The organism is Acrocarpospora sp. B8E8 (assembly GCF_039871605.1).
GTDB lineage: Bacteria > Actinomycetota > Actinomycetes > Streptosporangiales > Streptosporangiaceae > Acrocarpospora > Acrocarpospora macrocephala.
This window is the reverse complement of record NZ_JBDPLV010000069.1, coordinates 1-56,984: the sequence shown is the minus strand read 5'-3', so window position 1 is coordinate 56,984 and position 56,984 is coordinate 1. Positions and strand designations below refer to the sequence as shown.

Below are 56,984 nucleotides of genomic sequence, written 5' to 3'. Positions count from 1 at the left end.
GTGCCCGGCGTCGTCGACGAACTCGCGTTGCGCGGCGAACGCCCGTTCCAGCCGGTCCAGCATGTGGTTGAAGGTCGCGGCGAGCGCGGCCACGTCGTCGTTTCCGGACACGCGGAGCCGCCGGGTCAGGTCGGATGAATCGGTGATCTGGGCGGCTGCCTGCCGTACCAGGCGGACGGGGGCCAGGACGCGGCCCGCCACGAACCAGCCGGCCCCGCCCGCCAGGGCGAGCGCCGCGAGCGCGGTGAAGGCGAGCACGCGCACGGAATCGACCACTTCCTCGCGATGCCGGTCGTAGAAGACGGCCACCACGAAATGGCCGCTGCGGTCGTCGCCGGTCATCCGTACCGGAATAGTGGCGTAACGCACCTCACCGGCGGTGCTCGGCCACCGCCCAGGAGTGGGCACCGTGGCTTCGCCAAGGATCTCCACCAGGTCTTCGTCCTCGTCCAGCCGTACCGGGGCAGGGACGCCGCTGACCGAGTCGGGGCGGGCGTCGACCAGGGTGAAGAAGGTCTCCCAGCGGTCCGGCACGTTGACCGCGAGGTAGGAGTCGAGGAGCTCGGAGACCGTCCAGCCCGTGGAGTCCACGTTCCCCGCGTAGGAGCGGAGCTTCCTGGTCTCGTTGTGGAGTTCCTCGTTCACCCGGTCGTCGAGGCGGCCCAGCAGGATCGTCCAGGTCGCGAAGAGGGAGACGGACAGGGCGAGCGCGACCAGCAGCAACATCCAGCCCACGATGCGGGCGCGGGCGCTCACCCGCCGAGCCGATCAGTCGTCATCGCCCTCATCGTCGTCGTCATCGTCGTCCCCACCCCGCTGCGGCGGTGGAGGTTTGACCGGATCCGCGCGCTTTGTCGATACAGGGTCCAGTGTCCCTGGTGTCGGCTTCGAGGGAGCCGAATTTCCGGCGGTCGCCGCCGGAACGACGACGGGACCGCCCAGGTCAGGGGCGCCGGTCCCGGCCGCCCAGACGATTCCGACGAAGGCGAGCGCGACGGCGACCGCCCCGGCCAGGAGCACCACAACCGATATCCGGCGACTCATGCCGCCATCCTCGCCGCGCTCCAGGAGCCCAACCTGAGGCCGGGATGAGAAGACTCTCATCTTGGGCTGTACCGTGGCCGATCGGCTGTAGGAAGATCGGGGACAAGCACCTGGCTTGGCTGGAACGGCGCGGGAAGACACAGGCTCGGAGTGGCCAGCCCGCCGTGCCGGAGGCCCGGCCATAAGCACAGTCGGAGGCATCATGTCGGTTTTGCGGGATCTGGTGGCGGGCATTCGTGGCGGTTCGATCGAGGTGATCGACCTGACCGCGCCACTGGCGAGTTCGACCCCGATCCTCATGCTGCCCGAGCCGTTCGGCAACACGATCCCGTTCACGCTCCAGGAGATCAGCCGGTACGACGACCGCGGCCCCGGCTGGTACTGGAACAACATCGCCACCGGCGAGCACACCGGCACCCACTTCGACGCCCCCATCCACTGGGTCACCGCCCGCGACGGCGAGGACGTCTCCCAGGTCCCGCCGTCCCGCTTCCTGGCCCCGGCGGTCGTGCTCGACTTCGCCGCGGAATCGGCCGCCGACCCCGACTTCCTGCTGGAAGTCGACCACGTCGCCGCCTGGGAGAAGGAGCACGGCGCGCTGCCCGACGGCGGCTGGCTGCTCTACCGCACCGGCTGGGACGCGTACGCCCATGACCAGGGCGAATTCCTGAACGCGAACGAGAGCGGCCCGCACACGCCGGGCATCTCCGTGGAATGCGCTCGCTACCTCGCCGAGCAGACCTCCATCGCCGGGGTCGGCGTGGAGACCGTCGGCACCGACGCGGGCGCGGCCCACTCCTTCGACCCCGCGTTCCCGTGCCACACCTTCCTGCTCGGCGCGGGCAAGTACGGCCTGACCCAGCTGCGCAACCTCGACCGGCTGCCGGCCACCGGCGCCGTGGTCGTGGCCCCGCCGCTGCCCATCGTCGGCGGCTCCGGCAGCCCGCTGCGGGTGCTGGCCCTCGTCGAGAGATGACCGTGAACGTCGCCGGGGCGATCGGGGCCACGCTGGTCCGCCTCGGAGTGCGGACCGCTTTCGGGGTGGTGGGCAGTGGCAACTTCCATGTGACGAACGCCCTGGTGGACGGGGGTGCGCGGTTCGTGGCGGCCCGTCATGAGGGCGGCGCGGTCACGATGGCCGACGCGTACGCGCGGATGAGCGGCGAGGTCGGCGTGGTCACCGTCCATCAGGGGCCGGGGCTGACCAACGCGCTGACCGGGCTCACCGAAGCGGCCAAGAGCCGCACACCACTGCTTTTGCTGGCTGGGGAGGTGACGTCGCCACGCTCGAACTTCTACGTGGATCAAGCGGCCCTCGCCACCGCCGTGGGAGCCCTGACGATCAGGATCTCCGCCGGAACCGCGGTTGAGGACACTGTCAGGGCCTATCGGATCGCACGTTCCGGCAGAGCGGTCCTCCTCAACCTGCCGCTCGACGTCCAGGCGACCCCGATCATTGAGGAAACCATCCTCCCCGAGATCGAATCGCTCGCGACGCCGACCGGTTGGCGGAATCCCCCGGACGCCGGAGCCCTCGCCCCTGAGGAAGGCTCCATCAGCGTTGCCGACATCGGCGTTCCGGTCGTCGGCGTTCCGGTCGTCGGCGTTCCGGCCGTTGGTGGTTCGGCCGTTGGTGGTTTTGAGGACGCCGGTTCTGAAGCCGGTGATTATGGGGTCGCCGGTTCCGAGGCTGTCGGTCCCAAGGTGCGTGATTCTGGGGTCATCAGGCCCGAGCTTGGCGGTGTGGACGAGCTCGTCGACGTGTTCCTCGCCGCACGGCGGCCGGTTTTCGTCGCCGGGCGGGGGGCGCGCGGGGCGCGGATGGAGCTGGTGGCGCTGGCCGATCGGGTGGGCGCGCTGCTCGCCACGTCGGCTGTCGCCAAGGGCCTGTTCCGGGGGAGCACCTGGGACCTGGATGTGAGCGGCGGGTTCGCCACGCCGCTGGCCGTTGAGCTGATCAAGGACGCGGACCTCATCGTCGGCTGGGGCTGCGCGCTCAACATGTGGACGATGCGACACGGCAGCCTGATCGGCCCGGACACCACCGTCGTCCAGGTCGACCACGACGCCGACGCGATCGGCGCCCACCGGCCGGTCACCCTGGGCGTCGTCGGAGACGTGGCCGAAACGGCGAAACACACGCTGGATCGGCTCGACCCCCGCCAGGTGACCACCTTCCGCATGGGCTACCGCTCCCCGGGCCTGGCCGAGCGCCTCGCCCGCGAAGGCCGCTGGCGCGACGTCCCCTACGACGACTGGGGAACCCCCGGGGAAGGCGATTCGGACGAAACCGACGGGCGTGCCGGCTCGAACCCGGCATCGGTGCCCGCCGGGCATGATGACTCGCCATCGAAGGGCCGGATCGGCACAGGGATCGCCGGACACGAGGACTCACCATCCGAGGGTCGGATCGACACAGCGATCGCCGGACACGATGATTCGGCACGGAAGGGCCGGATCGACCCGCGGACCCTCTCGATCGGGTTGGACGATCTGCTGCCCGATGAGCGCATCATCGCCACCGATTCCGGAAATTTCATGGGATATCCGGCCATGTTCATGGACGTCCCAGACGAGTGTGGTTTCGTCTTCACCCAGGCCTTCCAGGCCATCGGGCTCGGCCTGGCGACCGCCATCGGCGCCGCGCTGGCGCGTCCCGACCGCCTCCCGGTGGCCGCGCTCGGCGACGGCGGAGCGCTGATGGGCGTGGCCGAACTGGAGACCGTCGTCCGCCTCGGCCTGCCCATGGTGATCGTCGTGTACGACGACGAGGCCTACGGCGCGGAGGTCCACCATTTCGGCCCGGATGGATTCCCGCTCGGCACGGTCACGTTCCCGCCTACCGACCTCGCCGCCATCGCCCGCGGCTTCGGCTGCGACGCGCTGACCGTACGGGCGAAAGAAGATCTTCACGGGGTCGCCGAGTGGCTCAAGGGCCCGCGCGAGCGGCCGTTGCTGGTCGACGCGAAGGTGGCCGCGGACCGGGGGTCGTGGTGGCTGGAGGAGGCGTTCCGTGGTCACTGATCCGGGGGTCACCGAACTGTTACGGTGCTCGCATGGCTGAGATTGTGTACCCCCCGGTTATCGGGGCCCTCCGGACCATGTTCCGGGTGCTCGACATGAAGATCGACATCGTCGGCGCCGAGCACGTCCCGACGACTGGCGGCGCCGTGATCGTCAGCAATCACATCAGCTATCTGGACTTCATCTTCGCCGGTCTGGCCGCCCGGCCGTCGGGGCGGCTGGTGCGGTTCATGGCGAAGAAGGAGGTCTTCGACAACAAGATCTCCGGTCCGCTGATGCGGGGTATGCACCACATTCCGGTTGATCGCGCCGAGGGCGCGGGGGCGTATGTGGCGGCGCTGCGCGCGCTGAAGGCGGGCGAGGTGGTCGGCGTCTTCGCCGAGGCCACGATCAGCCGCTCGTTCACCATCAAGGAGATCAAGAACGGCGCGGTCCGGATGGCGGCGGCCACGAACTCGCCGATGATCCCCGTCGCGTTGTGGGGCACCCAGCGGCTGTGGACCAAGGGCCGCAAACGCGCGATCGCCCAGCGGCACATCCCGATCACCATCATGGTGGGCGAGCCGATGTACCCCAAGCGCGGCGAGGACATGGACGCCCACACCGTCGAGCTGCGCCGGCGCATGTCCGAGATGGTGGACAAGGCACAGCGCGGATACGCCGAGATCCCCGAGGGCGTTTGGTGGCAGCCCGCTCATCTCGGCGGCTCCGCCCCCACCCCCGAGGAGGCCGAGGCGCTGGACGCCGCCGAACGCGAGGCCCGCGAGGCCAAGCGCGACTGACGTTCTGGATCATGAAGAAAGCGCTCCCTCAACCAGGGTGACGCGAGGTTTCGGCCGTGTCAACCGGCCGTTCTTTAGCATTCATCGCACGTCAAGATTTCTCAGGACACTTGGCGACGGGTGGTGCGGCGGCGTGGATATTTCGTCATAAGTCCATGTCAAAGCGTAAATTTCCCTGCGCGGCCGCAGCCTGGAGAGCGCTCTCCCCAGGAGTTTTGGGCCGCTGCAAAGAGTTCGTCGTATTACATCAGAGTTAAGTTAACTCTTGACATAAGTGTGCGGCAGAGGGGACATTTTGCGTGCAGGGAGCGCTCCCCGACATTCGCCCTCCCGAGGAATCGGCCTCGGGCTCAGCACGCGGCGGCGACCCGTGTGTCCCCCTGGTTGTTCCGCCCATGCCTGGAGCTCGCATGACCATGTCCTTCCGCGCCCGTGTCCCGGGCAGGACCCGCCTACGCCTGGCCACCCTGATCGCCGCAATCACCGCCATGCTCGCCACCAGCCTGTTCGTCACGGCGGAACAGGCCGCCGCCGCGGTGCTCTCGCAGGGCCGCCCCACGCTCGCCTCCTCCGTCGAGAACGGCGGAACCCCGGCGGGCGCCGCCGTCGACGGCAACCCCGGCACCCGCTGGTCGAGCGCCTTCTCCGTCCCGCAGTGGATCCGGGTCGACCTCGGCTCCGCCCAGGCCATCAACCAGATCGTGCTCAACTGGGAAGCCGCATACGCCACCGCCTTCACCATCCAGACCTCACCCGACGGCAACACGTGGACCACCATCCACACCGTCACCAACAGCACCGGCGGAAACCAGACGTACAACGTCAACGGCAACGGCCGTTACGTACGCCTGCACGCCACCGCCAAGGCCACCCCGTACGGCGTCTCGCTGTGGGAGTTCCAGGTGAACGGCCCCGGCGGCGGGGGAGGCGGCGGCCCGATCGTCCGGGTGGCCGAATTCCTGGCCGACTGCCCGTTCAGCCACCGGCTGCCCGACGACCCGATCGTCGCCCCCAACCTGCCCGGCGGCTCGCACATGCACAGCTTCTTCGGCAGCACGGTCACCAACGCCTTCACCACCCTGACCGACCTGCAGAACGCGCCCAGCAACTGCAACCCGTCGATCGACCTGTCCTCGTACTGGGTGCCCACCCTGTACGTCAACGACGTGCCCGTCGAGCCGACCGGCACCACCTTCTACTACCTCGGCGAAGGCGTACGGGACGACGTGATCGCCAGGACCCAGCCGATCCCGCTGGGCCTGCGGATCGTGGCCGGCAACGCCAAGGCGACCGCGCCCGACGCGAGCTCCACCGCCCGCTGGTCCTGCCTGCACGCCGGGCAGGTCCCGCCGAGCAAGGACTTCGTGACCTGCCCCGCGGGCACCATGCTGGAGTCGTATCTGGACTTCCCGCAGTGCTGGAACGGCACGACGCTGGACTCACCCGACCACAAGAGCCACATGGCCTACCCGGTCAACGGCGACTGCCCCGCCACCCACCCGGTCCCGGTCCCCAAACTCCGCCAGGTCCTCCGCTACCCCGTCAACGGCAACCCAGCGGGCTTCCGCCTCGCCTCCGGCCCCGGCTACACCATGCACGGCGACTTCTTCAACGCCTGGCCGGTCGCCGAAATGGAACGCCGCGTCCGCGACTGCATCCGCCCCATCATCAAGTGCGGCGCCAACGGCACCCCATAACAACCCCGACCAACGGCACCCGCTCGATCGCCCGAAGGAATCCGCCTAACGGCAATCGCTCGCGGCGATTACCCGAAAGCACCCTCTGAACGACGGTACGAGGAAGGACATTCGATGCGAAACCTGCTGATCCTGTCCTTCCTCGTGGCCGCCTGCGCCCCGTCACCGGCGGCGGGCACCCCCCAGATCTCCGCCCCGCCGCCGGTGGCGACCACCACCCTCAACCCGGCCGCCCTCAACCCCGACCCCCTGAGCACCGGCACCCTCAACGCCACCGACATCGCCTGGGCCCAGCTCATGATCCCCATGCACGAGGGCCTCCTCCAGCTGCTCGACCAGGCCCCCGGCCGCGTCACCGACCCCGACCTGGCCCGCCTGGCCGCCCAGGTCGGCACCGCCCACCGCGCCGAACTCCCCGCCCTCCGCGACATCCTCACCCGCGCCGGCATCACCAGCGCAAACCCCCACGAGGGCCACGACATGCCCGGCATGGTCACCAAAACCGACCTGACCATGATCACTTCCATCACCGGCCCGGCCTTCACCCGCCTCTTCATCGCCCACCTACGCGGCCACCTCGAACAGGTAACCCTGATCTCCAAAGCCGAAGGCAAATCCGGCACCGACCCCGCGGCCCACACCCTCGCCGCCGCCATGGTCAAATCCAGAACCGCCCAACTCGCCACCCTCAACCACCTGACCAGCCTGAACTGAGTGCTGGACTGGTTCATCCAGGCCTTGCGCGTCCGGATCCCGGGATAGCGGGCCACGGCGGGTTAAACGACCTGGATCACGTGCTTTCCGCGGACGCCGCCGGCCTCCAAGGCGCGGTGGGCGGCGGCAATGCGAGCCAGAGGGTGGACGGTGTCCACGACGGGACGGATGTCTCCGTTCTGCGCGTACCGGGTCAGTTCGGCGAACAGCTCGTGCCGGGGATTGCCGCTGAAGAAACGCACCCGCCGGGAACCGTGGACGGTCGAGCCGAGGATGTAGGAAACGCTGGTAAGGAGGTTCTCGACATCGAATGCGATGGCCACCATGCGTCCGCCCGGAGCCAGCAGCCGGCGGTAGGCGGGGTGCTGGGTGCCGACGGTGTCCATGATGACGTCGAAGGCGCCCAGCGCGGACGGGTCGGTCCTGTTGTAGTCCAGGACTTCGTCTGCGCCCAGATCGCGAACGAAGTCGAGGTTCTTCGGGCCCGCCAGAGCGGTGACGTGCGCACCGAAGGCCTTGCCGAGCTGGACTGCGACGCTGCCGACACCGCCACTGGCGCCGCGGACCAGGAGACGTTCGCCGGACTGGAGGCGGGTCTTGTCGCGCAGGGCGGTGATCGAGGTCGTTCCGCCCGCCAGCAGGGAGACGGCTTCCACCAGGGTGAGGTTGCCGGGGGCAAGGGCTATCTGCCGGGGCCGGACGGTCACGTACTCTGCCGCGCTGCCGAACCTCCGCCCCAGGAATCCCCACACCCGTTCCCCCTCCCGCAGTCCGGTCACCGAGGGGCCGACCTCGGCGATCTCGCCGGCGAAGTCGATCCCCACGCGCTTGGGGAAGCGGCGCCCCGTCACCAGCCGCAGTTTCCCGGCCCGGCCGGCCAGCTCGCCGCCGTTGACACTGGCCGCGTGGACACGGACCAGCACCTGGCCGGGCTTGACCTCTGGCACGGGCACCTTGCCCTCATACAGCACATCCGGAGGCCCGTATCGGTCGAAGAGGGCTGCGCGCATCTCGTTCACGGTCTGGTCCCGTTTCTGTCTGGGGGAGCGGCGAGTGGAAAGGATGTTGCCGCTCGCTCAACCAAGCTAATCCCGTAAACGGACGACACCGTCCACTTGCGGTAAAGTGAGAGATATGCCTGTTCAGCCCTCTCAGAAACCGGGCTGGCCACCCGCCGACGAGCACCCTCCGGCCGCCGCAGCCACACGGCTGCGTGCCGACGCCCGGCACAATCGCGACCGCATCCTTGCAGCCGCCCGCGAGGCGTTTACGACCCAGGGAATCGACGTCCCCCTCACCACGATCGCCCGCCGCGCCGGAGTCGGCGCCGCCACCCTCTATCGGCACTTCCCCACCCGCGCCGCTCTCGTCACCGAAGCCTTCGCCGAACAACTCGCCCGCTGCGTCGCGGTCCTCGACGAGGCGCTGGAGGACCCCGACCCCTGGCACGGATTCTGCTCCGCCATCGACAAGCTGTGCACCATGCAGGCCACCGACCGAGGCTTCACCGGCGCGTTCCTCTCCCAGTTCCCGGACGCCATCGACTACGACCGTGAACGCACCCACGCCGAAAAAGAGCTCGCCCAGCTGGTACAGCGTGCCAAAGACGCCGGGCGGCTACGCGACGACTTTGACCACACCGACATCATCCTTCTGTTCCTGGCCAACAGCGGGATCGTCGGAGAGCCGCAGCAGGTTTCCCTGGCCGCCTCCCGACGCCTGGTCACCTACCTCCTCCAGTCCTTCCAGGCCGGCCACACCGAACCTCTGCCTCCGCCCGCACCTCTGGGACTGCACCAGATCCACCAGCCCCCACGCCGCCACCGGAACGGGTCCGCGTGATCGTTCAAAGGGCCGTCAGCCCAGGATGAGCAAGCCGAGCGCCGCCGTGAGGAATGTGACGCCCAGCCCTATGAGGATGCCGCCGACCAGGGTGCCTCGGCCGCGTAGGTCGTCGATTCGTACCTGGCGCGGGTCGGCCGGGTCGTACAGGATGGCCACCACGTCTCCCGGCTGGGCGGGGGCCGGGTTGGCACCGACGGGTGACTCCGCCTCGACCCGTACGCCATCCGCCGTCACGAACCGCAGCACCGGATGGTAGACGTGGCTGTACCGGGGCTTCTGGGGCACGCCCTCCCGGCTCATACGTAACCGGACGACCTCTCCCTGACCGGTCACCGAGCGGCCCAGGAATCCGCGCGCGACGGCGACGACCTCCCGCCCTCGGCCGACGAGATGCAGCCCGAGGAACTCGATCATGACCGCGAACAGGACCTGCCACACCATCCGCCGACTTTACGGCCTTCGGCCTCTATCGGGGCACCAGCCAGGCCTGACCAGCGGTGTTCTATGAGAAGTACAGTTATGATAACTGTACTTCTCAAAACTGGAGCGGGGATGCGCAAGCCGCCGGACATGTTCGACCGGGACCGCGAATGGGCGGCCCTGGTGCGTTTCGCGAGCGATGAGCAGCCCGGGGCGACGCTGGGCGTGGTCTCCGGCCGTCGGCGGCAGGGCAAGAGCTTCCTCCTCGAATCGTTGTGCCAGGAGGCGGGCGGGTTCTACTTCTCGGCGCAGGAGGCGACGGACGCCGAATCCCTGGCGTCGCTGGGTGCGGCGCTGACGAGGTATCTGGATCCGGTGGTTCCGTTCGTGTTGCCGAACTGGGCGACGGCCATCGACGCGCTGCTGCGGATTGGCAGGGATCGGGCGATCCCCGTGGTGATCGACGAGTTCCCGTATCTGGCCCGGGCTCATCCCGCGCTGCCGTCGATCATTCAAGGGGCCTACGCGCCCCGGCGGGCCGAGCGCGTGGAATCGCGGACCCGGCTGCTGCTGTGCGGCTCGGCCATGTCGTTCATGGGCCGCTTGCTGTCGGGCAACGCGCCGCTTCGCGGGCGGGCGTCGCTGGATCTGCCGGTGGACACCCTCGACTACCGGCTCGCACGCCGATTCTGGGAGATCGAGGACGTCCGCCTGGCGGCGCTCGTGCACGCGGTCGTCGGCGGCACGCCCGCCTACCGTACCGAGATGATCCGCTACGACCGCCCCCGCGATCTCGGCGATTTCGACGACTGGGTGGTCCGGGCCGTACTGTCGCCCGGCAGTCCCATGTTCCTGGAGGCCCGGTATCTGCTTGCCGAGGAGCCCGACCTGAGGGATAGCGCCATGTATCACTCCGTGCTCGCCGCCATCGCCGAGGGCAACAACGGGCGAGGCGGCATCGCCGGCTATGTCGGCCGCAAGAGCAACGACCTCTCGCATCCGCTGACGGTTCTGGAGGACGCGGGCCTCATCGTCCGCGAAACCGACGCCTTCCGCGGCAACCGCACCAACTTCCGGATCAAGGAACCGCTGCTCACCTTCTACCACACGATCATGCGACCGTTCTGGCCCCAGCTCATGCGCGCCACCGCCACCGACCGTATCTGGCAGCGCGCCACGCAGCGTTTCACCAGCAACGTCCTCGGCCCTCATTTCGAGCGCCTCTGCCGCGACTGGACCCTGCACTTCGCCGAGGACCGCTTCGGCGGCTGGCCGGTCGAGGTCACCGCTGGAACCGTCAACGACCCCGCGAACCGCACCACCCACGAACTCGACGTGGTCGCGATCGGCCACGCCGACGGCGGAAAACCCCCACTCCTGGCCATCGGCGAAGCGAAATGGGGCGACACCATGGGCATCGGCCACCTCGACCGCCTCCGCCACATCCGCGACCTGCTCAGTCACAACGACCGCTACGACACCTCCCAAACCCGCCTGATCTGCTTCTCCGCCACAGGCTTCACCGACGACCTCCTCCACTCCCGCGACCAGGGCAAAGTCGACCTGATCACCCTCTCCGACCTGTACGACTAGAACGAGGCCCATTTCCTCCAGGGCTTGGTGCCTGTGCGGCGGCGGAGGACGAGCCAGGCCGGGCTGAGGGCTGGGGCCGAGGCGGCCAGGAGGAGGATGGAGAGGGCGTTGAGGGCGGAGGCGTTTCTGCCGGCGGTGTAGAGCTTGATGGGGACGGTGGCTGTGGAGCCGTCGAGGGAGACGCCCGCGCCTCGCGGCTCTGCCCTTCACAACGGCGATTGACGAGCACCGCCTCGTCCTGGGAGAGGAGCTTGCCGGACTGGTCGGTGGTGAGGGCTTGTCCGGCCTCGAACGGGCTGGTGCCGAGCAATGCCAGCCCGCACAGGGCGACCGCGATGAAGACCGCGTCCACCGAGAGCCGCCCGTCCTCTGTCAGGAGACGTCCTGCAAGCGTGGGATCAGGGCGAACTCATCCAGGACAATGCGGTGCCAGCACCCCCTTACTTGCCCGATTGTAGAACGCCAGTATCTGTCACCGCAGGTCAGCAGCTATCCACATCCCTTGAACCATCGGCTTCGGGCTGACTGATACTCATCTGGCGCAAGATCCGAAACAACATTTCAGTCGTACCGTGATTGTTGCTCCAGGATTGCGTAGAGTGACATGACGGATATTGTAGGATAAACGTGCAAGAAGTGGCTGTTGTCATGACTGGGTTTTTCGTTTACGGTTCAAATTGATGTGAAGATCGCTCTCTGGTCGGGCGGCAGTCTTTGCCGGGCGTTCGGAGCGCGTCAACACTGATCCAGCCTGCCAACCCTGAGCTGTCTGTTTCCCTCGCCTGCGCCGCATTTAGTCCAGGCGACGCTCACACGTGCTCCCACCTGTGTCGATAGACCCGTTAGTAGAAATTTTTTCCTCCCACCACTCTTGAGCTCATCTGGAGCTCCAGGTACTTTCTGACTGTTTGCTGAAGGTTTGCTCCAGGGTGCTTGCGGGGGCTGGCGCGGAGCCGCACAGGGATTCGTCGGATTCGAGACGGCTTAAACGGGGTGCCACCATGCGCCGTTCTGGTTCTGTTGTGCGCAAAATTCTGGGGAAGACCACGCTGGTCCTGGGAATCGCGATGTTTCCGGGGATCATCGGGCCGGTCGTGAATCCTGCGATGGCCGAGGTTCGGCCGCAAGTGCTGGGGCTTCCGCCGCAGGCGGTTTCGCCTGAGCAGTTGGAAGACCTTGAGGCTCCGGTTCAGTTGCCAGGCGATGCCGAGGGGTTGCCGCATCAGGTGGAGGCCGCTGCCACTCAGTCGGAATTACCGGCAGGTCCGAGTTCGCAGCAGGACGGCGGGCGTCCTGAGGGGGCGTTGCCGCCCGAGACCCGGCATCGGCAGCCGAAGGCTCCCGCGAGCGGGGGTCTGAAGTCTCCGCCGCGGCGACCGGGTGAGCCGGCTGCGACCGATCCATCCCCTGCCGATCCGGTGCGGGAGGCGGCGCTGGCCGAAGCGCGGCAGAGCGGTACTCGGCAGCTGATCGCCAATGCGACCACTGAGACATCGGTGACATATGCAAATCCGGACGAAACCCTCACTACCGAGATAAGCGGTCAGGTCGCCCGGATCCGCCGTGACGGCGTGTGGACGCCGGTAGATCTGGACTTGGCCGAGGTGGGCGGGGTGTTACGGCCGGAGGCGGCCAAGGCGGATGTGTCGTTCTCCTCCGGTGGTACGGGGCCTGCCGTGCGGTTGTCCAAGGACGGGGACGAATGGATCGCGCTGACCTGGCCGACGGCGCTGCCGGAGCCGGTGGTGGCGGGCAACACAGCCCGATATGCGGACGCGGCGGGTCCGGGCGCGGACCTGGTGTTGACCATGTTGCCGGACGGGTTTTCGCAGGATGTGGTGTTACGGGAACGTCCGGACGGGCCGGTGGAGATCAGGATGGGAGTGGAGGGGGAAGGTCTGTCATTGTCGGAGACCTCCTCTGGGGGGCTGCAGGTGGAGTCGGAATCGGGTGCGGTGGTCGCGTCCGCGCCTGAGCCGGTGATGTACGACTCGGCGGTCTCGGCCGCCCTGGCCGATGCGGCCACTCCCGTTCCGTCGGCCGGCCCTGATCCTGCGGCTGCCGCGGCCAAGGTCGCTGAGGCGGTCTCCCGGGTGGCGGAGATCGACACGCGGGTGGAGGCCGAGGGCGGGCGGCAGACGCTGGTGCTGGAGCCGGATGCCGATTTCCTGGCCGATCCGGACACCCAGTATCCGGTGACCGTCGATCCCACCATCACGCTCAACCCCGGCACCGACTTGTATGTGGACAGTTCAGAGCCGACCTCATCGTTTGCCGGTGATTCCGTGCTGGCGGCCGGCGGGGGCTTCGGCGATCAGATTTATCGGGCCTTCCTGGGCTTCAGCGTCCCCTCGCTGGCGGGAGCCACCGTCTCATCGGCCTGGCTGCAGCTGCAAGACGACATCGACTCCGGCAGTTTTTTGTGCGGATCGGTGCAGGTGAGCCGGGTCACCTCCTCGTGGGGTGCCGGCACGACATGGAACACCAGGCCGTCGATGAGCTCGACAGGCTCGGCGTCGGCGACGGTATCGGGGTCGGGGTCATTCACGGTGAATGTGACCTCGATCGCGCAGGCGTGGGCGTCCGGGCAGCCCAATTACGGCTTCGCCGTCGACGGGTCGTGGCTGTGCCTGCTGTATTCCTCGGAGTCTTCGCATGACCCGGTGTTGTCGATCACCTACACGTCGGCTCCGCAGGCGGCGACGCCGACGATCTCGCCGAACATGACCGGCGAGGACGGGGTCAAGATCTCCACCCTGACCCCGCAGTTGTCCACGGTCGTGACCGGGTCCGGTTCGCTGCGGGGTGAGTTCCAGGTCCAGGTCGGCGGGGTGGAGGTGTGGTCCGGCCTGTCGAATGCGGTGTCGTCCGGTTCGACCGCGACCGTCACCGTCCCCTCCGGTGAACTGTCGGATGGGCAGGTGATCCAGTACCGCGTCCGTGCCACCGCTGGGTCGGCCTCCTCGGCGTGGTCGACGTGGCAGGACGCCCGGGTGTCCTCCTCCCCGCTGACATCGGTGGTCTTCAAGGTGTATGAACCGATCGACAACACCCAGGTCGGCACGCTCACCCCGTCCCTGTCCACGTATGCCGAAGTGCCGGGGGAGGCGGCCACCGACTACTGGTACCAGGTGTGTTCCGGCACGCCCGGCGACTGGGCGTGGTGTGAGTCTTCGGCCTGGGTGAAGGGCGCCTGGACGGTCCCGGCCGACAAGCTGGAGTGGGGCAAGACCTACTACTGGTACGCCCAGGCCGCCACCAGCGCGGCGACCTCGACCTCGCCGTGGCGGGCGTTCATGCCCACCCCCGAGCAGGCGTCGATCAACGCGCTGCTCGCCGACGGTACTGACGGCCGCGAGTTCGACCATGTGACGGGCAATTACACCACCTCGGCCACCGACATCTCGGTGGCGACGGTCGGGCCGCCGTTGTCGGTGGTGCGGACGTACAACAGTTTGGATCCGCGGACCGACGGCGCGTTCGGGGCGGGCTGGACGTCGCGGTGGGACACCCACCTGGTCAACGAGCCGGCCACCAAAACCGTCCTGATCACCTATCCGGACGGCAGGCAGTGGCGGTTCGCCAAGCGGGCCGACGGCGGGTTCGCCGCCCCGGAGGGGACCTATGCCACCCTGGCCGTCCAGCCGGGTGGGGGCTGGCGGTTGATGGACAAGGAGTCCACCTCCTACTGGTTCGACGCGGGCGGCCGGTTGACGCAGGTGAGCGACCGGCGGGGACGCAGCCAGATGCTGACCTACGACGGCGGCGGCAAGCTGGCGACCGCGATCGCCACGGGCGGGCGCACCTTGTCCTTCACCTGGACGGGCGCGCATGTGACCGGCGTGTCCACCGACCCGGTCGGCGGGTCGCCGCTGACGTGGACCTACCAGTACTCCGGGGATCTGCTCACCGCGGCCTGCGGCCCGGCCTCGGGCGGGGCGTGTACCGAGTACGACTACGGCAACGACTCCCGCTACCGCAGCGCCGTGCTGGACAGTAACCCGGCCGGGTACTGGCGGCTGAACGAGGGCTCGGCCGCGCTGAACACCACTGTCGGTAACCAGACCGGCGCGATCACCCGCGTGCCGGGTGGCAGGATCAAGGGCGGGACGGCGGACGCGACCGCGGGGGTGACGGCTGGGTTTGAGGAGTCTGCCGACGCGGCGATGCGGTTCGGCGGAACGCTCAACTCGGCCTATGTGTCGCTGCCGTCCGGGGTGGTGAACGGCAAGGGCGATGAGCTGGCGGTGGAGGCGTGGTTCAAGACCACCGGCTCGGGCACGATCATCGGTTACCAGAACTCGGCCACCAACACGCCCACCGTCTACACCCCGGCCATCTACGTGGGCGCGGACGGCAAGCTGCGCGGCCAGTTCTGGACCGGCGCGGTCGCCCCGATCACCACCACGGGAACGGTCAACGACGGCGCCTGGCACCACGTCGTACTGTCGGGCGCCACCAACACGCAGACCATGTATCTGGACGGGCAGCAGGTCGGCACCCTGGCGGGCCAGATCACGCATCTGGGCCAGTGGGACACCCGCATCGGCTACGGTTTCGGTTCGCCGAGCTGGCCATCCACGGTCACGCCAAGCCAGGCGTTCCCGTTCGCCGGTGACATCGACGAGGTCGCCGTCTACAGGAAACCGCTGAGCATCGACCAGGTGCGCACCCACCACGGCACCCAGACCAGGCGCCGCCAGATCACCGAGATCACGCTGCCGTCCGGCCGGGTGTGGGCGCACAACACCTACTCGGCCGAAGGCGGCCGCCTGCTCACCCACACCGACCGCAACGGCGGCACCTGGGAGCTGTCGGCCCCCGCCCACACCGAGGTCTCCGACACCGAGACCACCGCGACCGTCACCGTGACCGACCCGTATGAGGAAACCCTCACCTACGTGAGCGACGCCTGGCGGGGCTCCCGGCTGATCTCCAAGACCGACCAGCTGAACAAGGTCACCGCCTACGAGTACGACACGGGCGGCTTCCCGGCCAAGGTGACCGACCCCAACGGCAACATCACCCGGTACGCCTACAGCGCCCGCGGCAACATGATCGGCCGCAACCGGTGCCGCACCAGCACCGTCTGCTTCTGGGAATGGTTCGAGTACGAGGAACACGAGGACCCCTTCGACCCCCGCAACGACCAGCTCAAAGCCCACCGCGACGCCCGCTCGGCCAGCGCTGCCGACAACACCTACATCCGCCGCTGGGGCTACAACGAGCACGGCGAAGTGACCAGCGAGCAGTGGCCTGCTCCTGGCAGCAGCCCAGCCCCCACCCCCTCCCCTTCGCCCTCTCCATCGCCTTCTCCGTCGCCCAGCCCGTCGGCTCCGGCCGGGTTGGTGGCCGCCTACGGGATGAACGAAGGCTCCGGCACCACGGTCGCCGACCTGTCCGGCAGCGGCAACAACGGCACCGTCAGCGACGCCACCTGGGTCACCGGCAAATACGGACAGGGCCTGTCCTTCGACGGCGACGGCGACGGCACCGACAGCTGGGTCACCGTCCCGGACTCGGCTTCGCTGGACCTGACCACCGGCATGACCATGGAAGCCTGGGTCAACTCCACCGACAACCTCGGCTACCGCACGGTGTTGCAGAAGGAGAACGGCAGCGATCTGGTCTATGGCATGTTCTCCAGCACCTTCAGCGACCCGCCCAGCGCCTGGGTCGTCAACGGCGGCAACACCACCGGCTCGGCCGCCACGGCCAACCTGCCCACCGGCCAGTGGCGCCACCTGGCCGCCACCTTCGACGGCGACAGCCTCGACTTCTACGTCGGCGGCACCCTCGTCCACTCTGAACCCGCTTCCAGCTCCACGATCGGCACCAGCAACGGCCCGCTCCGGATCGGCGGCAGCGGCATCTGGGGCGAGTTCTTCATCGGCACCCTGGACGAGGTCCGCGTCTACAACCGCGCCCTGACCGCCACCGAGATCCAGTCCGACATGAACACCCCGGTCGGTTCCACCAGTCCGCCCCCCTCCCCCTCGCCAAGCCCGTCGCCCTCCCCGCCTCCGCCCGGCGAGGATCCCGAACTGGTGGGCCTGACCTGGACCTATACCGATGGCACCGAGCCTGCGGTGGGCGGAGGGACCGTCCCGGCCGGGCTCGTGGAGACCAAGACCGACCCCCGAGAGAACGTATGGGGCTATGAGTACACCGCCTCCGGTGACCGGGCCAAGCAGACCGGCCCGACCGGGCTGATCACCACCTACGTCCATGACGCCATCGGCCGCCAGACCTCGCGCACCCAGACCACCCCGGCCCATCCGGGCGGACTGACCACCACTTTCGCGTACGACACGCGCGGTTTCCTGGCCTCCAGGACGGAACCGGCGGTGGAGAACGAGGTCACCGAGGCCACCCATACCCGCAGGACCGGCTTCACCTACGACACTGACGGCCGGACCCTGACCGAGACCGTTACGGACCTGACCGGTGGGGACCCGCAACGTCAGACCACCTACACCTACAACTCGCACGGCCAGGTGGAAACGGTCAACGATCCCGAGGGCGGCGAACGAGAGTTCACCTGGAACCTGCGCGGGGACAAGGCCAGCGTCACCGACGAGGTGGGCACGCGGGTCGACTACGCCTACACCGACCGTGGCCAACTGGCCACCGAAACCCTGCAGGACTGGATTGGCAGTCCCACCGATCCGCAGTCGCCCGCCGACGTCGTACTGACCTCGCGCGCCTACGACCCCGCCGGACGCCTAGCCTCAAGCACCGATGCGATGGGCCGCACCACGCGTTTCACCTACGGCAACGACGACACCCTCGTCCAGAAGATCGCCGATGACGCCCGCCTCAACGGCTCCACCACCCCCCGCGACGTCGTCCTGGAGGACTACCTCTACGACCCTGCGGGCAACCTCGAACGCCTGATCACCGGCGGCGGCAAGACCAGAATCGACCACGTCTACGACCCCGCCGGCCGACTGCTGTCCACCACCGTCGACCCGACCGGACTGTCCCGCAGGACCTCCTACACCCACGATGCGGGCGACAACATCCTGACCACCACCGCCACCGGCGCGGGCGGCCCGACCGCCGAGCTCACCTCCTTTGAGTACGACCCGCTCAGCCGGATGACCAGGAAGACCGTCGAGAACGGCGCCACCGACCTGGTCACCACCTTGACCTACGGCGACCGCGACCAGCCCACCGAGATCACCTCCCCGCGCGGCAACGCCGCTGGGGCCACTCGCCTGGACTACACCACCCTGTTCCGCTACGACCCGACCGGACGACTGGTGGAACTCAAGCAGCCGCCAGTGCAGGTCGAACGGGCGGGCGGCAGCGCCACCATCCAGCGTCCCCTCACCCTCTCCGGCTACAACACCGCCGGCGAGAACACCCACACGATCGACCCCGAAGGCCGGACCACCGTCGACTCCTACGACAAGACCGGCCGCGTGATCTCCACATCCGCGCCTTCCTACACCCGGCCCGGCGGCACCGCCGCCACCCCGACCACCACAATCGCCTACGACGACGCGGGCCGGCCCACCACGGTCACCGATCCACGCGGTAACACCAAGTCGATGGTGTACGACGCCTTAGGCCGTACCGTGCGGATCACTGATCCGCCCGCCACGACTGGGGCCACGGCTGGACAGTGGAACTCCACCTACACGATTGCTGGCGAACTGCTGTCGGTGACGGACTCGACGGGCGCGCGCCGTGAAGCGACCTATGACGACCTGAGGCGGGAGATCACTTCCACCGTGATCGAACGCAAGCCGACGCTGACCGCACTCACCACCCACACCAGCTACGACGACGCCGGGAACCCGATCGCTACGCAACGCCCGGCGGGCGACACCGCCGACGTGCTGGTCAACGCGTTCGGTGAGATCACCGAACTGACCGACGCGTTGGGCAATAAGACCACGTTCGCCTACGACCTGGCCGGACGGCAAACCAAGACCACCAACCAGTTGGGCAACAGCACTGTCACGGCCTACGACCTGGCCGGACGCGCGATCACGATTCTCGACCTCGACGAGAGCGACACCACCCTCCGTACCCGATCCATCGGCTATGACCTGGACGGTAATCGAACTACAGCGGTCGACGGTGAGGGGCGTACCCGGACGCTGACCGTCGACGCGCTCGGCCGCGTCACCCAAGCGGTCGAACCCGTATCGACATCCGCCTCGATCACCACCTCCTTCGGCTACGACGCGCTCGGCGCGCGGACCCGCTACACCGACGGCCGCGGCAACACCACCATCACCACCTACAACACCCTCGGCCTGGTCGAATCAGTGATCGAACCGTCGACCGCCCAGCATCCGAACGTGGCAGACCGGACCTGGACCACCGGCTACGACGCCGCCAGCAATCCCATCGCCGACACCGAACCCGGCGGGGTCACCGTCAGCCGCGTCTTCGACAACCTCGGCCGCCTCACCGAACAAAGCGGCACCGGCGGCGGCTCCGCCACCACCACGACCAAGACCTTCGGCTACGACCTGGCCGGACGTGTCACCTCAGCCGGCGACCTCACCTTCACCCTCAACGACCGCGGCAACCTGCTCAAAACCACCAAGGCCGGCATCGACCAGGCCACCTTCGCCTACGACGCCAACGGACGCCTCGCCCAGCGCGGCGACGCCGCCGGCACCACCACCTTCACCTGGGATGACAACGACCGCCTCACCACCGTCGCCGACCCCTTGACCGGCGTGACGGTCGACTACACCTACGACGACATCGATCGCCTCATCACGGCCACCTACGGCAGCGGCGGTCCCGAGCGCACCTACGGTTACGACGACCTCAACCGCGTCACCACCGACACGCTCGAGACCGCAGGCGGAGTGGGTCTGGCTTCCATCGGCTACGGCTACGACCACGAGGACCGACTGACCTCCAAGACCACCACTGGAACCACAGGCGCGGGCGCCAACACCTACACCTACGACCACGCCGGCCGCCTCACCTCCTGGACCAACCCCGCCTCCACCACCACCAACTACATCTGGGACGCATCCGGCAACCGCACCCAGGTCGGCGCCAACACCTACACCTACGACCAGCGCAACCGCCTGACCTCCGGCGCCGGAACCGACTACACCTACACCGCTCGCGGCACCCTGGCCACCGCCACCACCTCAGGCGTCACCACCAACTTCACCTTCGACGCATTCAACCGCATGATCACCGAAGGCGGCGCCACCTACGCCTACGACGCGATGGACCGCCTCACCAGTCGCACGACCTCTGCGGCTACCACGAGGTACGTATACGCCGATAGCAGCAACGACCTCACCGCCGTCACCGACGCGGCCAGCGTAATCCAGGAGGTTTACAACCGCGCTCCCGACGGGGAGATCCTCTCGACCGAGATCGGCACCGCAACCGCACAGTTCCAGATGGCCGACCGCCACCGTGATCTCGTCGCCGGGTTCGCACCTGCGGCTACATCGCTATCCGGCTCCGTTGCCTACGACCCCTTCGGAAACATCATCACGACCGGCGGAACCCGCCCCCAACTCGGCTTCCAGAGCGCCTGGACAGACCCGGCAAGCAGCAAGTCCAACATGGCCGCCCGCTGGTACGCCCCTGCCACCGGGACGTTCACCAGCCGTGACTCATGGACGCTCGACCCGTTCCCGTCCGTCCGCGCCAACAGGCACGCCTACGGGAACGCAGCTCCGCTGGGCTTCCTAGATCCCACCGGTCACGCATCGGTCGAGGTCTGCCTGGACGGCCATCACTGCGGCGGATACCTCTGCAGCGCGGACACTTGTGTCGAGACCGACGCGCACGCGCGCTGGTGGACCTCATATATGGCGACAGCGCCGCGACAGCAGCTGACGAAGCAAGCGGCGAAGGCGATCGGCTACACTCCGAATGGCAGACCCGCGCCGAAGGGCTTCTGGTCGGGCGACGAGGAACAGCAGCAGGCCCTAATGAAGCTCTATGAGATCGAGCCCGTGATGTCGCAGCAGCAGCTGGACGACCTGTGGTCTCGGCTCGCGGGTCTGGACATGGAGGAGGGCGACGCCGAGGCGCTGGCCATGGCCGCGACGCTGCAGCGCGCCTCCCCGAAGAAGAACTCCAAGAAGGCGGATCCGTATGCCTACATAGACAGCTACCGGGAGTTGCTGAAGTATAGGGCCGATATCGCTGCAGCGGCTAAGAAGTACGGCGTGAACAGGGCGGCCCTGACCGCCGTGCTGATCTATGAGATGTCCTTCGCGGAATACAAAGGCGGCCGGTTCATAGCTAATCTGGCATTCACGGCAGACGGCCCCGGCGCCTCAATCGGAATGACTCAGCTGGAAATCTATAAGGCGAGATTCCTCCTGAAACTGGAGGGGAGACTTTTCTCCAAGGGTCTCCCCGGTGATCGGGCCATCTTCGAGATCCTAATGGACCCCAAGCAGGCCATACCGTTGGCTGCGGCATGGATGAGATACCTGATGGACAACATCTTCATCACGAGGCCCGGCGGTGGTGCTCAGCGTATCAGTAGCTGGCAGGCGACGATCGCCTACTGTGGGTGCGCGGGTGTCCGATTGAACACGAAAACCGGAGAGGTGAAGGCGGACGCCTTGGTCAGATGGCTGGAAGGCAAGGGCAAGGAGCCCAACAGGGCCAGAGATCGGATTCTCGCCATGGCGGGCTGGGTCAATAGGGCAGCCCACGAGTACTGGCTCTGTGTCGAGAGGAACTGTTGATGGGGATGCTAGGACCAAGCCGCCTCCCTGGCTGGCGCGGAGCGGCCCGGATCATCAGACTGAGTCTCGCCCTCGACCTGGCCCTTCTTTTCTCGGGATGTCATTCCGAGTTGTGGCCGGGCACCGAACAGGTGAGCCCTGGTGTGATTGATGACATCCGCAGCCTGGGGACGATCGTGGCGGAAGAGAGTTCCGAAATCACCTGGGACGGGCTCACTACGATCACCAACGTCTTCGTCGTCGATGTCAATGGTTCGGCTGCCACGCCGTCGCTCAACCGGGCTATGGACCTTCTGGAAGAATATGGCTGGGAGAGCACGCATGACCGGCGGCCCACCTCGGTCGCGATGCTCTCGTCCCGCTTGGACGCCTCAATCTATATGGAGGGTTTCGACGACGATGCCGTATCCTCGCCCATCGGCTTGGCGGCGAAAACCGCCGATCTAGCGAAAAAGGCGCAGGCGAAAAACTCCGCAGAGCGTTTTCTGGTCATTGAGGCGAGCCCGTACGATGTCGAGTGATTCATGTCGCGGTGGGGCGAACTCAGGATGACGGCGAAAAGTGGCAACGCGAGCACAGCGAGGATGAGGGTCAGGGCCGAACCCGGCAACCGCAGGGCGCCTCAAGGGGAATCTCTATAACTGCAGGTAGCCGCACGGCCTCGGCGTTGGGGTGGTCTGTCCGGGTTTATGATCGGTGATCAGATGTTGTAGACGGCGAAAGCGGCATCGCGGTCGAGAAGATCACGGTGGGCGTGGGCGATGTTGGCGCGGTCGGCCAGGCGGATGGTGCTGATCGCCAGGTTGCGGAAGCCGACGAGCGCCCAGGGCGCGGTACCGGTCCTGAGCTGGGAGTTATCCTCTCGGAATGTGACATCACTGATCCGGGGGTCAGCCTGGGCACCTTTGACGGTCTCTCGCGTTTGTGCAGCTCAGAAGCTGATAGACGTGACGTTATCGTCTGCGGTATGTGTTGCGCAACGCTGCCCCCGGCGTGTCATTGGCGGTGTTGCGTTCGGTTGGGCCATGAGCTCGCGGTTGGCGGCCCGGGCCGCGGCCAGGTCCTCGTCGCGTTCGTCGAGCTGAATGCGTAGATCGGCAACTTGCTGTTCCAGGTGAGCGATCTGGTGGTGGAGGGTGTCGACCTCGGGGACTGCGCCAAGTCCTGATTCTCGCCAGGCCTGCTCACCGAGCATCTCCGATAGCCGCCGTTCGAGCTGCTGGATGCGGGCGGTGAGCCGGATGGCACGTTCGTGAGCGGCGAGGAGGTCGGCTTGGAGACAAGCCCGGGTGACGGCGGGACCGGTGCCCTGGCCGGTGTCGGGTGGGGCGGCTTCCAAGGCGTGAAGCTACTGGAGGAGATCACGGTGGTGGTAAAGGAAACCACGGTCCACGGCGGCGGCTCGCGCGATGGCCGACACACTGATCTCCGAGCCGTGGGTGCGGGCTTGGTCGAGGGCCGCGATGACACGCTGTCGGCGGCGGGCGGAATCAGCTTGGCGGCCCTTCGATGAGTCAAGGGGTTGCACTTATTGCAGATATCAAGCTGGGAGATGGTCATGTCACGAACCGGTGTTCTTGCCAATGCGACGCGCGTCGAAGCGGAAGGCGGCGAGCAGGAGTTCCTTGCTCATGTTGAGATCGCTGCCGAGAATGCCGCCCAGCTTATTTTGCGCGGAGCGGATGGCCAGGACATCGTTCTGCCCGACTCGCTGCTCACGCTCGTGCTGTCGGTGGTTCATGACCTCGCACAGGGCAACGCCGTCCTGGCGCTTACTGTGGAGACTCGCCTGACCCCCAACGAGGTCGCCCAGATGCTCGGTCTTTCGCGTCCTTTCGTCACCCGGTTGCTCGACGTAGGCGAGATCCCCGCGCAGCATCTCCCCGATAGCCGTCACCGCCTCGTCCGGCTGGCCGATGTCCTGGCCTTCCAGGCCCGCCGCGAGCGTCGCGCTGAAGGCCGGCGAAGAATCATCGAAGCCGCCGAGGACGCGGACCTGCCCTACTGAGCCCTCGTGCGGGGGTTCCCGTATTCGCCCAGCGGGCTTCCCGCGGCCCAGGATGAGCACACGTCCAGGAACGAGCCAATCTAGGAGAAGTACAGTCCAACTGTACTTCTCCCAGATATGCGCACGTCATAGCTCTGGTTGGACCCAGCCTGACTGGGGGATGTCGCCGCGGTAGGGGCCTTGGACGATCGGGGGGTTGAGGGTTTCCTTGATGGTGCGGGCGTTGACCCAGCGGATGAGGTTGAAGATGGAGCCGGCTTTGTCGTTGGTGCCGGAGGAGCGGGCGCCGCCGAAGGGCTGTTGGCCTACTACCGCGCCGGTGGGTTTGTCGTTGATGTAGAAATTGCCGGCGGCGAAGCGGAGGCGGGCGGAGGCGGAGGTGATGACGCGGCGGTCTTGGGCGATCAAGGAGCCGGTGAGGGCGTAGGGGGAGGCGGATTCCATCTGGTCCAGGACGGGGTCGAAGTCGGCGTCGTCGTAGACGTGGACGGAGAGGATGGGGCCGAAGTATTCGGTGGTGAAGATCTCGTCGGTGGGGTCGGCGGACACCAGGACGGTCGGTTTCACGAAATATCCGATTGAGTCGTCGTAGGAGCCGGTCAGGACGTCGATCGAGGACGTTGCCCGAGCGCGGTCGATGGCGGCCTTGTGCTTGGCGAAGGCGCGGGCGTCGATGACGGCGCCGAGGAAGGTGGACAGGTCGGCGGAGACGTCGCCGATCGTCAGCGATTCGGCGGTGCCGACGAGTTCGTCCCGGAGCGATCCCCAGATCGAGCGCGGAATGTACGCCCGCGACGCCGCTGAACACTTCTGGCCCTGATACTCGAACGCCCCCCGGACCAGCGCGGTCAGCAGCGCGCCCCGATCAGCGGACGGGTGCGCGAGCACGAAGTCCTTGCCCCCGGTCTCCCCGACCAGCCGCGGATACCCGTGATAGGAGCCGATGTTCGCCCCCACACTCGCCCACAGATGCTGAAATGTCGCCGTTGACCCGGTGAAATGGATCCCCGCCAGCTGCGGATGCGGAAGCGCGACCTCGGAGACCGCCTGCCCGTTCCCGGTCACCATGTTGATCACCCCGGGCGGCAGCCCCGCCGCCTCCAGCAGCCGCATCGTGAAATGCGCCGCGAACTGCTGCGTCGGCGACGGCTTCCACACCACCACGTTCCCCATCAGCGCCACCGAAGCCGGCAGATTCCCCGCGATGGCCGTGAAGTTGAACGGCGTGATCGCCAGAACGAAGCCCTCCAGCGGCCGGTACTCCATCCGGTTCCACACCCCGGGCGAGGAGACCGGCTGCTCGGTGTACAGCTGCCGCGCGTACGCCACGTTGAAGCGCAGGAAGTCGATCAGCTCGCAGGCCGCGTCGATCTCGGCCTGCTGCGCCGACTTGGACTGGCCGAGGATGGTCGCGCCGTTCAGCGTGTTGCGCCACGGACCCGACAGCAGGTCGGCCGCGCGCAGGAAGACCGCCGCCCGCTCGTCGAACGGGAGCGCCCGCCACTCCGGCGCCGCCGCCAGCGCCGCCGAGATGGCCGCCGACACGTCGGCGTTGGTGGCGTCAGCCGTACGGCCGAGCACGGCCTGGTGGTTGTGGGGTTGCACGACGGGGATCGGGGAGCCGCCGCCCATCCGGCGTTCGCCGCCGACGGTCATGGTCAGGTCGAGGTCGGCTCCGGCGAGTTCCTTGATCCGGCTCTCCAGCGCGGCCCGCTCGGCGCTGCCTGGCGGGTAGCCCTGGACTGGCTCGTTTGCCGGCACGGGGACATTTGATACGGAATCCATCATTTACCCCCAAGGGAACGCAGGAAGAAGGTGACGTTGGCCGGGCGTTCGGCGAGGCGGCGCATGAAGTAGCCGTACCAGTCGTCGCCGTAGGGCACGTAGACGCGGACGTTCGCGCCGGAGCGGGCGAGCGCGAGTTGTTTGTCGGTGCGGATGCCGTACAACATCTGGAATTCGTAGCCGGGGCGGCCGTCGGCGAGGGTCTCGGCGATGGTGATCAGCCGGTCGTCGTGGGTGGCGATCATCGGGTAGCCGGTGCCGGACATGAGGACCTTCAGGCAGCGCACGTATGCCCGGTCCACCTCGCTCTTGCGCTGGTACGCCACCGACGCGGGCTCGTCGTAGGCGCCCTTCACCAGGCGGACCCGGGAGTCGCGCAGGTCACGGCAGTCGGCCTCGCTGCGGAACAGGTAGGACTGGATCGCCACTCCCGTGTCGGGAAAATCCGTCCGGAGCGCTCGCAGGATCGCCAGCGTGGAGTCGACCGTGGTGTGGTCCTCCATGTCGAGCGTCACCGTGGAGCCGTTCTCCCTGGCCGCCTCGCAGATCTGCTGGGCGTGATCGAGCGCCATCCCGTCGTCCAGTGCCTGCCCCACGGCCGACAGCTTGACCGAAACCTCGGCCCGGTCGCCGAACCCGAGCGGGCGCAGCGCCTCGAGCAGCCGCACGTACGCCTTGGTGGTCTCGACGGCGGCTCCCGTATCGCGGACCTCTTCCCCCAGATGGTCGATCGTGGACATCAACCCCAGATCGGCCAGCCGCCGGGTCGCGGTGACCGCGTCGATGGTCTGCTCGCCCGCCACGAACCGGTCCACCACCCGGCGGGTCAGCGGAAACCGGGACACCGCACGGCGCGCCCGCTTGTTCCGGGACGCCGCAAGAAGCACCTCACCAAGCATGCAACCAGCCTAAATCTCCACGTCAGCTGCCTTCCACGGACATCCGGCCAAGCGTGTTCAGACAAATGCTCAATAATGGTCCACGTGCAGGAACTCGTCGACGAGATCGCCCGCCTGCTGGACGCGTCGGTGACCTTGGAGGACCGATCGTTCCAGCTCGTCGCGTACGGCGCGCAGAGCGGGGACATCGACGCGGTCCGCGAGGAGGTGATCCTGCGCAGGCGCGCCACCGACGCCACCCGCGCCCACTTCGAGGCGTACGGGATCGCCACCGCCGAAGGCCCTGTCCGGATCCCGGCCATCGCGGGCGTGCTGGGCCGGGTCTGCGTGCCGCTCCGCCACAAGGGCGTGACCTACGGCTACCTGTGGCTGCTCGACTCCGGCGACCTCACCGACGACCGCCTCAAAACGGTCGAACCCCTGGTCGCGCGGGCGGCGGCGACCCTCGCCAGGGAGTCACAGACCCGCCAGGTCCCGCTCGACGACCTGTTCTCCGCCAACCCCGACACCCGCGCCGCCTCCGCCGCCGACCTGGAGGGACCTTTGGTGGCGATGGCCACCCGCGCCGCCCCCGGCCAGGTCGCGGCGCTGTGGACGCTCCCGCACGACGTCCGCATCGACCTCACGCTGACCCACCCCGCGTTCCTCGTCCCCGCCGCCCAGGCCCGCGACGTCGCCCGCCGCATCCAGGACATGTACGGCACCGCCACCGGCGTCGGCGCCTCCCGCCAGGACGCGGCCGACGCCTGGGAAAGCTGGCGCGAAGCCCTCGGCGCGCTGCGGGTGGCCGAAGCCCGCAAGATCCCCATCGCCTACTGGGACGACCTCGGCGTCTACCGCTACCTGGTCAAACTCCCGCACAGCGAGCTGGCCGCCCTGGCCGCGGAAGCCGCGCCGCTGGGCGAGCTGGCCGCCACCGTCGAGTGTTACCTCGACCATGGCGGCCACGTCCAGGAGACGGCGGCGGCGCTCGGCGTGCACCGGCAGACGCTCTACTACCGGCTGGGCCGGGCGGCCGAGGCGACCGGCCTCAACCTGGCCGACGGCCGCGACCGCCTGGTGCTGCACCTGGCCCTGAAGGCGTCGCACCTCTAGGCGCAGACGTTCTCGTACACCCGGATGAGCTCCTGGCTGACCCGCTCCAGCGAGTAGCGCGACCGCGCCCGGTCCACCCCGGCGAACGCGAGGGCCGTGCGCAGCGTGCGGTCGCCGAGCAGTTGCCGCATCCGCATGGCCACCTCGGCGGGACGTCGCACGTGGAAGCCGGTCACGCCGTGCACGACCGCGTCCAGATGCGCGCCGGTGGCCGACACGATCACCGGAACGCCGCAGGCCATCGCCTCCAGCGCGGCCATCCCGGTCGGCGCGGAGGGGGCCAGCGCGAGCGCCACGTCGGCGCTGCGGATCAGCTTCGGCATGCTCGCGTGCGGCACCCGGCCGAGCAGCCCGACCCGGTCCTCGACGCCCTTCTCCTTGGCCAGGATGCGCAGCCGGGCCAGCGTGGCGTCATCGCCCCCGGCCACCAGCAGCTCCGCGCCCGGCACCGAGGCCAGCGCGCCGATCGCCATGGCCGCGCCGCTGTCGCCGATGTGCAGCATCCTGGCCCGCTCGCCGCGCGGGGCGGCCGGGCCCTGGCGGCGGAACCGCTCGACGTCGACGCCGCTCGGCACGACCGCGATGTTCCGGCGCGGCACGCCCAGCCGGATCAGCTCGGACTCCTCGCCCGCGCAGGCCGCGATCACGGCCCTGGCCTGGCGGCCGATCGCCCGCTCCAGCCGCCGCTCCGGCGCGGACGGCACGTCGTCGTGGTGGAAGGTCTGCGTCACGGGCACGCCCAGCCCGTCGGACCCGGCGATCGCCGCCAGCCCGCCGGTCCAGGAGTGGGCGTGGATGACGTCCGGCCGGTCTCGCCGCCAGCACCGCTTGAGCCCATCACTGAAGTCGGAAATGTACGGCAGGAGGTCGCTGTCGGAGAGTTCCCCGGCGGGCCCGGCGGGCACGCGCTCCACCCGGACGCCCTTGATGGCGGACGAGGTGCGCGTGTAAACGGTCACGCTGTGGCCGCGGCCCAGCTCGCGGGCGATGGCGGGGGTGTCGCTGGACAGACTGTGCGTGGAGACGATGGCGATATGCATGGCACACCTCATGGCGGTGATCGCGATGAAAGGGTGTGCCTGCGTCTTAGGCACGAGTCATGTAGCTCTCCTTACCGTACATCGACCGGCGCTAAACACAAACTTTCCCAGGAACTAGCGAGATCGCCTAGCGAGATCGCCGCAGCGTGAGCACCGTGATCTCGTCGATGATCCGGTCCTCGGTGAAGGCCCGGTGGTCCTCCTCGATGGCTTTCACCACCGCCGCAGGGGGCTGGTTCGCGCATCGGGCCAGCACCTCGGTCAGCCGGTCCTCGCCGTAACCCGCCCCGTCCGCGCTGCGGGAGCCGACCAGGCCGTCCGAGTAGAGCACCAGCGTCTCCCCGGCCGCCAGCGTGAGCTCCTCGGTGGCCGGGTCCGCGCCCTCCTCGAAGCCCAGCGGAACCCCGCCGCCGTCGGTGAAACGTACCCCGCCGTCGGGTTGCAGCAGGGCGGCGGGGTGGTGGCCGGCGGAGGCCAGCCGTACCTTCCTGCCGCGCACGAAACCCGCCGCGGCCATCACGAACAGGCCCGTGTGCTGCGCTACCAGCGCGTCGTTGACCTTGCGCAGGGCCGCGCCGGGATCGCCCTCCCAGACGCTCATCACCCGTACGCCGTTGCGGACCAGCGAGGTCACCGACGCCGCCTCGTCGCCCCGGCCGGCCGCGCTGCCGATCACGAAGCCCCAGCCGCCCTTCATCGGGAAGACGTCGTAGAACTCGCCGCCGATCGCGCGCAGGCCGGAGCCCGGATGGTAGATCGCGGCGGTCTCGAAGCCCTGGATGTCGGGCAAGGTGCGGGGGAGCACCCCGCTGCGCAGCGCGTCGGCCGCGTTCGAGCTGCGCTGGAAGCTTCGCTGGGCGCGCAGGGCCAGGCCCAGGTGGAGCGCGACCTCCTCCAGCAGGCCCAGGTCCGCTAGGCCGAATGGGGGGCGGTCGCGGAGTCGTACCAGCGTGAGCACGCCGTTGATCTCGTCGTCGGTGCGGATCGGGACCGACAGCAGCGAACCGGCGCGCATCTGGGCGAGCAGGTCGTCGCCCAGCAGGCCCTCATCCGTCAGCATCTCGTGGATGAGGCCGCTCTGGGTGGCCAGCACGTGGGCGACCAGCGGGGCGTCCGCCGGGGGCAGCGCCTCGACCGCGCGCTGCAGCCGCGCCACCGGCTCGGCGCTCGGCGCGATCACCGCAGCCCGGTGCGGCACGCCGTCGCGGAGAATGTCGGCGATCACCCAGTCCGCCGTCTCCGCCGCCAGCAGCCGCGCCGCCCGGATCAGCGCCACCGGCTCGCGCAGGCTCTCCTCGTCCAGCAGCAGCCTGGTCAGCCGGGACAGCAGCTCGTGCCGCCGCGCCGCGGCCAGGAACAGCGCCTCGTCCGGCGCCTCGGCGTGATCCGGGGGCTCGGCCAGCTGGACCTCGGTCGGCAGCGCGACCGCCGCCACCATCTCCTGCGGCTCGCCCGGCAGGCGCAGCCGGCTCAGCACCAGCCGGACCGTGTGCGTACGCCCCTGGTGGTTCAGCCGGGTCTCGAAGGTGGTGCTCTCCTCGCTGCGCAACGCCGCGCCCAGCTGGGCCCGGAACGCCGCCCGCCGGGAGGATTCGATCAGCAGCGGGAAGCCCCGGCCGATCAGATATCCGGCCGGGCTGCCCAGCAGGCGGGTGGTCTCGTTGTTGATCCGCCGGACCGTGCCACTCGGATCCATCACGATCACCGGCACCGGCATCGTCCGGAAGATCTGCCTGAGCAGCTTCTGCTCCCGCTGCGGCCCGCCGTCGCGGCGCTTACGCGCCCGGCTGAGCTCGGCGAGGGCGTCCCTGACCAGTTCCTCGGCCGCCGCCAGCTCCTGGCTGGGCGGCAGCGCGGCGACCCGGTCGGCGAACTCGGCCAGCCGCTGCTCAAGCTCGGTCACGGACATATGCTCCTCTGTACATTATTCGGTGAACCAGGGGAACGGTCATCCTTGTGATTCCCATTCTCGCCCGCGATCTCGCGGCCCTCGGCCGGGTGACCGAGGGCGCCTCCTGCGAGAGCGTGCTGCGCGGGGTCACCGAGGCCATCGCCCGCGGCGTCCCCGGCTGCGCGGGCGGCACCGCCGAACTCTGGCAGGACGAACGCGTCCTGCTCGCCGCCTCCCACAGCGAGCTCATCGCCGTCATCGACCGCGAGCGCGACCTGCGCGAGGGCCCCTCCCGCGACGCCCTCGCCACCGGCCGCCCCGTCGTCGCCGCCGACGTCATGCGCGACCCGCGCTGGCCCCGCTACGCGGCCGCCGCCGTCCGGCACGGCATCCGCTCCGCCCTGGTCCTCCCCGTGCAAGCCGACGGCGCCGTCGTCATCGTCGGGCTGTACGGCGTGCGCCCCGGCGTCTTCGCCGACCACGTGATCCTCACCGACCTGCTACGCGAGCAGGTCACGGTCGCCCTGGCCAACATCTGGGAGTTCGACGACGTGCTCACCGGCGCCGCCCAGCTCCAGGAGGCGATGGCCGGACGCGCCCTCATCGACCAGGCCAAGGGCATCATCATGCAGGCCAGCGGCTGCTCCGCCGAAGCCGCCTTCGACGAACTGCGCCGCGTCTCCCAGCACCACCAGGTCAAGGTCGCCGACCTCGCGAAACTCCTCGTAACGGAACACCAGCAGAAGAACGCGAAGTAGCCCGATCGTTGTGCCATGACATGACGCGGGAAGGTGTTTAGCGCGCCGGGCGTCGATCGTTCACCGGGATCCTTTGCTACCCGTCGGTAGCTTATTGGAGATCCGTCTGGTTACGGTGGAAAAAGATCAACAGATACGCGAGCGCCGGCCACGTTTGGCGGTTCCCTCTGGATCCGCCTGGCGGCTTGGGACTGACGGCACCACAACGCCTTTGATCATCCAGTCGGCGCATCCGCCGTCGCCGCTCCTGCTGGATACCTCATCGCGTCCCGGTCAGGTTCGGAACGACGTCCCGTCGCCACCCAACAATCCAGACACGACCCGGAGGAAAGGTAAGACCATGGGTTCTCCCACAACCACCACCGTCAGGGTCTCTCAGGCGTGCGCGACTCACAACGCGGACGGGCGAATGGAAATCTTCGCCGTCACGCAGGACGGCACGATGGTGCATCGCTGGCAGACCGCACCCGATGGCAAGTTCGACGGCTGGAAAAGCCTCGGCGACACTGTCTCTCAGCCGTTCGTCGTCCGCAACCCGGACGGGCGGATCGAGCTCTTCGCGATCGGCGCGGGCGGGGCGGTCTGGCATCGCAGGCAGGTGGCGCCCAACGGCCCCTTCGGCGACCGGGATGACCTGGGCGGAAGCGTCAGCCAGCCGTTCGCGATTCACAACCTGGACGGGCGGATCGAGCTCTTCGCGATCGGCGCGGGGGGTGACCGGGCGGTGTGGCATAGGTGGCAGAAGGCGCCCAGCGGACCCTTCGACGGCTGGCACTCCCTGGAAGGGACCGTCACCCAGCCGTTCGCCATCCGCAACACAGACGGCAGGATCATCCTTTTCGCCGTAGGCGCCGGCGGCGATCGCGCCTTGTGGCATCGCTCGCAGGTAACTCCCAACGGCCCCTTCGGCGATTGGCAATCCCTGAACGGGACCATCAGCCAGCCGTGCGCGATTCAGAACCTGGACGGCCGGATCGAAGTCTTCGCGATCGGCGAGGGTGGCGATCACGCGGTGTGGCATCGGTGGCAGACCTCGCCCAGCGGACCCTTCGACGCCGGCTGGCACTCCCTGGGCGAAAACGTCAGCCAGCCGTTCGTGATCCACAACCAGGACGGCCGGATCGAACTCTTCGCCATCGATGCTGAGGGACACCTCAAGCACCGTGGGCAGATCGCGCCCAACGCCCAATTCGGCGAGTGGCGGTCCTTCGGCTTCAACGTCAGGCAGCCATTCGCCCTGCGCAAGCAGAACGGCGCGATCATGGTCTTTGCCATCAGCAACGACGACAACACCCTGTGGCGTCGTGCGCAGGAGGGCCCCAACGCCGAGGACTACGACGGCTGGGAGCCGGTTGGAGACGACATGTAGCCGCGACCGGTACGGGTGACTGAGCCGGGACACGTTTGCTGGCACTAGGGCACCGTCAGGACAATCAGGCCCTCTCAGCAGAACGCCATGGAGTGAGTTTCTCAACCGACAAGGGGTCCGCACTCCAAGCTGAAGGGATCCACTGGTGCCAGGTTCCCCCTAGCGTGTCCCGGCTCAGCCGTCTCGAATCCGATCGAGATGATCTACATTGTAAAGACGCCAGGAAAGTTGCGATCACCCGGAGCTCAATTTCTACTACGCCCCGTGAGCGTCGTGCCGCTGGCGGAACCTGGTGCGTCCGCGTTCAGTTCGCGAATGCGGCCAATGCCTCGTCGAGAGTTTCGAAAATGGGGAGCCGTTGGGACAGCCCTGTCACCCACATCACCTTCGAGGTGGGATAGTGCACCGCTATCAGCGCGAAATGCCCGCCCGCCCCGGTGGAGCGCTGCCAGTGATGCACGATCAGGCCGAGCGCGCGCGAGTCCAGGAACGAGACTCCGCCCAGGTCAAGGACCATGCCCGGGCCGTGCTCCTCGACCTCGGCGTCCAGGTATTCGGAGAACTGATCCCGCGTGGTGGCGTCGAGGATCCCGTCGATATGGATCACCACGATGCCCTCGGCAGCGGTCGAGCGCATAGTGAGATTGGCCACGGCGTTCCTCCTTCGCCGCAACCTTACTGTTATCCCGGGGGTGGTGAAACTCCCGAATCTGGGGCATTATTGCGCCAGAGGTCCAGCAGAGGGCTTCGTCTCGAACGTTGAGCGAGGCGCGCCTTCTGCACGGTAAGGCGCAGCCCGCGAATCATATAAGGGGCCTGCCGAGATGCCTGCCGAAATCATCTGCGAATCCACCGCGGAAGACCTGCTCGCCGAACTCGCCGCCGCCGACGTCACCGAAGAACGGCGTACCCGCCTCCGCGAACTCATCGTGGAGATGCACCGCCCGATGGCCCGCGACATCGCCCGCCGCTACCTGCACCGCGGCGAACCCATGGAAGACCTCCTGCAAGCCGCGTACGTCGGCCTGATGAAGGCCATCAACGGCTTCGACCCCACCCTGGGCCACAGCTTCCGCGGCTACGCCATGGTCACCATGACCGGCGAGGTCAAGCGCCACTTCCGGGACCGTACCTGGGCGGTCCGCGTCCCCCGCCTCTACCAGGAGCGCCGCTCCGAGCTCAACCGCCTGGTGGCCGACATGACCCAGGAACTGGGCCGCTCGCCCAAGATGCCGGAGCTCGCCGTCCGGATGGGCCTGTCCGAGGACGACATGATCCTCACCCTGGACGCCTCCGCCGCCTACAGCACCCTCTCCCTGGACGCCCCCCTGGGCGCCGACGACGACGCGGCGGCTCTCGGCGACGTCATCCCCGACAGCGACGACAGCCTGTCCGTCCTGGTCGACCGGGAGGCCGTGAAACCCCTGATCGACGAGCTGCCGGAGCGCGAGAAGACGATCCTGCTGCTGCGCTTCTACGGCAACATGACGCAGGCTGAGATAGCCGCGGAGTTCGACATCTCGCAGATGCACGTGTCCAGAATCCTGCGCAAGGTCCTCGACCAGCTGCGTTCCGAGCTCGTCGCCGGATGAGAGCGGCCTGGGGCTTTCCCTGGGGTATCGCCAAACTTGGGGCGATATCCCGGGGTATCTTCGTCGGGGATTCGCCACGACCAGGAGGCGTTAGCGGGTGAACGAGGACGGCGCCACGTCCGTGCCAAGGGGCGGCAAGGAGATTACCTTCTCCCTCGCCGACCTTCCCGACGTGCGGGAGTTCGCCGCCGCCCTCGCCCGCAGGGGCGGCATGACCGAGGAGCGCGTCGGTGACTTCCTGGTCGCCCTCAACGAGGTCACCACCAACGCGGTGACTCACGGCGCCACCAAGGCCCGCCTGCGCGTCTGGTACGACACCGGGGATCTCGTCGTGGATGTCCACGACGAAGGCCGCCACTGGATTCTGGATGGAGTCCCCGGCCACAAGCCGCCGGGCGAGCACGCCACCAGCGGGATGGGCCTGTGGGTCGCCCGGCTGCTGAGCCGCTCGCTGAACGTGCGCACGGGGGACAGCGGCACGACCGTGATCATGCGCTTCACCCTTTGAACTCGACCCGCGGATCCGAGCGCGGCTTCCGTGGTTTTGGTGTGGCTGGCGCGAGTGTGCCGCGTGACCTGGGCTGAGAGGGGTCACGCGGCACGGTTCTCGGGATCGCTACCTTCGGGTGCGGCTGCGGTTGCCACGCCAGGTGTTGAAGCCTGTCGTACCCACGCCTGCCTGGTGCAGGGCGAGCAGGCACAGGCCGAGCGCGACCAGCGCGGTGAGGCCGATGCCGATGCTGGCGTTGAGTAGGTCCAGTAAGAAGGCGATGCCGAAAACGATGGCCGCCGCGATTGCGAACATGGATTTATCCCTTCAGTTTGTCGAACAGGGAGCGGTACTCGCGCAACGCGAGCCGCAACTGCTCGGTGTCGTTCTGGTTCTTCCAGCCGTCCACCAGCGCCTGGCGGCGGGCGGCCAGCGCGGTCACCGCCTCGTCGATCAGCGCGTCGGCCCTTTCCACCGAGTCGCGCGGGTCGTCGACGAAGCCGGCTTTGATGTCGTGCCAGCGGGCGTCGAAGTCGATCTCGTCGGCGGGGGAGCGCTGTTCCGGGATGGTCACGGCCTCGGGCGCGAGCAGGTCGTCCTCGGTCTCGGCGTGGGGCGCGAGCGCGTCGTCCGGGGTCTGAGCGTCGGTCGCGAGCGCGTCGTCCGGAGTCTCGGTGTCCGGGGTCTCGGCCCTGGTGTCGGTGTTGACCGGATTGTGGTCAAGGCCGTCGGTGTCGAGTCGATCATGATCGGACTCGTCCGTGTTGAGTGGATTGTGGTCTGGGTCGTGATCGGTTCGGTCGCCCGCCACGAGCAGATCCCCGGCGGCGTCCTCGCGGCGCGCCTCCTCGGTGAGGAGCTCCGGCGATTCGGGCACCGGCTCCTCGTGACGGGTGTCGTAGGGGGAGTTGTATGGGTTTCGCTCCATCAGCGATCGGCCTCCTTGGGGTGCGGGGAATCGGTGAGCAGTTCCTCGAATAGCGCGCGATAGTGGACCATCGCCTGGCGGAGTTCCTCGGTGCCGGCCTCCTGCCGGGCCGCGCGTCCGCTGATCTCGTGGGCCTGGCGGTAGCGGTCGAGAGTGGCGCCGTACCCGACAGAAAGCACGGTCAGGCGTTCCTCGAACGCGTCGGTCGGGAAGCCGCGGTCCGCCATGACCGAGGTCACGAGCGCGTCGGCCTCCGTCACCGCGAAGCCGGGCGCGTCGACGAAGCGCTCCTGGACCTCCGTCCACTTCTTGGCGTACGTCTCGCGGGTCTCGTCGTCCAGCGGACGGATGCCGAGTTCCGCGACCCGCGCCTCCCGGGCCAGCAACTCCCGCTCGGCCACGCGGCGGTTGTCACGCTCCTGGACGGTGCGGTCGTACTCAGGACCGAAACGATCCTGAAGATGGCGGCGGCGATTCCCGCTCGCGACGAGATAACCTGCGGCTCCCAGCGCCAGCACGACTACTACGACGACAGCCACCCATGCGATGGCACTCATATCTGCCTCCGGGTGATTCTGTTGAGTTGTCGATTCGCACTGCCCGGGAAAGGGGCGAGTATTCACTGTTCTCGCGGGTAGAGGTCGTCCTCCGACAGAGGAGGTTCGTCATGGGCTTCGGAGCCAGCCTGGCATTCGTCGCGATCGGCGCGGTGCTCGCGTTCGCGGTGAAGTGGGATGTACCGGGGATCGACCTGCAGATGATCGGGTGGATTCTGATGGCGGTGGGAGCGGTGGGGGCGCTGATCACCGGTCTGTACACGCGCCGGCCGCGGGCGGAGGAGCCGGTGGAGACGGTGGAGCATGACCTGATGTATACGGTGGATCCGCCGACGGAGCCGTACCGCGAGGTGCACGAGGAGGAGTCCCACGCCAGGGTCCACCCCGCCGAACGACACGTGCACGTCCGCCGCGACTCGTACGACGACTGACAGTGACGGGGTAGGGGGTCTGGCCCCATCGACCGACAGAGCCGGATTCGAGCCCTTGACGGGGGAGCCGGATCAACCCCCACCTGTGGTGAAGCCGGTCAGGTGAGAGCGGAGACGATCCGCGCTGCGGCCTCGGCGATCAGGGATTCTTTGTGCGGGGTGCTGTATCCGGATCGGTCGGACATGATGGCGATCACGAGCGGGGCGGTGTCCGGCGGCCACACGATGGCGATGTCATTGGCCCTGCCGTAGTTGCCGGTTCCGGTCTTGTCCGCCACCGTCCATCCCTGGGGGACCCCGGCCCGGATACGTTTATCGCCGGTGGTGTTGCGTTCGAGCCAATCCTTGAGCAGGGCGCGTTTGCCGGCGGTCAGCGCGTCACCAAGCACGAGCTTGTGGTAGTCGGCGGCGATCGCCCGGGGAGTGGTGGTGTCGCGTGGATTCCGTGGGGGGTTTCTGTTCAGCTCGGGCTCGTAGTTGTCCATGCGGCTGACGGTGTCTCCGAGCCCTCGCAGGTAGGCGGTCAACCGCGCCGGGCCGCCGATGTCGCGCACCAGCAGGTTGCTGGCCGTGCCGTCGCTGTAGCGGACGGCGGCGTCACACAGTTGCCTGATGGTCATTCCGGTCGCGATGTGATCCTCGGTGATCGGCGAGATGGAGTTGACCTCGGCGCTGGTGTAGGTGACACGCGTGTTCAGGTGACTGAGCGGGTTCTGGTGCAAGACCGCCGCCGCGGCGAGCGCCTTGAAGGTGGAGCAGAACGCGAAACGTTCGTCCGCGCGATAGGTCACCGTGGCGCCGGTGCCGGTTGCCAGGGCGTACACACCCAGACGGGCATCGTGCTTGCGTTCGAGCGCCGCGAACCGCGAACGGTCCGGGGACCTGGTAGCTCGGCGACTCGGTGCCGGGGAGCTGGCAGAGCGGCGACTCGGCGCCGGGGTTGACCTGGCGGCTGAGCGGTCATCTGCGTCGCACCCGGTCAGCGGCAGGAGAGCTGCGGCTACCAGCAGAGCACGGCGGGACGGACCGGACTGCTCAGATTCGGCAGGCACCTGCTTACACCTGCCCGTGGCTGTACGCGATCACGACCTTAAGGTAACGCACACCACCGACATTCGGTCGAACCGAATTAGCCGGGCAGAACCGGCGACCTACGCCGAAGATGACCAAGCGCGGCCGCATCCCCGGGCCCATCCCGCTCCGCGAGCCGTTCCGCCACGTACGCCCGATGCGCGGCGTCGGCGTTGCCGCCGTACTTGAACTTGCCCTTGATCTCGCTGACGGTCAGCTCCAGACCGCGAATCCCCCGGAATTGCCGGACATGCTCGGCCGGATCGACCAGCCCTTCGTCCAGCGCCGCGATCTGCTGCCGCAGAATCTCCGCCTTCCCCTCCGGATCCGTCACCACCCGGGCCTGGCAAATGAGCTGAACAGCCGCGTAGTACGTCGTCGGAATCCCCGCCCCCGGATCACCCTCGCCAGGCATGACCTTCCAGGACCCCCGCACGTACGCCCAGTCACCCGCGACCGCCAGCACCACGTTCGCATTCTCCTCAATCGCCGCCCACACGGGATTCGGCCGAGCCAGATGCAACACGATGCGCCGATCATCCACCAGCAGGAACTGCGTCGGCACGACAACCGGCACATCCCGTCCACGCCCAGCCGCGATCAACTGCCCGAACGCGTTCTCCCGCACGAACGCCAACGACTCTGCCTCGGATCCCGCGTCCCACGGATGAATAAGCATGCATCAGACGGTAAGAGAATGAACCAACCTTCGCAACCGTGTATTATTCCTCCGAACCGAGCACCACCCGCGCTGCGGCCAGAACCCCCGCGATATGCGACGAATCACCGGCCGCTACCTCGTAAAACCCGTCCTCCGGGTCGTACGCGATATCCAACCCCTGCTCCGCCAGCCGCCCCGCCCACCGCAACGCCGTGTTGATCTTCTCCTTCGGGACCGTACGCCCCTGCGCCACCGCCGACAGATTCCGCAAGTTCGTCGCCGGCCCCGACTGGCTGTGCTCCCGGCTCAGCTTCCACGGCAACGCCGCCCGATGATCGCTCATCGGCCGGGACAACCCCGCAGCCCGCTTCGCCTGCAAAACCCCCGACTCAGTCACCCCAAAATGAGCCGCCAACTCCCCATTCGACCACCCCTGCGCCACCAGCCGCGCAAGCTCCCCCTGATCGACCCGAGCCTTCCTTCCCATGATCGCCACCCTAGGCCCCGGCACCTTAACCATGTGCGCACCAGCGACGAATCTACGCTAAGGTTGTTCTCGCCTGGCCAGCCAGGCAACGGGACGTAGCGCAGCTTGGTAGCGCACTTGACTGGGGGTCAAGGGGTCGCAGGTTCAAATCCTGTCGTCCCGACCAGGTAAACCCTGGTTGGTAAGGGTGTCACGAGATTCACGTGACACCCTGTTTTATTTGAGTGACCAACCGAGGGACTACGCGCCGAAGATCCGGTCCATCACGATCGCTCCGCCCAGCAGGACAGGCCGAAGGTCGCGTCCTCGGAGCGGTGTAAAAGGCTCAACGAGGTAGGTGCCGCAGGTTGATCTTAAGCGGCCGCCGTGTCGGGCGTCGAGTCGGTGCTGGCCGCCGGGCGGAGCTGGGCGGGCGGCTGGAGCAGGGCGCGCCGCAGTCCTGCAGGACGCGCAGGCCCGTGCTGGTCACGGCGAAACCGCGCCAGCCGCGTGAGGCGCGATCGAGCACGGCCCAGACCAGGCTCACGCAGCTGGTCTCGCCCGGGAAGCGGCCGATGACCTTGACCCGGCGGCGGGTCTTGCCGAAGGTGCGCTCGATGAAGTTGGGATGCCGGACGCGCTTGTGATGCTCGGGCGGGAAACGCGGGTAGGCGGTCAGACTCCGGCGGTCGGTCAGCAGGCTCTTGACCGCGGCCGGATAACGGGCGCCCCACGTCTCGGCGAAGGCGTCGATGCGGCGCTGGACCTCCTCCACGAGCCTTTGAGCAGGCTCGATCTGTTCGCCCAGGCTGCTGATGTCGAAGATCTCCCAGTAGGCGGCCTTCACCGCGGCCTGGTCGCCGACACTGACCTTCGAGAGCACATTCCGCGCTTTGTGGGCCCGCAGAGAATCAACTTGCGTCCTTACCAAGGGTCTGCCGAGGCCAGTGGCTTGAGGATCTATGAGTCATTGCTCCGCGGGCCCTGTGGATCACACAGCGCTGGCGCAGCGAGAAAGACCTGCTCAGCAGCCCTGATCAGGCCCGGCGCGCCGTCGGAGACGATCAGCAGCGGCGGACGCGCTGACGTTCGACAGGCCGATGTGGCGGATCAGTCCATCCTGCCTCATGCCCGCCAGGGTTTCGACCGCGTTCTCGAAGGGGACGTCGGTGAAAGCGGCGATGTGCAGGTAGTAGAGGTCGATCTGCTCCAGGCCGAGACGGCGCATGCTCATGTACGCGGCCTGTCGTAGGTACCATTTGTTGCCGGTCGAGCCCATGTCACTGTATTCGGGGCCGCCGCGCAGGAAGCCGCCTTTGGTGGCGATGACGAGGTCGTCCGGGTAGGGGAAGAGCGCTGCCTTGATTAGCTCCTCGTTCGAGTGCGGTCCGTACACGTCGGCGGTGTCGATGAAGGTCACCCCGCCGCGACGACCTTTGCGAAGCAGCGCGACGGCCTGGTCGCGGTCGGGGTACTCGTCCCAGACCCTAGGCCCGGTGAGCTGCATCGCTCCGTAGCCGACGCTGCCGACGACGAGATCGCCGCCGATGGTCACGGCTTGGCGCATGGCGATGTCCTTCGTCATGGTTCCCCGCGGAGCCTTCGGGACGTGTCTGCGGCGCTGGGCTCGGTCGGCGGAGCGTTTTCAGGACGATCGTCCGGCTGAGGGGCCGACCAGTTCGAGAGCAGGGCCAGGGCCTGGGCGGAAGGGGAGTTGGGTTCGACGGTGTGCGTGCCGAAGATGAGATCGGGCTCGCCGACGGGGGTCATCGCCTCGTATCCCAGCTCCAGGTCGCCCACGACTGGTGGTGGTAGCGCTTGCTGCCGTGGTCGCGGAGGTAGACGTCGTAGTCGGCCCACCATCGCCGGAAGTCGGGGTCGCGGACAGCGAGGTCGCCGACGAGATCGGCGAGTCGCGGGTCATGGGGATTGGTGCCGGTGTAGGCGCGTAGTTCGGCGACCACGTTCCGAGCGGTGGCGGCCCAGTCGTCGTAGAGCTCGCGGGCGGCGTCCACCGTGAACAGGTACCGGATCATGTTTCGCTGCGCCGAGGGGAGGGAATCGAGCCCGACGTAGAACGCGGTGCCGAGGTCGTTGATGGCGATGACGTCCCGGCGAGGCCCGAGGACGAGTGCCGGAACGTCGATCATGAGGTCTAGTGCTCGCCGCAGTCCCGGCCGCAGACGCGGGGCAGGTGGGTTGACCGACCTGGACCGAGGCGCGTTCGCCAGCGCGAGGAGGTAGTCGCGTTCCGCCGAGTTCAGATGGAGGACACGAGCGATGGAGTCGAGCACCGACGCTGAGGCATTCCTGGAGCGGCCGCGTTCGAGCCGTTCGTAGTATTCGGCACTGACGCCGGCGAGCAGCGCCACCTCCTCACGCCGCAGCCCTGGGACCCGGCGGACTCCCATCGAGGCCGGGAGCCCGGCATCCTGCGGGGAGATGCGGGCGCGACGGGTGCGCAGGAACTCGCGCAGGTCATCGGCAGAAGGGTCAGTCATCCCATGAGGCTAGCCCGGCCGCGTGCGCATAGCGGGGGGTCTGTCATCACCCCCTCTGGCTGTTACCCGCCAGAACAGAGCGTGCCGCTTCCGATAGCCCGGGTGTTCTCTAGTGAGCAGAGACCGAAGAGTCGAAGACGAAGGGGATTACGGAACAGCATGAGACAGAACACCCTGGGCGGATCGGGCATCGTTGTCAGCGACATCGCGTTCGGCGCGATGAACTTCGGCTTCCCGGGCGGCCCCTCCGACGAGGTCGCCGTGGGGATGATCCATCGGGCGCTGGACGCCGGCGTGAACCTGATCGACACCGCCGACGTCTACACGAACGGCGAGTCCGAGCGCGTGGTCGGGCTCGCGATCAAGGACCGTCGCGACGAGGTCGTGCTGGCGACGAAGTTCGCCCTGCCGATGGGCGAGGACCCCAACCGGGCCGGCGGCTCGCCGCGCTGGGTCAAGCGCGCCGTCGAGGACAGCCTGCGCAGGCTGGGAACCGACTACATCGACCTGTACCAGATGCACCGGCCCGACTACCGCACCGACATCGACGAGACGCTGGCAGCGCTGTCCGATCTGGTGCACGAGGGCAAGGTCCGCGCGATCGGCTCGTCCACGTTCCCCGCCGAACTCATCGTCTCCGCCCAGTGGGCATCCGAGCAGGGCAGCCACCGCCGCTTCGTCAGCGAGCAGCCCCGCTACTCGATCTTCAACCGTCGCCCCGAGACCCACGTGTTCCCCACGCTGCAGCAGTTCGGCATGGGCGCACTCACCTACGCGCCGCTGGCGAGCGGTTGGCTCTCCGGCCGCGACAAGCCCTCCGGCAGCCAGCGCGCGCAGATGGAGACCCATGTCTTCGATCTCGACAGCACCGCCAACCAGGCCAAGGTCACCGCGGTGACCCAGCTCCGCGAGCTAGCCGACGGCCTCGGCATCCCGATGACCCACCTCGCGCTGGCGTTCGTCCGCGCACATCCCGCGGTGAGCGCCGCGCTCATCGGCCCGCGCACCCCCGAGCAGCTCCACGATCTGCTGGCGGCCGCGGACATCACCCTCGATGACGCGGCGCTCGACCGGATCGACGAGATCGTCGCACCTGGCGAGGACATCAACCCGGCCGACAACTACGACGCCGCCATCCCGGCCATCGCGGACAAGCGGCTGCGCCGCCGTCCGTAAGCCCGACCAGATCCACGGCGGCGCCCGCGAAACCGGCGTCGCCGCTCCACCACCAATCAATCGCACCGCGCGGCGATTCGTCGCGCCCATTCAGAGGAGAACAGAAATGCCCGGACAATTCGAGGGCAAGACCGTGCTGGTCACCGGCGGCGGCACCGGCATCGGCGAGGCATCCGCCCTGGCGTTGGCCGCCGAGGGCGCCATCGTCACCGTGGCTGGCCGCACCGAGGCCACCCTGGCCGACACCGTCGCGAAGATCGAGGCCGCCGGCGGCACCGCGCGCTGCGCGATCTGCGACGCAGCGGGTCGATCGTCAACATCTCGTCGACCGCCGGGTTCGCCCATGCCAACACCCCAACATCGCCTACACCGCGGCCAAGTTCGCCGTCCGCGGCATGACGAAGGCGATGGCCGTGGAATACGGCAGCTTCGGCGTGCGGATCAACTCGGTGCATCCCGGCGGCGTTCTCACCCCCATGGTCGCGAACGGCCTCGACGACGCGGGACGCGCCGCGGTGACGGCCACCGTTCCCCTGGGAAGGTTCGCCGAACCGCGCGAGATCTCCCACGTCGTCCTTTTCCTCGCCTCGGACGAAGCCTTCTACGTCACAGGAACTGAACTCGTGGCCGACGGCGGCATGCCGGCCCGCTGACTTCGCATCTCCGGCCGGAGCATCATCCACCGATGACTTGCGCCTGACTAGAGGGACCTCGCTCGGAGCAGCGGTGCCGACATCAGGACGGACGCTGACGGCAAGAGAGGTTCGGCACAGAGGAGCAGCCGGTCTGCGGTCGAAAGCCATCCGATGCGCGGCACGGTGCGCCAGAAGGGCCGGAACATCCTGAGATGTTCCGGCCCTTTTCAACGCCCAGTCTTACCAGCTCTGATCTGCTGCGCGCACGAACACCTCGTTGACGGCCACGCGACGCTTGCGCGTGACGATGTAGGCGACGGCGTCGGCGATGTCCTCCGGCTGCAGCTTCTCGATCGCGGCGACCTGTGCCTCCACTCCTGGCCGCAGCTCCTCGCGGGTGTGCGAGGCGAGTTCGGTATCGACGTTGCCGGGCTCGATGACGCTCACCCGCACGCGCGCCGCCTGGAGCTCCTGGCGCAACGCTTCGGTGAAGCCGTTGACCCCGAACTTGGTTAGGTTGTAGACGGCGGTGCCGGGCCGGGCTACCCGGCCGGCGGAGGAGCTGATGTTGACCAGGTCTGAGGTGCGGCGGGGCTCTGCACCGGCGGCCTCGATCAGATGGGGGAGCGCGGCCTTGGACATGTAGAGCAGTCCGAGCACGTTCACCTCGACCATCCGCTCCCACTCGCCCTCGGGTGCGTCGGCGAACGGGCCGATTAGCATCGCGCCGGCGTTGTTCACCAGCACGTCGAGTCGACCGAACGCCGCGACCACTTGCTCGACGGCTGCATCCGCCCCGGCGCGTGTGGTGATATCCGCCACCACCGCGCGGGCCGTGCCTCCCTCATCGACGATCGAGCGCACGACCTTTTCCAGCCTGTCGCCGCGACGCGCGATCAGGGCAACCGAAGCACCTTCGCGCGCGAGCTTGCGCGCCGTTGCGGCGCCGATTCCGCTGCTCGCACCCGTGACGAGCGCAACGGTGCCTTCCAGTTCCTTCGTCATGTCATTCTCCTTAGTCAGCGACTCCTTTCCGGAGCCGACTCCGCTAAGGATAGCGCAAGCGGAGCCGCCTCCGACTGTGCGCCGCCATCGACCGGAGGCGCCGACGGCCCTGCCGGTGGGGCTGAACGAGGCGTCGCCTTCTTGCCGTGCATGGTCGTGAGACCCCAGGCCGGTTCAGGCTTCTCTGTCGGTCGGGTGCGGCGTGAATGCTGGACGACTGGTGAGTGAGGGCAACGAGGGCGGCACCCGCCGAGCGGGGGCGTGCCACCCCGCGGGCCTAGTCACGAGCCGCGAGCCCGTCCAGAAGAAGGTCGATCAAGCGAGTCGCCAGTTCGCGCTGGTGCTCGTGCCCGCTGATAAGGGTGATGCCGCCGAGCGCCATCAGCACATCAGATGGCGAGAGGTCTGCGCGGAACTGACCTGCCGCGGTGCCCGCATCGAGCAACTCGGTGACCGCGTTCGCCAGGGCTTCCCGACTATGCAGGCGAAGCCCCTCTCGTGTCGCGAGGATTGCTGGCAGCGCGTCGGCCATGCCCTGCTTGGTGAGCATGTAGTCGACGAATCGCTCCATCCAGGCGCGGGTGGCGTCGAGGGGGGCGGCCTCCTGAAGGAGCGCCGCCGCGGAGTCGCAGAGGAGGTCGGTCCTGCTTCGGTAGGTGGCCTCGATCAGGTCCTCGCGGGTGGGAAAGCGGCGATAGAGGGTACCAATGCCGACACCAGCCGCGGCCGCGATCGCCTTGAGTGATGTGTCGGCGCCCTCCTGCGCGAACAACTGCGCAGAGACCTCCAGTAGACGGTCGTAGTTCGCCTGAGCGTCGGCGCGAAGCGCGCGTGGCATGTTCCTCCTTGCAAGCGGAGCCGAGTCCGCTTATGCTGAGCCGGTAACCGGATGCGACTCCATTTGCATCTTAGTTCACCGCCGCTTGAGACCGACAGTGAAGCACCAAGCGCGGGTGAGAGAAAGGCAGAACCATGACAGATCGGATCACCACGCCGTTCGGCGCGGAATCGACGGCCGACGAGGTGATCGCGGGGACGGACCTGACCGGGCGTCGCGCGATCGTCACGGGCGGCGCTAGCGGCCTGGGTCGCGAGACCGCCCGGGCGCTCGTCTCAGCCGGAGCCGAGGTCACCATCGCGGCGCGCAACCTCGAAGCTGCCTCGGAGGCCGCCGAGGAGATCACGGCCAAGACGGGAAACCCGAACGTCCATGCCGCGCACCTGGACCTCGCCGACCTCACCTCGGTGGCGGACTTCGTGAAGGGCTGGACGGGCCCGCTGCACATCCTGGTCGACAACGCCGGAGTCATGGCCAACCCCGAGCAGCGCACCCCCGAGGGGCGCGAGCTGCAGTTCGCCACCAACCATCTCGGCCACTTCGCGCTCACCGTGGGCCTCCACGACGCCCTCGCGGCCGCCGGCGACGCCCGTATCGTCGTGCTGTCCTCCGTGGGCCACGTCAACGGCCCCGTCCGCTTCGACGACCTCGACTTCACGAAGGAGCCCTACGAACCTTGGCTCGCTTACGCGCAGTCCAAGACCGCCAACATCCTCTTCGCCGTCGAGGCCGCCAAGCGCTGGGACGGCGACGGCATCACGGTCAATGCGCTCAACCCTGGCCGCATCTGGGAGACCAATCTGGGCCGCCACATCGACACCCCGCCGCAGACCTTCGACCCCTCCGGCAAGACCGGCGTGTCGGAGAAGAACATCGCGCAGGGAGCGGCGACCTCGGTGCTGCTCGCCGCCTCCCCCCTCGTGTCGGGCGTCACCGGCAGGTACTTCGAGGACTGCCAGGAGGCCGAGCCGTTCGTCCCAGGCATCCGCAGGGGCGTCGCCGACTACGCGATCGACCCCGACAACGCCCGGCGCCTGTGGAACGTCTCGGTCGAGCTGACTGGAGTTGGCGAGTGAGCGGAGAGCTTGTGGGAACCCATGCCTTCATCACGGGAGGCGGCATCGGCAGAGCCAGCGCCATCGCATTGGCCGCACAAGGATGCTTCGTCGCGGTGACCGGACGCACGCAGCGCGCACTAGACGAGACCGTGGAGTTGGTGCGGGAAGCCGGGGGCACGGCGTAGACACGCCCTTGATCGCCGAAGGGCGCTCGCCGGAGGTCATGGCTGCGCGGGTCGCCGCGCACCCCATCGGTCGGATCGGGCGGCCGGAAGAGATTGCGGACGCCGTCGTCTGGCCCGCGGTGGTCACTGTTAGGTTGCGCACGAGATGGGTGGCTAGCATCGTTCGGGATATGAGCGCAGCAATAGTTGTGAAGGACCTCGCGGCCGGGCATGGGGAGCGGGTCCTGTTCTCGGGGCTCGACCTCGTGGTCGCCCCTGGAGATGTCATCGGGCTCGTCGGGGTCAACGGCGCGGGCAAGTCGACGCTGCTGCGCCTGCTTGCCGGCCTCGACGTGCCGGAGCAGGGCGGCATCAGCCTCACCCCGGCCACGGCGGTCGTCGGCCACCTGCCCCAGGAGCCGGAGCGCAGGCCAGGCGAGACCGTCCGCCTGTTCCTGGCCCGCCGTACCGGCGTCGCCCAGGCGCAGCGCGACCTCGACGCCGCCACGCAGGCACTGGTGGAGGGTCTGCCGGGCGCCGAGGACGCGTACAGCACGGGGCTGGAGCGCTGGCTCTCGCTGGGTGGCGCGGACCTCGACGAGCGCGCCACCGAGGTGGCCGCCGACCTGGGCCTCACGGTCGGCCTCGACCAGCCGATGACTTCGCTGTCCGGCGGCCAGGCGGCCCGCGCGGGGCTTGCCTCGTTGCTTTTGAGCCGCTACGACCTCTTCCTGCTCGACGAGCCGACCAACGACCTCGACCTCGATGGGCTCGACCGGCTGGAGAAGTTCGTGACCGGCCTGCGCTCGGGCACGGTGCTGGTCAGCCACGACCGCGAGTTCCTCGCCAGGACCGTCACCAGCGTGCTCGAGCTCGACCTGGCCCAGCATCGGGTTCGGCTGTACGGCGGCGGCTACCAGGCCTACCTGGACGAGCGCGAGGTCGCGCGGGCGCACACCAGACAGCAATACGAACAGTACGCCGAGACCCGCACCCAGCTCGAGGCCCGCGCCCGCACCCAGCGCGCCTGGATGGAAAAGGGCGTCAAGAACGCGCGCCGCAAGATGAGCGACAACGACAAGATCGGGCGGAACGCCCGGGTCGAGACGACCGAGAAGCAGGCCGCCAAGGCCCGCCAGACGGAAAGGCTGATCGAACGACTCGATGTGGCGGAGGAGCCGCGCAAGGAGTGGGAGCTGCGGATGGAGATCGCCGCCGCGCCCCGCGCCGGAGCGGTCGTCGCCACCCTGCGCGGGGCGGTGGCCCGCCGCGGTTCCTTCAGACTCGGTCCTGTCGATCTGGAGATCGGCTGGGCCGAGCGGGTGGCCATCACCGGGGCCAACGGCGCAGGCAAGACCACATTGCTGGCCGCGTTGCTCGGCCGGCTTCCGCTTGAGGAAGGGCATGCCTCACTCGGCCCCGGCGTGGTGGTCGGAGAGGTGGACCAGGCACGAGGATTCTTCCTGGGAGGCGAGCCGCTGCTGGATGCCTTCGGGGCGCTGGTCTCGCCGATGCCGCCCGCCGAGGTGCGCACGCTGCTGGCCAAGTTCGGGCTGAAGGCCGCCCACGTGATGCGCCCCGCGGCAACCCTGTCGCCTGGCGAGCGGACCCGGGCAGCCCTGGCGTTGCTGCAGGCCAGGGGTGTCAACCTGCTTGTGCTCGACGAGCCGACCAATCATCTCGACCTGCCCGCGATCGAGCAGCTGGAGTCGGCGCTCGCGCACTATCCAGGCACGCTGCTGCTGGTCACGCACGACCGGCGCATGCTCGAGGCGGTGCAGGTGGGCCGTCGCCTGCGGGTCAGCGCGGGGCTGATCACCGAGCTCTGAGTACGACCAGAGCCGTCACCCGGACCCGATCCAGATCCCCTCGACTCCTCACGAAACACGGGACACGTTGTCATCGGGAACCGGTCCTCCATGGCGTCGATACTCATGACACCTTGGGGACGGAGTTCGTGGATGGACGATGATTTCGACAGCTTCGTAGTGCAACGCTACGACCGGTTACGAGGTTCGGCCTTCCTGCTCACGGGAGACCTCGCGACCGCTGAAGACATAGTGCAGACGGCACTGGCGAAGGCCTGGGCGGCGTGGGGGCGGATCAATACCAACCCCGACTCCTATGTGTACCGGATCGTGGTGAACACCCATATCTCCTGGTGGCGCAGGAAATGGCGCAATGAGCTGCCCTCCCCAGAAGTGCCCGAGTATCCCGACCCCCACGACTTCACCATCGAGGTGGTACAGCGGCAGGCGCTCCTGGCGGCGGTCGGCGGCCTGCCGAGGAGGCAGCGGGTAATCGTCGTGCTGCACTACTTCGAGCAGTTGACGCTCATCCAGTGCGCCGAGGTGCTCGGATGCTCGCTCGGGACAGTCAAGACGCAGCTCGGCCGCGCACTGAAACGGCGGTCTTCACGCACTTCCCCCAGAAGGAGGCGCTTGTCTTCAGCGACGAGGACGAGAGGCATGAACGCCTCGCGGTCGCGGTAAGCGGCCGGGCGCCGGGGACCACGATCTCCGACGCGCTGAAGGCGCACTACCTCTCCGAGATCGCCGCGATGAAGTCCGAGCCCCAGCGCCAGGTCCTCACCCTCATGGAAGAGACACCGGCCCTCGTCGACTACGCAGAGAAGATGTGGTTCCGCCACGAGGATGCCCTGACCGCCGCGATCACCGAGGAGCTCGGGCTCACCGAGCCAAGCGACGAGATCCGCTTCTACGTCCGGTTCGCCCTGCACATCCAACTCATCGCCATCCGCGAGGCCGATCCAGAACCGACCATCGATGCGGGGTTCCGACTACTCGATGAGGGCTGGACGCGCTATCGCGAGGCCGGAGCAGCTACAACTCAAAGACGCGGATGAGGGTAGCTGTCTCGGTGGCCGCTTGTCGGGGCGCAACACCATTCCCGAGCGCGGTGAGCTGTCGGGGGTCCGGGCAAGCCCCGCGACGGCTGTCGGCCGGTTAGAACGCGGCTGTCGCCGGGCGATCGGGCGAGCACGGAGACCGGGTCGCACGTGGCTGTCGGCGGGTGGTTCAGGCCAGGACGGTGACCGGGTCGCCGAGTCGTAGTTCGCCGCGGCCTCGGGGGATCAGGCGGATGCCGAACCAGGTCTTGCCGTTCCAGCGGCGGTGGCGGGCGAGGGTGCGCAGGGGTTCTTTGCCCTTTTGGAGGGTGACTGGGTCGTAGGTGGTGGTGGCGCAGCGGTCGCAGCGTTCTGAGACGCGGAAGGTGAGCGGGCCGATGCGGATCTCGTGCCAGTCGTCCTCGGCGTACGGGGGTGCGCCGTCGATGACGAGGTTGGGGCGGAAGCGGGTCATGTCCAGCGGGCCGGGCGGGTCCTCCTGGCGTTCCAGGGCGCCTTCGATGATCCAGTCGTCCAGCCGCCGCAGCGAGGAGCGGGAGGTGAGCATGATGGGGGCGTCCCCGGCGAAGCTGACGACCTCGCCGGGCAGGCCGCCGTGGGACGCCGGGACGGGGCAGCGGTTGGGGTCGTCGAGCCAGACCAGGCAGGCCGGTTTGCCGAGCAGCCGGGTGAACCAGGCGTGCGCGTCGGGGTCCGCGAGTACGGCGGTGTCCAGTTCGACGAAACCCACGGGAGCGCTCTCTCCGGTGGCCGGGGGGATCTTCAGCTGGGGTAGTCCCGGCGCGTCGAGCAGTAGCCCGTCCTCGTCCGTGGCGCTGGCGACGACGGACAGCAGCCGGGGATTCTCCCCGACCCAATGCAATTCCCCGTGCTCGTCCACGACGGCCCAGCGGCGGTCCCCGGCCAGCCCCCACGGCTCCACGACCGCCGAATCCACCACCCGCCCTGAAACCGACTTAACCGGATATTTCCGGATCTCAGCTAGCTCCATCCCAGCACCATACGTCCAAGAGAGCGCTTTCACGAGTGGTTGGCGTCTGCCCGGGCTCACCGTCCGGAGGCCGCCTGTCTAGCTGTCGCCCGTCTCGAACGGGATGAGCTCCGGTCTTTCGCGGTGACGTCGTCGCCGCAGGAGGTTCCGCGCCGAGCCACGGCCTGAAATGTTCACGGAGCCACTGCGCGTCCTCCCGGCGTTTGGCCGCGGGGTGGACCCGCTCCCGGGGCGGCCACACCTTGCGCCAGCCGTCCTCGGGCGGGACCCAGCAGGTCCAGCACCTTCGCGGCGACCATCCGGTGGCCTTCCTGCGTCTGTCGACGTCAAACGTGCGGCGTCAGCAGCGAGCGCAGCAGGCCGGGCCATCGGGGACCGTCGTAGACCCGTTCGGGTATCAGATAGCGGTAAGAACCGACGGCGCGGATCTCGTCGTCACGCACGGGCAGCATGACGAACTCCAGCGAGAACGGTCGTGCCTTGCGGCCCAGCTCGTTCTCGACCTCGGCCACCATCTGGCCGGTCGGCACCTTCTCACGCATATGCCGGCCAGCCGCCATGCCGGCGCTCTTGCGGGCGTTGCCCCAACGACGGGCCTGCTCCCAACGTCCGGCCACAGCCTGCCGCAGCGCGGGGAAACCATGGAGGCCGGAGAAGCCGGGCGGTGAGAATGACCACACCACCGGCGGGTTCTCACGATCCAACGGCAAGGTCATCGTGGGGGCGGTGACAAGTGACCGCCACCAGTCCAACCATCCCTCGGCCAGTTCCGCGGCGTCCGACGGGTCCGTACGCCGATCCGGCAGCGTCTCGACATCCAGCGGCCCGGGTACGACGCCCTCCACGTCCACCTGGATGCGTTCGGCGGCGCGGAACCACAGCGCAATGTCGTGCGCCTCCGACCAATGGTCAATGCTGATGCGCCACGACATCGAACCAGCTAGCTGCATCGCCCGCTCCGGTCTGCCTACCCCCTGGGACCGCCGCTTCTCCCCGCGGCCACAGGTTCGCATGCGATCTCGTCCCCGTCGATAGCGCCGCACCCTTCTGCCGTGAAGCATCACGACTTTCGCTGATCCATGGCAAAAGGTATGGGCAAGTCGAAGATCTCGCTCTATATTACGGCGAAGAGAAGCATTAATTCCGGCATGTTACAGCGAATGAGACCCGACATCCGCCGTTCGATCGGCATATCGGCGGCGCCGTAACCCCCCACGCCGCGCTGAACGCGGCGCCCTCACCGAGATGGGACTGGTCATGCGGAAATTACCCCTGTTATCCGTCTTACTGCTCACCGCACTCTCATGGCTCGTCGTACCCGCTCAAGCGCGCGCGGCGGTGCCGCCGCAGGAGCCGGGCATCACCCTGCGCACCTACGACGTGCAAGTCGAACTGTCCAAGCTCTGCACGCTCAAGCCCGGTCAGACACCCAACGTGGACAAGCTGATGCCCACGATCGACTGGGCCTCCGACGCCGACTTCGGCCTGGTCGACATGTTCGTCACCGAGGTCATCGGCAACATCTCCATCGCCGCCGCGGGCACGTACGAGTTCCGGCTCACCAGCGACGACGGCTCCCGGCTGCGCATCGACGACACCGTCGTGATCACCAACGACGGGCGGCACGGGCCGATCGCCGTGGACGGCACGATCACCCTGACCACCGGCTACCACGCGCTGCGCCTCGACCACTTCGAGCACCTGTACGGCCAGCAGCTCAAGCTGGAGTGGAAACCACCCGGATCCTCCGCGTTCACCCTCGTGCCGAACTCGGTGCTGAGCACGGACGCGGACGTGGTGCGGGTCACCGCCCCCGGGCGCAAGGAGTGCGAGAGCGGCGCCGACTCTCCGGGCGACGGGCTGCCGCTGGAGTCCGTACACCCTGACTTCACGCTCACCGACCTGCGACCGGACGATTTCCAGCCGCAGGTGACCGCGATGGACTGGCTGCCCGACGGCCGGTTGGCGATCGCCACGTGGGGCGGCTCGGAAACCAGGCTCGGCGAGGTCTACCTGCTCGGCAACGTCACAGGCCAGACCTCACCCGCGCAGGTCACCACCAAGAAGATCGCCAGCGGGCTGCAGGAGCCCATGGGCATCAAGTACGTGGACGGCAAGCTCTACGTGTCGGAGAAGTCCCGGCTGGTGGAGCTGAACGACACCAACGGCGACGAGGTCGCCGACAACCTCAGGACCGTGGCGACCTGGCCGTTCGGCGGCAATTTCCACGAGTTCGCGTTCGGACTGCTCTACCGTGACGGCCACTTCTACCTCAACCTCTCCGTCGCCATCAACTACGGCGGCGCCACCACCGACCCGCAGCCGGCGCCGGACCGGGGCACGACCATCAAGGTCGACAAGGCCACCGGCGAGGTCGAGTACATCGCCGGCGGTCTGCGCACACCCAACGGGCTCGGCTGGGGTCCGAACGATGACCTGTTCGTCTTGGACAACCAGGGCGGCTGGCTGCCCGCCTCGAAACTGGTGCACATCACGAAGGACCGGTTCTTCAACCACTACACCAACCCTGACGGCCGGTTCGACAACAACCTGGTGAGCGCGCCCGTGCTCTGGCTGCCGCACAACGAGATCGCCAATTCCCCCAGCACGCCGCTGCTCATGAAGCAGGGCAGGTTCGCGGGGCAGCTGTTGTTCGGCGACGTCACCTACGGCGGGATCCAGCGCGGCTACCTCGAGAAGGTCAACGGCGAGTACCAGGGCGCGGTCTTCCGCTTCACCCAGGGCCTCGAGGCAGGGGTCAACCGGATCAGCCTGGGGCCCGACGGCGCCATCTACGCCGGAGGTCTCGGCGCCGGCGGAAACTGGGGCCAGCCGGGCAAGCTGACGTACGGACTGCAGAAGCTGACCCCCGGCGGCGACAAGGCTTTCGACATCCTGAAGATGCGCGCGATCGAGGGCGGCTTCGAGCTGGAGTACACCCAGCCGCTGTCGGCCGAGACCGCCGCGTCGCTGGCGGCCAAGTATCAGCTCACCCAGTGGCGGTACGCCGCGGCCTCCACCTACGGCGGCCCCAAGGTGGACGAGGAGCCGCTGACCGTCACCTCCGCCGACCTGTCCGCTGACAGGAAGAAGGTCACGCTGAAGATCGCGGGCCTCAAGGCCGACCGCGTGGTGCACCTGCGCTCGCCGCGTCCGTTCAGCTCGGCGTCGGGGCAGCCGCTGTGGAGCACCGAGGCCTGGTACACGCTCAACACCTTGGTCAACGGCCCGGAGACCGACACCGTCTACGAGGCGGAGAGCGCCTCGCACAGCGGCGGCGCGAAGCTGAACACCGACCACCAGAGCTACACGGGCGCCGGTTTCGTCGACGGCTACGGGAACCTGGGAGCGGCCACGCAGTTCGCCGTGCACGCCCCCAGGGACGGCACGTACCACGTCGGCCTGCGCTACTCCAACGGCCCGAACCCCGCACCCGGCAACAAGTCCGTCAGCGTGTACGTCAACGGGACCAAGATCAGGCAGGTGCCCCTGCCCAGCACGGTGACGTGGGAGCAGTGGGCCACCCGGGTCGAACCGCTCACGTTGAACGAGGGCACCAACCTCATCACCTACAAGGTCGACAGCGGCGACACGGGCCACGTCAACCTCGACTCCCTCACCGTGGCCGCGCAGCGCGTGTTCGAGGCGGAGAACGCCACCCTGGCCGGTGGCGCGAAGGCGAACAGCGACCACCCGGGCTTCACCTACAAGGGCTTCGTCGACGGCTACTGGAACGCGGGCGCCAGTACGACGTTCAGCGTGTGGTCGGACACGACCGGCACGCACAACGTCGGGCTCCGCTACGCGGCCGACACCGGCAGGTCGGTGAGCGTGTACGTCAACGGCGACAAGGTCAGGCAGGTACGGCTGGCCGGCACCGGCGGCTGGGACGCCTGGGCCGTCCAGACGGAGGCGCTCAACCTGAACCGGGGCACGAACGAGATCACGTACAAGTACGACAGCGGCGACACCGGCAACGTCAACCTGGACCACATCACCGTGTCGACGGCGCAGCGGATCACGCTGTTCGACGGGTCCAGTCTGGCGGCGTGGGAGAAACGGGCCGGCGGGTCGGCGACCTGGCCGATCGCGAACGGTTCCGTGGAGTCCTATGGCGGCGACATCCGTACCCGGCAGACGTTCGGCGACTTCAAGCTCCACGTCGAGTGGTACGAGCCGGACTACCCGCCGAACGTGACCGGGCAGCAGCGCGGCAACAGCGGCGTCTACCTCCAGGAACGCTACGAGATTCAGGTTCTCGAGTCGTCCGGTGACCCCGCACCGCTCGTCAACGGGGCGGGCTCGATCTACAACAAGCGCGCGGCCGACAGCAATGTGGCCACCGCTTCAGGAACGTGGCAGACCTACGACATCACGTTCCGCGCGGCCCGCTACACCAGCGCGGGGGTGAAGACCGACAACGCGCGGGTGACGGTCGTCTGGAACGGCGTGGTGGTGCACAACGACGTGGCCATCGACGGCGGCACAGGCGACAACATCCCGGAGAGCGCGGCGTCGGGCGGGATCCGCCTCCAGGACCACGGCGACGCCGGCGAGAATCCCCGCTTCCGCAACGTGTGGATCGAACCCGTCTCCTGATCTCAACCGGCCGGCAGGCCCGTCCCGCCCTCTGCGGGACGGGCCTGCCGGCCGAGCCATGTGCGCGCCCCGATGCCCTCGTCTTGGACGCTCGCTGAAAGAGCTTGAGCGCGACCGCCGGCCGGATCCACCCGGGGATGCCACTCGTCTCGTCACGACCGTGCGCGCTCGACGCATGGCTGGACGGTAACGATTGCCAAGTAGTCAATTCCCTACTGTTCACCTGTTCGTTAGTGCCACTATCCAAGTGCTGGTGGGCAGGTCGGGGGAGCCACGCCGCCTCCATGCCGGCCGGCACGATATGCGCGGTGACCAGCATGGACAGGAACCAGATCCGGGGCTGACCGCCGCCGCCGACCGGCTGCGGGCCGCGGGTGGGTGTCTCGAAAACTCGCAAGGGGGCTCCCTCGACCGACCCTTGACTGGCAACATGGTCGGGTATAAAAACAAACGGAACAACATCGAAACGGCGGTGAATCAACAGCAATGTACGCCGAGGAACGGCAGCAGGAGATTCTGCGTGAAGCCCGGTCCGCGGGGCGGGTCAACGTGGTGAGCCTGGCGGAACAGTTCGGCGTCACGACGGAGACGATCCGCAGGGACCTGACGGTCCTCGAGCGCGCGGGCGTGCTGCGGCGGGTGCACGGCGGGGCGATCCCGGTCGAGCGGCTTGGCTTCGAGCCCGCTCTCGCGGCGAGGGACGAGGTCATGACGGCGGAGAAGGAGCGCATCGCCAAGGCGGCGCTGGGCGAGTTGCCGCAGGACGGAGCCATCATCATCGATGCGGGCACGACGACGGGCCGCCTTGTTCAGGCCATACCCGCCGACCGCGAGCTCACCGTCATCGTCAACTCGCCGCCCCTGGCCACCGCGCTGGCCGGCCGCGCCAATGTGACGGTGTTCATGCTGGGGGGCCGGGTACGGGGGCGTACGCTCGCGACGGTCGAGGACTGGGCACTCCAGCAGCTCTCCCAACTGCATATCGACGTGGCCTTCATGGCGACCAACGGCTGTTCCGTAGCCAAGGGACTGACGACGCCCGACCCGGCGGAGGCAGCGATCAAGCGAGCCATGATCGCCTGCTCGCAGCGGGCCGTGCTACTGGCGGACCACACCAAGTTCTCCGACAACTACCTGACGCGCTTCGCGACGTTGTCCGAGATCGATGTGATCATCACTGACACGCGGCTGGATCTCCAACTTGCCGGGGATGTGGCGGCAGCCGGACCAGAGGTTGTGCGCGTATGATCCTCACGCTGACGCTGAACCCAAGCCTGGACCGTACCATCGAGGTCGGCTCGCTGACCCGTGGCGCCGTCATCCGGGCGGCGGCCGCTCACCTCGACCCCGGTGGCAAGGGGGTCAACGTGTCACGCGCGCTGCTGGCCAACCAGGTGCGGTCGCGCGCTGTCGTCCCGTTCGGCGGGGCCGAAGGGCAGCAGCTCGTGGCCCTGCTCGCCGCCGCGGGCATCGACATGATCTCCGTTCCGGTGGCAGGGGCGACCCGTTCCAACGTCACGCTGGCGGAACCCGACGGAACCGTCACCAAGATCAATGAGCCTGGCACGCCGCTGACGGCGGCCGAGCTCGACACGCTGGCGAGCGCGGTCCTCGACGCCGCCGGATCGGCCGACTGGGTCGTCGCCTCGGGCAGCCTGCCGCCCGGTGTGCCGACCGAGGTGTACGCCGTTCTGTGCGAGAGGTTCGTCAGCGCCGGCATCCAGGTCGCGGTCGACACGAGCGGACCGGCCCTGGTCGCCGCGCTGCCTGCCGGCCCCACGCTGATCAAGCCCAACCGCGAGGAGCTCGCGGAGGCGACCGGCACCCCGATCACCTGCCTCGGCGACGCCATCGACGCCGCGGGCAAGCTCCGGGCGATGGGCGCACGCTCGGTGCTGACCAGCCTCGGCGCCGATGGAGCGCTGCTCATCGAGGGCGACCAGGTCTGGTTCGGCAGTTGCCCCGTCGAGGAGCCGCGCAGCAGCGTGGGCGCGGGCGACGCCATGCTCGCGGGATTCCTGGCGGCGGGCGCACGCGGCGAATCGGCGCTGGCCGAGGCCCTCGCGTGGGCGAGCGCCGCCGTGGGACTGCCGGGCAGCCGCATGCCGAGCCCGGCCGACATCGATCGCACAGCTGTCCGGATCTGCACCGCTGATCCGGCCCTGCCGCTCATGCCCGGGGGATGAGCGGCGCATTCCCCCCACCAGGCAGCCCCCGCAAGGGCTGCCCACCCCGAAGGAGTACATCAGTTGGCCACCCCATATACCCCCACGGTTCAGGGAACC

The 56,984-nt window shown here is 68.0% G+C and carries 49 protein-coding genes, 1 tRNA gene and 1 pseudogene (1 of these 51 running past the window's edge); 28 read left to right on the top strand and 23 right to left on the bottom strand.

What is annotated here, in order from left to right; genetic code table 11:
• Window positions 1-756, bottom strand: partial view of a HAMP domain-containing sensor histidine kinase gene (locus ABGB08_RS43465; RefSeq protein ID WP_347603142.1) — the 5' portion only. Its footprint begins 612 nt before the window's first position; the window shows 756 of its 1,368 coding nt (coding positions 1-756); it begins with the start codon at window positions 754-756; the stop codon falls past the left edge of the window.
• A 12-nt stretch (window positions 757-768) separates the two neighbouring features.
• Entirely contained in the window at window positions 769-1,044 is a 276-nt protein-coding gene (locus tag ABGB08_RS43460; protein ID WP_347603139.1) for a hypothetical protein, read from the bottom strand.
• A gap of 202 nt (window positions 1,045-1,246) precedes the next feature.
• Between ABGB08_RS43460 and ABGB08_RS43455 the strand changes: the two genes are divergently transcribed.
• The 5 genes from ABGB08_RS43455 (at window position 1,247) to ABGB08_RS43435 (ending at window position 7,261) form a co-directional block, all read left to right on the top strand.
• Window positions 1,247-2,020 (top strand): cyclase family protein, encoded by a 774-nt coding sequence (locus ABGB08_RS43455; protein WP_347603136.1) that lies wholly within the window; start codon window positions 1,247-1,249, stop codon window positions 2,018-2,020.
• On the top strand, window positions 2,017-4,068 hold the full coding sequence (locus ABGB08_RS43450) for a thiamine pyrophosphate-binding protein (protein ID WP_347603133.1): 2,052 nt from the start codon (window positions 2,017-2,019) through the stop codon (window positions 4,066-4,068). Before ABGB08_RS43455 ends, ABGB08_RS43450 begins: the two co-directional genes overlap by 4 nt.
• A gap of 32 nt (window positions 4,069-4,100) precedes the next feature.
• Window positions 4,101-4,850 (top strand): lysophospholipid acyltransferase family protein, encoded by a 750-nt coding sequence (locus ABGB08_RS43445; protein ID WP_347603130.1) that lies wholly within the window; start codon window positions 4,101-4,103, stop codon window positions 4,848-4,850.
• 410 nt (window positions 4,851-5,260) lie between these two features.
• Window positions 5,261-6,547 carry a DUF1996 domain-containing protein gene (locus ABGB08_RS43440; protein ID WP_347603127.1) on the top strand — a complete coding sequence of 429 codons (1,287 nt, stop codon included), beginning with the start codon at window positions 5,261-5,263 and terminating at the stop codon, window positions 6,545-6,547.
• Window positions 6,548-6,661: 114 nt separating this feature from the next.
• Window positions 6,662-7,261, top strand: a complete 600-nt coding sequence (locus tag ABGB08_RS43435) for a DUF305 domain-containing protein (RefSeq protein WP_347603124.1) — start codon at window positions 6,662-6,664, stop codon at window positions 7,259-7,261.
• A 62-nt stretch (window positions 7,262-7,323) separates the two neighbouring features.
• On the opposite strand, the gene ABGB08_RS43430 is transcribed toward ABGB08_RS43435, so the two are convergent.
• Window positions 7,324-8,271, bottom strand: coding sequence for an NAD(P)-dependent alcohol dehydrogenase (locus ABGB08_RS43430; protein ID WP_347603121.1), 948 nt, complete (start codon window positions 8,269-8,271; stop codon window positions 7,324-7,326).
• Between the two features lie 124 nt (window positions 8,272-8,395).
• Between ABGB08_RS43430 and ABGB08_RS43425 the strand changes: the two genes are divergently transcribed.
• Window positions 8,396-9,103, top strand: coding sequence for a TetR/AcrR family transcriptional regulator (locus tag ABGB08_RS43425; protein WP_347603118.1), 708 nt, complete (start codon window positions 8,396-8,398; stop codon window positions 9,101-9,103).
• Window positions 9,104-9,118: 15 nt separating this feature from the next.
• Here ABGB08_RS43425 and ABGB08_RS43420 read toward each other — a convergent pair whose 3' ends face one another.
• Window positions 9,119-9,547 carry a DUF3592 domain-containing protein gene (locus ABGB08_RS43420; RefSeq protein ID WP_347603115.1) on the bottom strand — a complete coding sequence of 143 codons (429 nt, stop codon included), beginning with the start codon at window positions 9,545-9,547 and terminating at the stop codon, window positions 9,119-9,121.
• A gap of 111 nt (window positions 9,548-9,658) precedes the next feature.
• Between ABGB08_RS43420 and ABGB08_RS43415 the strand changes: the two genes are divergently transcribed.
• From ABGB08_RS43415 to ABGB08_RS43405, 3 genes are all read left to right on the top strand, one after another.
• Window positions 9,659-11,119: an ATP-binding protein gene (locus ABGB08_RS43415; RefSeq protein WP_347603112.1), complete on the top strand. Its 1,461-nt coding sequence runs from the start codon at window positions 9,659-9,661 to the stop codon at window positions 11,117-11,119.
• A gap of 1,496 nt (window positions 11,120-12,615) precedes the next feature.
• Entirely contained in the window at window positions 12,616-21,822 is a 9,207-nt protein-coding gene (locus ABGB08_RS43410) for a LamG-like jellyroll fold domain-containing protein (protein ID WP_347603109.1), read from the top strand.
• Between the two features lie 143 nt (window positions 21,823-21,965).
• Window positions 21,966-22,343, top strand: a complete 378-nt coding sequence (locus tag ABGB08_RS43405; RefSeq protein WP_347603106.1) for a hypothetical protein — start codon at window positions 21,966-21,968, stop codon at window positions 22,341-22,343.
• Between the two features lie 410 nt (window positions 22,344-22,753).
• Here the strand turns inward: ABGB08_RS43405 and ABGB08_RS43400 are convergent, their stop codons facing one another.
• Complete coding sequence (locus tag ABGB08_RS43400) at window positions 22,754-23,161, bottom strand: hypothetical protein (RefSeq protein ID WP_347603103.1); 408 nt, start codon at window positions 23,159-23,161, stop codon at window positions 22,754-22,756.
• Window positions 23,162-23,380: 219 nt separating this feature from the next.
• On the opposite strand from ABGB08_RS43400, the gene ABGB08_RS43395 reads away from it, so the two are divergent.
• On the top strand, window positions 23,381-23,830 hold the full coding sequence (locus tag ABGB08_RS43395; protein WP_347603100.1) for a helix-turn-helix domain-containing protein: 450 nt from the start codon (window positions 23,381-23,383) through the stop codon (window positions 23,828-23,830).
• Window positions 23,831-23,956: 126 nt separating this feature from the next.
• Here the strand turns inward: ABGB08_RS43395 and pruA are convergent, their stop codons facing one another.
• Together pruA and ABGB08_RS43385 are read right to left on the bottom strand one after the other, a co-directional pair.
• A complete protein-coding gene (gene pruA / locus ABGB08_RS43390) occupies window positions 23,957-25,615 on the bottom strand; it encodes an L-glutamate gamma-semialdehyde dehydrogenase (RefSeq protein ID WP_347603145.1) in 1,659 nt (552 codons plus the stop codon).
• Window positions 25,615-26,514: a proline dehydrogenase family protein gene (locus ABGB08_RS43385; protein WP_347603098.1), complete on the bottom strand. Its 900-nt coding sequence runs from the start codon at window positions 26,512-26,514 to the stop codon at window positions 25,615-25,617. Before ABGB08_RS43385 ends, pruA begins: the two co-directional genes overlap by 1 nt.
• A gap of 75 nt (window positions 26,515-26,589) precedes the next feature.
• Here ABGB08_RS43385 and ABGB08_RS43380 point away from each other — a divergent pair, with 75 nt between their 5' ends.
• On the top strand, window positions 26,590-27,609 hold the full coding sequence (locus ABGB08_RS43380) for a helix-turn-helix domain-containing protein (protein WP_347603095.1): 1,020 nt from the start codon (window positions 26,590-26,592) through the stop codon (window positions 27,607-27,609).
• Here the strand turns inward: ABGB08_RS43380 and ABGB08_RS43375 are convergent.
• A complete protein-coding gene (locus tag ABGB08_RS43375; protein ID WP_347603092.1) occupies window positions 27,606-28,649 on the bottom strand; it encodes a glycosyltransferase in 1,044 nt (347 codons plus the stop codon). The genes ABGB08_RS43380 and ABGB08_RS43375 overlap by 4 nt on opposite strands.
• A gap of 127 nt (window positions 28,650-28,776) precedes the next feature.
• The gene (locus ABGB08_RS43370) at window positions 28,777-30,552 is read right to left on the bottom strand and encodes a SpoIIE family protein phosphatase (RefSeq protein WP_347603089.1); all 1,776 of its coding nucleotides are present in this window, start codon (window positions 30,550-30,552) and stop codon (window positions 28,777-28,779) included.
• Between the two features lie 53 nt (window positions 30,553-30,605).
• On the opposite strand from ABGB08_RS43370, the gene ABGB08_RS43365 reads away from it, so the two are divergent.
• Both ABGB08_RS43365 and ABGB08_RS43360 read left to right on the top strand, forming a co-directional pair.
• Complete coding sequence (locus ABGB08_RS43365) at window positions 30,606-31,298, top strand: GAF and ANTAR domain-containing protein (RefSeq protein ID WP_347603086.1); 693 nt, start codon at window positions 30,606-30,608, stop codon at window positions 31,296-31,298.
• A gap of 94 nt (window positions 31,299-31,392) precedes the next feature.
• Window positions 31,393-32,667 (top strand): hypothetical protein, encoded by a 1,275-nt coding sequence (locus tag ABGB08_RS43360; RefSeq protein ID WP_347603083.1) that lies wholly within the window; start codon window positions 31,393-31,395, stop codon window positions 32,665-32,667.
• 304 nt (window positions 32,668-32,971) lie between these two features.
• On the opposite strand, the gene ABGB08_RS43355 is transcribed toward ABGB08_RS43360, so the two are convergent.
• Window positions 32,972-33,319, bottom strand: a complete 348-nt coding sequence (locus ABGB08_RS43355; RefSeq protein ID WP_246268815.1) for an STAS domain-containing protein — start codon at window positions 33,317-33,319, stop codon at window positions 32,972-32,974.
• Between the two features lie 172 nt (window positions 33,320-33,491).
• On the opposite strand from ABGB08_RS43355, the gene ABGB08_RS43350 reads away from it, so the two are divergent.
• Window positions 33,492-34,259: a SigB/SigF/SigG family RNA polymerase sigma factor gene (locus tag ABGB08_RS43350; RefSeq protein ID WP_347603079.1), complete on the top strand. Its 768-nt coding sequence runs from the start codon at window positions 33,492-33,494 to the stop codon at window positions 34,257-34,259.
• A gap of 97 nt (window positions 34,260-34,356) precedes the next feature.
• Window positions 34,357-34,767: an ATP-binding protein gene (locus ABGB08_RS43345; RefSeq protein ID WP_347603076.1), complete on the top strand. Its 411-nt coding sequence runs from the start codon at window positions 34,357-34,359 to the stop codon at window positions 34,765-34,767.
• Between the two features lie 108 nt (window positions 34,768-34,875).
• Here the strand turns inward: ABGB08_RS43345 and ABGB08_RS43340 are convergent, their stop codons facing one another.
• From ABGB08_RS43340 to ABGB08_RS43330, 3 genes are read right to left on the bottom strand one after another with little or no spacing between them, the layout of a single operon-like run.
• Entirely contained in the window at window positions 34,876-35,064 is a 189-nt protein-coding gene (locus ABGB08_RS43340) for a hypothetical protein (RefSeq protein ID WP_155357934.1), read from the bottom strand.
• A gap of 4 nt (window positions 35,065-35,068) precedes the next feature.
• On the bottom strand, window positions 35,069-35,677 hold the full coding sequence (locus ABGB08_RS43335; RefSeq protein WP_347603073.1) for a hypothetical protein: 609 nt from the start codon (window positions 35,675-35,677) through the stop codon (window positions 35,069-35,071).
• Complete coding sequence (locus tag ABGB08_RS43330; RefSeq protein ID WP_347603071.1) at window positions 35,677-36,234, bottom strand: hypothetical protein; 558 nt, start codon at window positions 36,232-36,234, stop codon at window positions 35,677-35,679. Before ABGB08_RS43330 ends, ABGB08_RS43335 begins: the two co-directional genes overlap by 1 nt.
• Before the next feature lie 110 nt (window positions 36,235-36,344).
• Here ABGB08_RS43330 and ABGB08_RS43325 point away from each other — a divergent pair, with 110 nt between their 5' ends.
• Window positions 36,345-36,665 carry a DUF6458 family protein gene (locus ABGB08_RS43325; protein ID WP_347603069.1) on the top strand — a complete coding sequence of 107 codons (321 nt, stop codon included), beginning with the start codon at window positions 36,345-36,347 and terminating at the stop codon, window positions 36,663-36,665.
• A gap of 98 nt (window positions 36,666-36,763) precedes the next feature.
• On the opposite strand, the gene bla is transcribed toward ABGB08_RS43325, so the two are convergent.
• The 3 genes from bla to ABGB08_RS43310 form a co-directional block, all read right to left on the bottom strand.
• A complete protein-coding gene (gene bla / locus ABGB08_RS43320) occupies window positions 36,764-37,717 on the bottom strand; it encodes a class A beta-lactamase (RefSeq protein WP_347603067.1) in 954 nt (317 codons plus the stop codon).
• A gap of 77 nt (window positions 37,718-37,794) precedes the next feature.
• Window positions 37,795-38,415: an FMN-binding negative transcriptional regulator gene (locus tag ABGB08_RS43315; RefSeq protein ID WP_347603064.1), complete on the bottom strand. Its 621-nt coding sequence runs from the start codon at window positions 38,413-38,415 to the stop codon at window positions 37,795-37,797.
• A 43-nt stretch (window positions 38,416-38,458) separates the two neighbouring features.
• Entirely contained in the window at window positions 38,459-38,884 is a 426-nt protein-coding gene (locus ABGB08_RS43310) for a hypothetical protein (protein ID WP_347603061.1), read from the bottom strand.
• An 89-nt stretch (window positions 38,885-38,973) separates the two neighbouring features.
• On the opposite strand from ABGB08_RS43310, the gene ABGB08_RS43305 reads away from it, so the two are divergent.
• Window positions 38,974-39,050, top strand: a tRNA-Pro gene (locus ABGB08_RS43305).
• A gap of 159 nt (window positions 39,051-39,209) precedes the next feature.
• On the opposite strand, the gene ABGB08_RS43300 is transcribed toward ABGB08_RS43305, so the two are convergent.
• From ABGB08_RS43300 to ABGB08_RS43290, 3 genes are all read right to left on the bottom strand, one after another.
• Window positions 39,210-39,794 (bottom strand): transposase, encoded by a 585-nt coding sequence (locus ABGB08_RS43300; RefSeq protein WP_347603058.1) that lies wholly within the window; start codon window positions 39,792-39,794, stop codon window positions 39,210-39,212.
• Between the two features lie 93 nt (window positions 39,795-39,887).
• Window positions 39,888-40,448 carry an aldo/keto reductase gene (locus ABGB08_RS43295; protein ID WP_347603055.1) on the bottom strand — a complete coding sequence of 187 codons (561 nt, stop codon included), beginning with the start codon at window positions 40,446-40,448 and terminating at the stop codon, window positions 39,888-39,890.
• 181 nt (window positions 40,449-40,629) lie between these two features.
• Window positions 40,630-41,364 (bottom strand): helix-turn-helix transcriptional regulator, encoded by a 735-nt coding sequence (locus ABGB08_RS43290; RefSeq protein ID WP_347603052.1) that lies wholly within the window; start codon window positions 41,362-41,364, stop codon window positions 40,630-40,632.
• Between the two features lie 159 nt (window positions 41,365-41,523).
• Here ABGB08_RS43290 and ABGB08_RS43285 point away from each other — a divergent pair, with 159 nt between their 5' ends.
• The 3 genes and pseudogenes from ABGB08_RS43285 (at window position 41,524) to ABGB08_RS43275 (ending at window position 43,193) form a co-directional block, all read left to right on the top strand.
• Window positions 41,524-42,540: an aldo/keto reductase gene (locus ABGB08_RS43285; RefSeq protein WP_347603049.1), complete on the top strand. Its 1,017-nt coding sequence runs from the start codon at window positions 41,524-41,526 to the stop codon at window positions 42,538-42,540.
• Window positions 42,541-42,646: 106 nt separating this feature from the next.
• A pseudogene (locus tag ABGB08_RS43280) lies at window positions 42,647-42,799 on the top strand (SDR family NAD(P)-dependent oxidoreductase); the annotation flags it as partial.
• A 136-nt stretch (window positions 42,800-42,935) separates the two neighbouring features.
• A complete protein-coding gene (locus ABGB08_RS43275) occupies window positions 42,936-43,193 on the top strand; it encodes an SDR family oxidoreductase (RefSeq protein WP_347603046.1) in 258 nt (85 codons plus the stop codon).
• Window positions 43,194-43,415: 222 nt separating this feature from the next.
• On the opposite strand, the gene ABGB08_RS43270 is transcribed toward ABGB08_RS43275, so the two are convergent.
• Complete coding sequence (locus ABGB08_RS43270) at window positions 43,416-44,180, bottom strand: SDR family NAD(P)-dependent oxidoreductase (RefSeq protein ID WP_347603043.1); 765 nt, start codon at window positions 44,178-44,180, stop codon at window positions 43,416-43,418.
• A 277-nt stretch (window positions 44,181-44,457) separates the two neighbouring features.
• A complete protein-coding gene (locus ABGB08_RS43265) occupies window positions 44,458-45,018 on the bottom strand; it encodes a TetR family transcriptional regulator (RefSeq protein WP_347603040.1) in 561 nt (186 codons plus the stop codon).
• Between the two features lie 134 nt (window positions 45,019-45,152).
• Between ABGB08_RS43265 and ABGB08_RS43260 the strand changes: the two genes are divergently transcribed.
• The 5 genes from ABGB08_RS43260 to ABGB08_RS43240 all read left to right on the top strand — a co-directional run bounded on the left by ABGB08_RS43260 (window position 45,153) and on the right by ABGB08_RS43240 (window position 49,106).
• A complete protein-coding gene (locus ABGB08_RS43260) occupies window positions 45,153-46,094 on the top strand; it encodes an SDR family NAD(P)-dependent oxidoreductase (RefSeq protein ID WP_347603037.1) in 942 nt (313 codons plus the stop codon).
• Complete coding sequence (locus ABGB08_RS43255) at window positions 46,091-46,261, top strand: hypothetical protein (protein ID WP_347603034.1); 171 nt, start codon at window positions 46,091-46,093, stop codon at window positions 46,259-46,261. Before ABGB08_RS43260 ends, ABGB08_RS43255 begins: the two co-directional genes overlap by 4 nt.
• Before the next feature lie 170 nt (window positions 46,262-46,431).
• On the top strand, window positions 46,432-48,069 hold the full coding sequence (locus ABGB08_RS43250; protein ID WP_347603031.1) for an ABC-F family ATP-binding cassette domain-containing protein: 1,638 nt from the start codon (window positions 46,432-46,434) through the stop codon (window positions 48,067-48,069).
• A 132-nt stretch (window positions 48,070-48,201) separates the two neighbouring features.
• Window positions 48,202-48,732 carry a SigE family RNA polymerase sigma factor gene (locus tag ABGB08_RS43245; protein WP_347603028.1) on the top strand — a complete coding sequence of 177 codons (531 nt, stop codon included), beginning with the start codon at window positions 48,202-48,204 and terminating at the stop codon, window positions 48,730-48,732.
• Between the two features lie 68 nt (window positions 48,733-48,800).
• A complete protein-coding gene (locus ABGB08_RS43240) occupies window positions 48,801-49,106 on the top strand; it encodes a hypothetical protein (RefSeq protein WP_347603025.1) in 306 nt (101 codons plus the stop codon).
• A 172-nt stretch (window positions 49,107-49,278) separates the two neighbouring features.
• On the opposite strand, the gene ABGB08_RS43235 is transcribed toward ABGB08_RS43240, so the two are convergent.
• Window positions 49,279-50,100, bottom strand: coding sequence for an MOSC N-terminal beta barrel domain-containing protein (locus tag ABGB08_RS43235; RefSeq protein ID WP_347603022.1), 822 nt, complete (start codon window positions 50,098-50,100; stop codon window positions 49,279-49,281).
• A 326-nt stretch (window positions 50,101-50,426) separates the two neighbouring features.
• Entirely contained in the window at window positions 50,427-51,050 is a 624-nt protein-coding gene (locus ABGB08_RS43230) for a hypothetical protein (RefSeq protein ID WP_347603019.1), read from the bottom strand.
• 307 nt (window positions 51,051-51,357) lie between these two features.
• Here ABGB08_RS43230 and ABGB08_RS43225 point away from each other — a divergent pair, with 307 nt between their 5' ends.
• The 3 genes from ABGB08_RS43225 to pfkB all read left to right on the top strand — a co-directional run bounded on the left by ABGB08_RS43225 (window position 51,358) and on the right by pfkB (window position 56,885).
• Window positions 51,358-54,699: a family 16 glycoside hydrolase gene (locus tag ABGB08_RS43225; protein WP_347603016.1), complete on the top strand. Its 3,342-nt coding sequence runs from the start codon at window positions 51,358-51,360 to the stop codon at window positions 54,697-54,699.
• 486 nt (window positions 54,700-55,185) lie between these two features.
• Complete coding sequence (locus ABGB08_RS43220; protein WP_347603013.1) at window positions 55,186-55,947, top strand: DeoR/GlpR family DNA-binding transcription regulator; 762 nt, start codon at window positions 55,186-55,188, stop codon at window positions 55,945-55,947.
• Entirely contained in the window at window positions 55,944-56,885 is a 942-nt protein-coding gene (pfkB, locus tag ABGB08_RS43215) for a 1-phosphofructokinase (protein WP_347603010.1), read from the top strand. Before ABGB08_RS43220 ends, pfkB begins: the two co-directional genes overlap by 4 nt.
• Window positions 56,886-56,984 lie beyond the last annotated feature (99 nt).

What these genes read in the sequence shown, in the direction of transcription:
- ABGB08_RS43310 (WP_347603061.1), bottom strand. Translation starts at nt 38,884, where the DNA reads ATGGGAAGGAAGGCTCGGGTCGATCAGGGGGAGCTTGCGCGGCTGGTG.
- ABGB08_RS43455 (WP_347603136.1), top strand. Translation starts at nt 1,247, where the DNA reads ATGTCGGTTTTGCGGGATCTGGTGGCGGGCATTCGTGGCGGTTCGATC.
- ABGB08_RS43380 (WP_347603095.1), top strand. Translation starts at nt 26,590, where the DNA reads ATGGTCCACGTGCAGGAACTCGTCGACGAGATCGCCCGCCTGCTGGAC.
- ABGB08_RS43315 (WP_347603064.1), bottom strand. Translation starts at nt 38,415, where the DNA reads ATGCTTATTCATCCGTGGGACGCGGGATCCGAGGCAGAGTCGTTGGCG.
- ABGB08_RS43340 (WP_155357934.1), bottom strand. Translation starts at nt 35,064, where the DNA reads ATGTTCGCAATCGCGGCGGCCATCGTTTTCGGCATCGCCTTCTTACTG.
- ABGB08_RS43260 (WP_347603037.1), top strand. Translation starts at nt 45,153, where the DNA reads ATGACAGATCGGATCACCACGCCGTTCGGCGCGGAATCGACGGCCGAC.
- ABGB08_RS43330 (WP_347603071.1), bottom strand. Translation starts at nt 36,234, where the DNA reads ATGAGTGCCATCGCATGGGTGGCTGTCGTCGTAGTAGTCGTGCTGGCG.
- ABGB08_RS43335 (WP_347603073.1), bottom strand. Translation starts at nt 35,677, where the DNA reads ATGGAGCGAAACCCATACAACTCCCCCTACGACACCCGTCACGAGGAG.
- ABGB08_RS43350 (WP_347603079.1), top strand. Translation starts at nt 33,492, where the DNA reads ATGCCTGCCGAAATCATCTGCGAATCCACCGCGGAAGACCTGCTCGCC.
- ABGB08_RS43265 (WP_347603040.1), bottom strand. Translation starts at nt 45,018, where the DNA reads ATGCCACGCGCGCTTCGCGCCGACGCTCAGGCGAACTACGACCGTCTA.
- pruA (WP_347603145.1), bottom strand. Translation starts at nt 25,615, where the DNA reads ATGGATTCCGTATCAAATGTCCCCGTGCCGGCAAACGAGCCAGTCCAG.
- ABGB08_RS43245 (WP_347603028.1), top strand. Translation starts at nt 48,202, where the DNA reads ATGGACGATGATTTCGACAGCTTCGTAGTGCAACGCTACGACCGGTTA.
- ABGB08_RS43230 (WP_347603019.1), bottom strand. Translation starts at nt 51,050, where the DNA reads ATGCAGCTAGCTGGTTCGATGTCGTGGCGCATCAGCATTGACCATTGG.
- ABGB08_RS43325 (WP_347603069.1), top strand. Translation starts at nt 36,345, where the DNA reads ATGGGCTTCGGAGCCAGCCTGGCATTCGTCGCGATCGGCGCGGTGCTC.
- ABGB08_RS43435 (WP_347603124.1), top strand. Translation starts at nt 6,662, where the DNA reads ATGCGAAACCTGCTGATCCTGTCCTTCCTCGTGGCCGCCTGCGCCCCG.
- ABGB08_RS43240 (WP_347603025.1), top strand. Translation starts at nt 48,801, where the DNA reads ATGAAGTCCGAGCCCCAGCGCCAGGTCCTCACCCTCATGGAAGAGACA.
- ABGB08_RS43430 (WP_347603121.1), bottom strand. Translation starts at nt 8,271, where the DNA reads ATGCGCGCAGCCCTCTTCGACCGATACGGGCCTCCGGATGTGCTGTAT.
- ABGB08_RS43415 (WP_347603112.1), top strand. Translation starts at nt 9,659, where the DNA reads ATGCGCAAGCCGCCGGACATGTTCGACCGGGACCGCGAATGGGCGGCC.
- ABGB08_RS43450 (WP_347603133.1), top strand. Translation starts at nt 2,017, where the DNA reads ATGACCGTGAACGTCGCCGGGGCGATCGGGGCCACGCTGGTCCGCCTC.
- ABGB08_RS43220 (WP_347603013.1), top strand. Translation starts at nt 55,186, where the DNA reads ATGTACGCCGAGGAACGGCAGCAGGAGATTCTGCGTGAAGCCCGGTCC.
- ABGB08_RS43425 (WP_347603118.1), top strand. Translation starts at nt 8,396, where the DNA reads ATGCCTGTTCAGCCCTCTCAGAAACCGGGCTGGCCACCCGCCGACGAG.
- ABGB08_RS43460 (WP_347603139.1), bottom strand. Translation starts at nt 1,044, where the DNA reads ATGAGTCGCCGGATATCGGTTGTGGTGCTCCTGGCCGGGGCGGTCGCC.
- ABGB08_RS43385 (WP_347603098.1), bottom strand. Translation starts at nt 26,514, where the DNA reads ATGCTTGGTGAGGTGCTTCTTGCGGCGTCCCGGAACAAGCGGGCGCGC.
- ABGB08_RS43295 (WP_347603055.1), bottom strand. Translation starts at nt 40,448, where the DNA reads ATGACGAAGGACATCGCCATGCGCCAAGCCGTGACCATCGGCGGCGAT.
- ABGB08_RS43270 (WP_347603043.1), bottom strand. Translation starts at nt 44,180, where the DNA reads ATGACGAAGGAACTGGAAGGCACCGTTGCGCTCGTCACGGGTGCGAGC.
- ABGB08_RS43420 (WP_347603115.1), bottom strand. Translation starts at nt 9,547, where the DNA reads ATGGTGTGGCAGGTCCTGTTCGCGGTCATGATCGAGTTCCTCGGGCTG.
- ABGB08_RS43225 (WP_347603016.1), top strand. Translation starts at nt 51,358, where the DNA reads ATGCGGAAATTACCCCTGTTATCCGTCTTACTGCTCACCGCACTCTCA.
- ABGB08_RS43395 (WP_347603100.1), top strand. Translation starts at nt 23,381, where the DNA reads ATGTCACGAACCGGTGTTCTTGCCAATGCGACGCGCGTCGAAGCGGAA.
- ABGB08_RS43275 (WP_347603046.1), top strand. Translation starts at nt 42,936, where the DNA reads ATGACGAAGGCGATGGCCGTGGAATACGGCAGCTTCGGCGTGCGGATC.
- ABGB08_RS43445 (WP_347603130.1), top strand. Translation starts at nt 4,101, where the DNA reads ATGGCTGAGATTGTGTACCCCCCGGTTATCGGGGCCCTCCGGACCATG.
- ABGB08_RS43440 (WP_347603127.1), top strand. Translation starts at nt 5,261, where the DNA reads ATGACCATGTCCTTCCGCGCCCGTGTCCCGGGCAGGACCCGCCTACGC.
- ABGB08_RS43285 (WP_347603049.1), top strand. Translation starts at nt 41,524, where the DNA reads ATGAGACAGAACACCCTGGGCGGATCGGGCATCGTTGTCAGCGACATC.
- ABGB08_RS43235 (WP_347603022.1), bottom strand. Translation starts at nt 50,100, where the DNA reads ATGGAGCTAGCTGAGATCCGGAAATATCCGGTTAAGTCGGTTTCAGGG.
- pfkB (WP_347603010.1), top strand. Translation starts at nt 55,944, where the DNA reads ATGATCCTCACGCTGACGCTGAACCCAAGCCTGGACCGTACCATCGAG.
- ABGB08_RS43250 (WP_347603031.1), top strand. Translation starts at nt 46,432, where the DNA reads ATGAGCGCAGCAATAGTTGTGAAGGACCTCGCGGCCGGGCATGGGGAG.
- ABGB08_RS43290 (WP_347603052.1), bottom strand. Translation starts at nt 41,364, where the DNA reads ATGACTGACCCTTCTGCCGATGACCTGCGCGAGTTCCTGCGCACCCGT.
- ABGB08_RS43375 (WP_347603092.1), bottom strand. Translation starts at nt 28,649, where the DNA reads ATGCATATCGCCATCGTCTCCACGCACAGTCTGTCCAGCGACACCCCC.